Origin of the sequence: Phaeobacter sp. A36a-5a (genome assembly GCF_037911135.1) — a bacterium.
Taxonomy (GTDB): Bacteria; Pseudomonadota; Alphaproteobacteria; order Rhodobacterales; family Rhodobacteraceae; genus Phaeobacter; species Phaeobacter bryozoorum.
In genome coordinates this window covers 1-57,671 of record NZ_JBBLYU010000001.1, presented here as the reverse complement: position 1 = coordinate 57,671, position 57,671 = coordinate 1, and the positions used below count along the sequence as shown (strand labels likewise).

The following is a 57,671-nucleotide window of genomic DNA, read 5'->3' as shown; positions in this document are numbered from 1 at the left end:
ATCAAGATGGTCAAACTGAAACCGCCCCGGAACAGGTCCGGGGCGGTTATCATGGGTTATATCTGCGAGGTGGTGTTTACTGCTGCTCCGGCCCCAGCTTCGACAAGCCTTTCAGAATGTCGATGGCATAGGCCAGCTGATAATCCTCTTCGCGACGTTCGGCAGCGGCCTCGGCCTTGGCGCGGTCTTCTTCGATCTGGCGGATTTCATCCTCGGAAAGGCTGTCATTGTTCAGACGTCCGCGCAGGTCGGCCTCCGAACGGGTCCGGCGTGCTGCGGAGGCCTTCTCGTCCTCCTCCTCGGTATCCGGGGTGCGTCGGGGCTGTTCCACGACGATATCGGGTGAGACACCCAAGGCCTGAATGGAGCGCCCGGAGGGTGTGTAATAGCGCGCCGTGGTCAAGCGCATTGCACCCTCCCCTTTCAGCGGCATCACCGTCTGCACAGACCCTTTGCCAAAGGATTTGGTGCCGACCACGATGGCGCGGCGATGGTCCTGAAGGGCACCTGCAACGATTTCCGATGCAGACGCCGATCCACCGTTGATCAGCACCACAATCGGTTTGCCGTCCACAAGGTCGCCCGGCGTAGCGTTAAACCGCTCGCCGTCCTCGGGGTTACGACCGCGGGTCGAGACGATCTCACCGCTGTCGAGGAAGCTGTCGGCCACCTTGATCGCCTGTGTCAGAAGGCCACCGGGGTTGTTGCGCAGGTCCAGCACGATCCCGTTGACGTTATCCATACCACCGGCTTCTTCGAGCTGTTTTTTCAGCCCGGCTTCCAGGTTCGGCGTGGTCTGATCGTTGAATGTGGTCAGTCGCAGCACGACAGTGTCGTCTTCGGTCCGCGCCCGCACCGCTGTCAGCTTTATCGTGTCGCGGATGATCGAGACGTCAAACGGCTCCGCCTCGCCTTCGCGCACAACGGTGATGATGATTTCGGAACCAACCGGCCCCCGCATCAGCTCAACCGCATCGTCCAGCGAAAGGCCAAGAACACTTTCGCCATCCACATGGGTGATGAAATCACCGGCCTCGATCCCGGCTTCATCCGCCGGTGTTCCATCGATCGGAGAGACAACTTTGACAAAGCCCTCTTCCTGCGTGACCTCGATCCCGAGACCGCCGAATTCACCACGGGTCTGCACCCGCATCTTGGTGGCATCGTCGGGCGACAGATAGCTGGAATGCGGATCCAGCGAAGCCAGCATTCCGCCAATGGCGGCTTCGATCAGCTCGGTCTCATCGACGTCTTCGACATATTGCACGCGGATGCGTTCAAAGATGTCGCCAAAAAGATCCAGCTGTTCATAGACGCTGGCCTCTCGGCTGCCTTCCTGAGCCAGAAGCGGCTCAGCTACATAGGTGGTGGCAAGGATTCCTGCCAGCGTGCCGCCCACCGCGGCCATCGCAAATTTTCTCATGAACTAATTTCCATCCTTGTCGGTGCGGAACCAGGTTTCGGGGTCCACCGGACTGTTGTCCATTCTCACTTCTATATAGAGCGTTTCTGTGCGGTCAGTTCCAGCCCCTTCACCGCTTAGTGACAAAATGGCACCGATTTCGGGGCTTTTGCCCCCCATCAGGCCAACCGGGGTTCCTGCCGGGATGACCTCGCCCATGGTGCCGTAAACCTCAGCCAACCCGGAGAGTACAAACAGTGTCTCCGGCTGTGGTTCAAGAATGACCACATTGCCAAGATCCAGAAGCGGCCCCTGATAGCGGATCGTTGCCGCCGTGGGAGAGACCACCAGCGCGCGCGGACGTGCCGCAACAAGCCAGCCGGGCCGGGCGATGCCTGCGGCGTCTTTCTCGCCGTAGCCGCGCAGAACCAGCCCTTCGACCGGGATCGACAACTCACCCCGCAGGGCGCTGATATCAGCGTCAGTCGTTGCAATCTCGCCTTCGGCGATTTCAGCAAGCCCGCTGGCAAATCCGCTGAGGGTTTCAGTGGATGAAATCAAAATAGCCGTCCGCACCGGGTCCTGGGTAAAGCGGCGCGGCAGGTCGGTCCGGTCGGCGATAGCGGCAGACAATTGCGCCCTCGCCTCCTGCACACCGTTAAGCCCCTCCTGCAACGTATTCGCCGCGTTCTGCTGCAACAGGCGCAAGGTCTGGACCTCCTCAAGGTCGCGACGCAGTGCGGTTGCGCGCGATTGAAGCGCCGGTGTCACCTCTGCCAGTGTCATGGCGGAGCGCGCCGCGCCAAGCGGGCCTGAGGGGTGCAGCATCAACACCGGCGGCGGCGAGGTTTCAATGGTCTGCAACACGCCGAGAAGATCCGCCACATCGTCCTCGCGTGCCTTCAGCTGGGCCGCCAGCTGGCCCTCGCGCTGCGCCACACGACGCAGCCCATCGCGCATCGCAGCAAGACCCGCCTCATAGGCACGCACCGTCTCGGTCAGCGCGGCAACCCGGTCTCGCGCGCTTTCGGCGTCCTGCAAGGCCAGCGTCGCGGCTTCCAGCTGGTTGGCGGCCTGCTGCGCGGCAGCGGCGGGATTATCCGCGGCCGCCGCAGTCCCGGCCAGGATCGGCAGGACAAGCGACGCCGCCGATATCAGCAGAGCGCGCCGGATTACCGACAGTCCAGTGATGCCAAACGCAGGCCTCATACGAGCAGGCTCTCTCCAGTCATTTCATCCGGTTTCGCAAGGTCCATCAGCTCCAGCACGGTTGGGGCCAGATCCGCGAGCCGACCGTTGCGCAGCTTTGCGCCTGTCGGCCCACCAACCAGCGCGACTGGCACAAGATTGGTGGTATGGGCGGTGTGCGGCCCGCCTGTTTCGGGGTCCACCATCACCTCGCAATTGCCGTGATCGGCGGTGACCAGCATGACGCCGCCCGCCGCCGTCAGCGCGGCCACGACCTTGCCAAGACCCTGATCCACGGCCTCACAGGCCTTGATCGCAGCGTCGAGATCACCGGTATGGCCCACCATATCCGGGTTCGCATAATTGGTGACAATCAGGTCATACCCCGCTTCGATAGCCTCGATAAAGCGCTCCGTCACCTCTGGCGCCGACATCTCCGGCTGCAGATCATAGGTCGCCACCTGCGGCGATTTCGGCATCGCGCGATCTTCGCCGTCCTCGGGATCCTCTTTGCCACCGTTGAGAAAGAAGGTCACATGCGGGTATTTTTCGGTCTCGGCCAGACGGAACTGGCGCTTGCCCTGTTTTGCCACCCATGCCCCCAGGGTGTTGACGATGGCCCGTTTGGGAAACACGGTCTGCATATAGCTGTTGTGGCCTTCGGAGTATTCCACCATGCCAAGCAGCGCCGCAAGATCCGGGCGTGCGCCGGTGTCGAAAGAATCAAAGCCCGGCTCGCCAATCGCACGCAGGATCTCGCGGGCGCGGTCGGCACGGAAATTCAGGCAGAACAGGCCGTCGCCATCTTTCACGCCATCATAGCCCTCGATCACTGTCGCCTTGATGAACTCGTCGAACTCCTCGCGGGTATAGCTGGCCTCAATAGCAGCCTCCGCTGTCGCTGCCCGGTGCTGGCCCTTGGCATGGATCATTGCGTCATAAGCCTGGCTGACCCGCTCCCAGCGATTGTCGCGGTCCATGGCGTAGTAACGGCCTGTCACTGTTGCGATGCGCGCGCCAGCCGCCAGTTCCGATTGCAGGGCAGCGACGAAACCGGCAGCAGATTTCGGGGCCACGTCGCGGCCATCCGTCATCACATGCAGCCAGACAGGGACGTCGGCATCGCGGATCGCCTTCACCGCCGCAATGATATGGGTGATATGGCCGTGCACGCCACCGTCCGAAACAAGCCCCATCAGATGGGCCGTGCCGCCGGTCTGCTTCATCTTCGCAATGAAGGCTTGCAGCGCGTCATTGTCAAAGAATGAGCCATCCTCGATTGCGAGATCAATCTGGCCCAGATCCATCGCCACCACGCGACCTGCACCGATATTGGTATGCCCCACCTCGGAGTTCCCCATCTGCCCGGTCGGCAAGCCGACGTCCGGCCCATGCGTGATCAACCGTGCTGTCGGGCATGTCTTCGCAATCTCGTCCAGCGTCGGCGTCTTGGCCAGATAGGGCGCGTTGGCGGTTCCCGGATCGGCGCTACCCCAGCCATCAAGGATACACAGAACAACAGGTTTGGGCGTCGACATGGTTTCAGGCTCCGGCTCTGAGTGGCGTTACCGCCTTCTACAGATTTGCCGGGGCTTGGGAAACCGCCGATAGGCCTTTGCAGGGCATCCGGGCGCCCTTTCCCGCCCTTACTTGCAGGATCTGGCGGTATGCCGGACGGGCGCGCAATACTGCCGCTCGATATCGAGCAGGCGCTGTTTGCGCCAAAGACCGCCGCCGTAACCGGTCAGCGACCCATCAGCCCCGATCACCCGGTGACAGGGCACCACCAGCGCGATCTGATTGGCACCATTGGCGCGTGCAACAGCGCGGGTCGCCTCTGGACGTCCGATCTGGCGCGCGATCTCCGAGTAGCTACGCGTCACGCCGGGCGGGATCTGGCGCAGGGCATCCCAGACCTGCTGCATGAAAGGTGTCCCGTGATAGGCCAGCGGCGTTTCAAACCGGGCGGAGATCCCGGCAAAGAACGCGTCCAGTTCCGCACGGATCTGCTCGCCGGGTGGTGTCGGACCAATACCAAGATCGCCCTTCACCGCCTTTTGCAGCTTGTCCAGCTCGCCCTTCAGCGCCTTGCGCTCCACAAATTCCAGCAGGTGCAACTCAGTCCGGCTGCTGACTGCGATCATGTCGCCGAGCGGTGTCGGGATCCAATCGGCCAGCAAAAGGCCTTCGCGGGTCAGGCTGCCGGGCGCCCTGCCCAGCAACCGGGCAAAGGCCGCACGAAACGCACTGGGAGAGTCGAATTGCGCATCCAACTGTGCCTCAATGACCTTGCCGCCTTCTGACAGCACGGTGAAGCCTTCGCGAAGACGGCGCTGGCGCGCCATCTCAAGAAAGGTCATGCCGAACTGCCGCTTGAAGCTGCGCCTGACCGTCGAGAGATCAAGACCCATGCGGAGGATATCACCCTCGCTCCAGCGGTGCTCCGGGCGTTGATCCAAGGCGGCCAACAGGCTGGCCACTGCCGGATCGGCCTCTGCCATCGGGCGCAGCGGGTGGCATCGTTTGCAGGCCCGGAACCCGGCTTCGATACATTCGCCAACGCTGCCGAAGAACTGGCAGTTCTCCCGCTTGGGTTTGCGTGCCGGACAGGTCAGGCGACAGAAGATGCCGGTCGTGGCCACGCAGACATAGGCCTGCCCGTCATAGCGGTCATCGCGGTTCAGCAGCGCCTGATAGAGCGCTTCGTGGTCAGGAAGATCAAACAACATGCGCCCTGTTTATCACGCGACCGCAGACCTGCCGCCGATAATCAGGCGTGTATTTTAATACCGCGGGCGTATAGCACCTCAGGGCCTTGACCGGCCGGACACATGCCGCCCGGTCAATGGATCAGGCCAGTGTCGGCATCAATCGAGCCCGACGCGGCACCAGACGGCATCATGATCAGACAGCGGGCGACCATTTTGATCAACCGAAGACAGCAGCCGACTCTCGGTCGCGCGCATATCGCGGGTGCAGAACCAGTCCAGCTTCATCTGCCGATCAGGATGCGGCGTGATGAGACTGGGGCGGGTGGTGACACCATCCGGGGTCGCGCTCCAGTCGTAGCCATGGGAACGGGCCAGATCGAACAGCGTCTCGCGCTGCCAGTCGAAATCAGGCGGCAGGTGATTGCCTGTATTCAGATCACCGCCAATCAGTACCGGCATATCCGGCGCAAATGCGTCGATGGCGCGGAGCAGCCTGTCAAACTGCTGATGCCTATGGGCTGCGTCGGCGTTGCTCTCCAGATGGGTGGAAACCACGCAGATCGGTCCAGCCTCAGTCGGTAGAACCGCGGCAATCGCCATGCGGCCACCAAGGCGCGGCTGGTCCGGGTCAGCCGGCACCTCATCCGAGGCGAACCAATGCCCGTGATCATCCAGCCGGATCAGCGTCACCCGTTCCGGCGGGACCGCCGACAGGATGGCATTGCCGTGCCAGCCGAACAGATTGAAATCATCGGTGCAAAACGCCTGTTCGGTAGGCCCACCCAGATCCAGCTCGTGAAATTCCACACCAAAGACATAAGCCATGTCGAGTGCGGCAGCCATCTCCTCGGTGGTGTGGCGCTGACCGGTACGCGCCATGCCATGGTCGACCTCTGACAGCAGGACTACCTGCGGCGCCAGCGGGAGGATGTGGCCGGCGGTATCCTCAGGAAAAAGGCAGCGCTCGACGTTCCAGGCCACAACCGACACCGAGGAGGCCAGCGCTTCCAGATGACCCTTACCACCGCCTTGCAAGGCGGCCATCGCCGGCACCTCTGCCATGAGCGCGCGATGCGCCGCTGCAGTGCGCGACGCTGCCTTGATCCGGGCCTGCATCTCGGGGGAAACCGGCGGCAGACTGTCCAGAACCTCGGTCATCTGCGTTTGCCGCTTTCTGCGTCAAACAGGCAGATCGCCGCCGGATCCACCGAGATCTGATGGGGTCCGGGATCAACCGGAATGTCCTTCAGGACGTGGATTGTGAACGGCTGCCCGCCGAGCTGGCCATGCAGCAGGCGATGTGCGCCCAGTTCTTCGATCAGTTCAACGTTGATCGAAATACCACCTTCGCTGACCAGCTGCACATCCTCGGGGCGGATGCCGAGCTTGACGGCACCTGATGCAGCGCCATCCAGTGCCCCCATCGCCACACCATCCGGCAGGGTGACCTGACCATCGGAGATCGTGGCATCAACCAGGTTCATCGGTGGCGCGCCCATGAAGGAGGCGACAAAGACAGACGCCGGATTGTGATAGATCTCAGACGGGGTGCCAATCTGTTCGATCCGGCCACCGTTCAGGACAATGATGCGATCCGCCATGGTCATCGCCTCAACCTGATCGTGGGTCACGTAGATCGAGGTGACGCCCAGACGGCGTTGCAGGGCCTTGATCTCAATCCGCATCTGGTTGCGCAGCTTGGCATCAAGGTTCGACAGAGGTTCATCAAACAGGAACAGCGCCGGATCGCGCACGATGGCGCGCCCCATGGCAACCCGCTGGCGCTGACCGCCGGACAGCTGCGAGGGTTTGCGGTCCAGATATTCCTCAAGGTTCAACATCTTGGCGGCCTCGGCCACCTTCTGCTTGATCTCAGCCTCGGGGGTTTTGCGGTTCTTCAGGCCATAGGCGATGTTCTTGCGCACCGTCATATGCGGATAGAGCGCGTAGTTCTGGAACACCATCGCGATATCGCGATCCGCCGGATCGACATTGTTGACCACCCGGTCGCCGATTTCCAGCGTGCCTTCGGTGATATCCTCCAGACCGGCAATCATGCGCAGCAACGTGGATTTGCCGCAGCCCGATGGGCCGACCAGGACAACGAATTCGCCATCCTCGATCTTGAAGCTGGAGGAAGTGACGGCCTCGACCCCATTGGGGTAGACCTTGCGTACAGAATTCAGGGAAACCTGAGCCATTATTTGAAGTCCTTACTTATCGGATTCCGTCAGGCCCTTGACGAACCAGCTTTGGAAGAAAATGACGACTGCCACGGGCGGCAGGATGGCGATCACGGCGAGAAGATTTGCGCGACCGAATTCGGGGACATTGGTGCCTTCGAGGGTCTGGGTGATCTGTTTGATCCCCCGCACCAGCGTATACATGTCCTCTTCGGTGGTGATCATGGTGGGCCAGAGATACTGGTTCCAGCCAAAGACAAACATGATGATGAACATGGCCGCAATCATGGTCCGCGACAGCGGCACCAGAATATCGATGAAGAACTTCACCGGCCCAGCCCCATCAATGCGCGCAGCCTCGACCAGCTCTTCCGGCACAGACCGGAAAAACTGGCGGAAGAAGAAGGTTGCGGTTGCAGACGCAATCAAGGGGATGATCAGACCCTGGTAGGTGTTGAGCATGCCCAGCTGCTGCACCACCTCATAGGACGGCAGAATACGGACCTCCAGCGGCAGCAGCAGCGTGGTGAAGATCACCCAGAATGCCAGCGTGGCAAACCGCAGGCGGAAATAGACGATGGCATAGGCCGCCATCATCGCAATCAGGATCTTCCCAAGCGCAAAGCCGATACCGAGAACAAAGGAGTTGAACAGCATCCGCGTGCCGGTGTTGGCCCCGGAAAAGCCGGAGGCCTCGAACATCGCCTTTTTGAAGTTCTCGTCGAACTGGTCGCCGATCTTCAGCTGCGGTCCGTATTTGATGATATCCACATCCGGCACGGTTGTGGTCATCACCACCATGATCAGCGGCACCAGCATGAAGAGCGAGCCGAGGATCAGAACGGTGTGGTCGCCAACGGCCCCCCAGTTGATGGAGCGGCGCGGCGTTTGAACGGGTGTTTGGTCAGCCATGTCAGCCCCCTCAGGTATAGTGGATCCGACGGTCAATCAGCCGGAACTGGAAGACCGTAAGCGCGAGGACAAGAACCATCAGGATCACCGACTGTGCCGAGGAACCGCCAAGGTCATTGCCACGGAAACCATCGACATAAACCTTGTAAACAAGGGTCATCGGATTGTTGCCCGGCTCGCCCTTCACCAGTGTATCGACAATGCCGAAGGTGTCGAACAGGGCATAGGTGATATTGATGATCAGGAGGAAGAAGCCCGTCGGCGCAAGCAGCGGGAACGTCACATCCCAGAACCGGCTGGTCGCCGATCCGTTGTCGATCAGAGCCGCCTCACGTACGGAACGCGGGATGGATTGCAAACCGGACAGGAAGAAGATGAAGTTGACCGGAATCTGTTTCCAGACCGAGACCAGAACCATCGCGGCTGCGGTATCGTTGAAGTTCACGCCCAGAACAAAGTCCCAGCCAAAGAAACCGGCAAGCCGCGTCAATGGTCCCCAGCTCTGGTCGAACATGATCAGACCAATGAAGCCGGCAACCGGCGGGGCGACCGCATAGACCCACATCAGAAGGGTCCTATAGGTGCGTGCGCCGCGCAGGACATTGTCCGCCTTCACCGCCAGCAACAGTGCAATCGCAAGCGAGAAGAAGGTCACCAAAACCGTAAATACAAGCGTGAAAACCGCAACGCGGCGATATTCACTGTTCCCCATAAGATCGGTGTAATTTTCCAGACCGACAAAGGTAGAGCCAAACCCGAACGGATCCTGCAGGTAAAAGGACGACTGGATTGCGTGCCAGGCGGGCCAATAGAAGAAAATAGCGATAATGACGAGCTGCGGCATCAGCAGCAGGATCGGCATCCACTTGGTCGAGAATCCGGCGCGTTTCACGGTGTGCCTCTTCGTTGTAATGCGTGACGGCCGCAGGGGCTGCGGCCGTCACAGGTAAGGGGGAATTCCCCGCGATTAGCCTTGGGTCTTGGCGAAACGGGCCAGCAGGTTGTTGGCTTCGGACTCAATCGCGTTGAAGGCGTCTTCAACCGAGGTTTCACCAGTCAGGATGCGACCGTATTCGCGGTTCATCACGTCACGGATCTGTACGTAGAAGCCCATGCGATAGCCTTTGGTGTTGTCACCAGCCGCCAGCGACAGCTGCTGGATGCCGACCTCGGCCGCAGGGGCGCGGTCATAATGGCCGTCCGCCTTTGCCATCTCATATGCGGCTTCGGTGATCGGCACATAGCCGGTTTCTTTGTGCCAGAAATACTGAACCTCGGCGGAGGTCAGGAAGTCGAAGAACGCAGCAGTTGCCTTGTTTTCTTCGGCATCATGGCCCGCCATGGCAAACAGCGAGGCGCCACCGATGAAGGTTTGCGTCGGCTCTGTTGTCACGGCTTCCCAATAGGGCAGCATGGTCGCGGAGAAATCAAACGGCAGGTCTTTCTTGCTCAGACCACCGAAGGAGCCGGAGGAGCCCAGCCACATCGCAACCTTGCCTTCTTCAAACGGCGTCTGGTTGTCGCCCCAACCTGTGCCGAACCATTCGAAGTAGCCGTTTTTCTGCCAGTCGGTGACAGCTGTGAAATGTGCCTTGATCGCGTCGTTGTTCACCAGGATCTGGGTGTCGACCCCATCATAGCCATTGTTGTTGGTGGCAAACGGCAGGTTGTGGCGCGAGTGGAAATTCTCGGTGAAGATCCAGGGCAGATGTGACTGCGACAGGGCGGTATAGCCTGCCTCTTTCAGCGCTGGTGCAGTGACGGTCTGGAACTCTTCCCAGGTCGTGGGCGCGGTAACGCCCGCTTTTTCCAGCGCCTGGATGTTGTAATACATGATCGGCGTGGAGGAGTTGAACGGCATGCCGATCATCTTGCCATCGCTGTCGGCGTAGAAATAGCGCACGCCGGCGATGTAATCGTTGATGTCGAATTCAACACCATTGTTGGCCAGCAGATCCTGAACCGGAATGGTCGCGCCCTTGGCGCCGATCACGGTTGCGGCGCCAGCATCAAACACCTGCATCACATTCGGCTGTTCGCCTGCGCGGAAGGCAGCGATGCCTGCGGTCAGGGTCTCTTCATAGGTGCCCTTGAAGACCGGGGTGATCTTGTACTCATCCTGGCTCGCGTTGAAGTCGGATGCGATCTGGTTGACGGTGTCGCCCAGCGCGCCACCCATTGCGTGCCACCAGGTGATCTCGGTTTCGGCAAACGCAGCGTTTGCAGCAAAAGCCAGCGTCGCAGCGGTCGTAAACGTAATACGCTTCATCATCAGTCTCCGGTCTGCCGTTGCCCAATCGGGCCAACGATTCAATTGTCCAAGGCAGCCGAAAACGGCCACCGATGGTGTTTTTTGAAATGGCCTCCCCTAGGCCTGTGCGGCTCGCTGCGTCTTTCCGCCCTGTGTCTTTTGCCAGGAGCTTGTCCGTTGCACCAGAACTGCACACGTGTTCATATAGGGGCGCTATGTAACGGTTGTGTCAAGGGTTTCGGTGTCTCACAAAAAAAACATCACGCCCGAAAGGGACGACAGATGAAGCGACAAGGGTCAGCTGGCGGCAAACGCCAATCCCGGGTGACAGCCGCAGATGTGGCTGAAATCGCTGGCGTTTCGCGTTCGGCTGTTTCTCGGGCTTTCACCGAGGGCGCCTATCTGGATCAAGAAAAACGTGAACGGATCCTGCTGGCGGCACATGAACTCGGCTACCAGCCCAATGCGCTGGCCGCCAGTCTGCAGGGGGCGCGCTCCAATCTGGTTGCGGTTTTCGCCGGTGAGATGCGCAATGAATACGACAAGGAGGCGACCTCTGCCCTGATCGCCGGCCTGAATGCCGCGGGCAAATGGCCGGTGGTGATCGCCGGTGGTGGCGACCATGCCCGCGATGCGGTGACCCAGGTGCTCCGCTATCCGCTGGATGCGATGATCCTGCGTAGCGGCAGTCTTGCGACCGAAATCGTCGAACTCTGTAGCAAACTGCATATCCCGGTCATCGCCTCTGGCCGAATCATCGCAGCAGAGGGCGTCGACAACATCTGTCTGCGCAACCACGAAGCCGCACAGATGGCGGCGGATCTGTTTGCGCAACGCGGCCGTCGCCGGGTTGCGATGGTGGGCGGTCCGGGGGAATTCGGCGCGACCGCTGAACGCCGCAGCGGACTGCTTGCCGGGTTGACGGCCAAAGGCATCACACTGGCGGGGGAGATCACCGGAACCTACACCACCGAGAGTGGATATTTCGCCACCCGCAATCTGCTGGAACAGACTGATTTCGATGGGATATTCTGTGCCAATGATGCCATGGCCATCGGCGCACTCGGTGCGCTGCGGGATGCCGGTCGGGTGGTTCCCAAAGACGTCTCGGTGATCGGTTTTGATGACATCGAAATGGCCCGTTGGCCGACCATACGACTGACCACGTTGCGAAACCCGATTGACGGCATGGTTGCCGCCGTATTGCGCTGCCTGGAGCGGCGCTTGGATTACCCGCAGGCCCCCGAAGAAACGGTGAGGCTGGACGCAGAAATGATCCTGCGCGACACCCACTGACCATGTCCACACAGCGGATAGCGTGAGACGACTGCCTACCCTGCTGCGGCGCCGGATTGAAAGCTGTACCGCGGCGAATACATTGCCTGCCAGCCGCCCGTCTCGGCCCACTGCTCCGCGGGCGGGTGCCGAGATATGTCACCGATCAGCCAGGGCACCAGGTCTCCGGCGCGGGCCAGTGATTGCACTTCCCGGCGTGTCAGAACGGGCAGAACACGAGGCCCATAAGCCTGCTCTACCGGATGGAGGATCAGCTGCGGCAGGCATTTAAACAGTCCCAGGCGATCTGCCGGGCCAAGCGTGGAGACCGCCATAGGGCCGGGATAAAACGTCTCGCTGGGGATTCCGTTCGACAGGATATTCTCGTGCTTTTTCAGTAGTACATGAACATAGGTAACCTGCGTCACCTCCCGTGCGAACGATGCAGATCCCGTTACCTGTGCCAGATGCTTGGCGCGCACATGCACCGGGCGCCCGCTACTGCGCTGTTTCATCAGGACGCAATGCTGAGGCGAAACAAGCAGCGCCCGCTCACCTCCAAAGGCGTCCGGGTCCAGTCGCACCGGCATCAGCGCCTCCGATAGGCGCTTGCGCGTGGCGGTGAACGACGATGCCCCAACCCATAGGATTTGCTGCGCACCCGCCCACATTGTGCTGACACAATCACCGGGGCTGAGGTCTTCGACCTTGACGCGCCCGGTTGGCGTCTGGATCAGCGTCCCGGCCGCAAAACAGGGTATGCCCATCGCGTGCATTTCGGGCCCGTTGTCCACCTGCGATCGCTGCACCCCGACCAATGTGATGCTCTCCCCATTGGGGAAGGTCATGATCGCATCGCCGGTCCCGTCACCATTGGTATCGGTCACCACGACATCACCGATTTTGACTGGATCTCCAGCCAAATTGGTGAGCCCTGAAACATCCAGCTGATCAACCGTGGTCCCGTCACCGCTGTCCGTCAGATCGAAATCATAGATCAGATCGGATCCCGCCCCATCGGCCAACACCAGCTGATCGCGATCTGAATCCGCAGTCAGCCGAATGGTGTCGTCGCCAATGCCGCCAACAATCGTATCAGCACCAGCCCCGGCAACGATGGAATCGCTGCCGCTGCCACCCTTGATGGAATCGGCCCCCGCGCCGCCGGTTATGGTGTCGTCACCGCCTCGAGCATCTATATCGACCCCGGCACTATCCGCGCTGGCATTCACGACATCGGCCTGCTCGGTCAGGTTCAGACGCTCGATCTCCGAGAAACTGACCGTATCGGTTCCGTTGGTGATCGTCCCCATCTCGTCGCCGGTATAGGTCACAGTCACTGGCCCGGTCAGGCTCGACATGGAAAGCGTATCGCTGTCGTTGCCCCCTTCACCACCAACAATGGTGTCGTTGCCGAAGCCATCCTGGAGAAGGATGAGGTCCGCGTCGTCCCCGGCATCTATGCTGTCAGCGCCGGTTCCGCCCGCAATGGTGTCATTCCCGGCACCGCCATAGATGACGTCTGCGCCGGCGCCGCCAATGATGCTGTCGCCCGAGGTATCCGTGTCACCCGGCAGAGCATAGTCGGCATCTACCCGGGTTGCGGTGACGTTTGAGTAGCCGACAACGACACTATCAAGCGAAATACTCTCGATCGTCTTGCTGGTTAGAAGAACGTTCTCGGCGTTGTTCGAGACTTCCGGCATCATGTAGACGTGGCCGTCCGTGGTCTGGATGACCACAGCCGTGAACGTCCCGGTGGTGCCGTCGGTGAACGTTACCGTTGCGTTATAGACCATGCCGGTGTCGACGAGCTTGTCTACACCGTTGATATTGATCGTTTCCGGCGCGGCTTCGTCATCGAAGTCGATGCGCGTATTCGCATTATCGTCTGACGCGATGGCAGTCTGGAAGTTGTTATATAGCTCTGCCCCCGCGCTCCCGTATGTCCCCAGTAGAGCGTTCGGGTTTTCGTTGGCGGCGTTCCCCTCGACGCTGTCGACCTCGGACGCCGTCCCAAGATGAATGACCGTATAGGTGTTCCCTGCGGTATTGCTTCCGCCGACCGAAGTTGCCGGGTTTTCACCCCCGTAGATCGTGTCGTCGCCCAAACCCCCATCGATGGTGTCAGACCCTGTGCCACCGTAGATGAGGTCGTTGTCGTCCTGACCAAAGAGCCTGTCGGCCCCGGCACCGCCGTCAACCGTGTCGGCCCCTACCCCGGCCCAGACAAGATCGTCGCCTGCGCCGCCGTCGACCACATCCGCTCCCGCGCCGGTCGATATCGTGTCATCACCAGCCCCACCCGTAACACTGTTGGCACCGCTGCCGGTTTGCACGTTGAGCGCCGAAGTCGCCGCAGAGCCGTCCAGCGTGTCGTCTCCCGAATGGAGATAGAACCGCTCAAACTCCCAGAAATAGGCCGTCTGCCCCGCAAATGTGACGGTTCCGTCCCCATCGCCGGTAAAGGTGACGTTGACATCAACACCCGCATAATCGCCGTAGACCTCAAGCATATCGCCCAGGGTCTCTCCGGTTTCGCCACCGTAGAGCGATTCGCCATCCATGTTGTCATAGATTGCAACCCAGTCATCGCCGCCCTCACCGTAGAAGGTGTCATTGCCGGTATCGGTATCGTAGTTATCGTTCCCCTCGCCGCCGAAGATAATGTCATCGCCCGAGGAGCCGGTCAGGTAGTCATCACCATCACCGCCATAGATAACATTGTCATTGGCGTCGCCGTTGATTGCGTCATTACCCGATGTGCCCGACATCGAATTGGCAGGGATCGTCGTCGCACTGCCGGATCCGCTGGTCGTGTACCAAGTATCTGGAACAAAATAGACATTCCCGTCACTTCCATAGTGATAGGTGCCAGTGTCACTGATGTTTGAGTAGGTCTGACCGTCGCCCTGATAGACACCGCTCCAGGTCCAGCTGCCAGTCCCGATGACATCGGCTGAAGTAAAGTTGGATTGGTTCGCAGAAATCCCGTCGCCGGCATCCAGTGTGCCGTCGCCAAGAGTGACAAGATACCCAACCGTCATGGCCAGCCTCCGAGTCTACCGTTCCTCGAGTGCGCGCCGGTGGGCCTGCCGCGTCTCGATGGGTGCATCAGGTTAGGCTGTTATGGTTGAAACAAAATGAATACAGGGCCTGCAACGGTTCGAAAATCGATACCGCTTTGTAAAATATATTAAAATTTAAATAGTATTTGCCTCTTATCCATTCTGATTTGACGAGCACCAGAGGCATTCAGCACGGATATCGCAGCTGAACAGAGCGAGACTACAACCGTAGAGCGCGCCTCCCCTCGGTCTTCACCTAGAGACGAATATGCCGCGAGGTATCAGTTGGCCACACCGATACGCCGACTGTGGCCAGAGGAGCCAGACCCTTAAAAAGCATCATAATATGTGGAAAAATGGCTGGGGTGGTAGGATTCGAACCTACGATCTTCAGTACCAAAAACTGTTGCCTTACCACTTGGCCACACCCCATCGGTGAGCGGGTGTCTAATGCCAGATTTCAGCAGGTGCAAGAGGATTTTTGGAAAAAAATGCAGTTTTCATGCTTCCCTTTGGCTGGTCTGTTCTGACCCGGAAACACTCAGCTCTGATGCTGGGTTTCTCAATCTCTTCCGGTCCTTACAAGGATGGAGCCGGCGCGATGCCCAAGTTCGACGGCTTGATGCGCCTTGGCGGTGTCGACCAGATCGAAAACCTCAGCGATGGGCAGATGCAACGCCCCAGCGGCTGCGGCATGTTCGATACGTTTGATCGCTGCACGACGGGCCACGGGCGGCAGCAGATAGACCAGCATCATCTCCAGCGTCACCGATTTGAACATCAACGGGTAGAACGGCAGCTGCGGTGTCATCTGCTGCGCCGACCCATAGGCCGTTACCCGACCATTTGGTGCAATGACCTCGGTGTCGACGGCACAGTTCGCACCAAACTCAACTTCGACGATATGGTCGACGTGGCGACCATCATTTGCCGCCAGGATCTGCTCTGTCAGGTCCCCGTCGGCATAGGCCAGGGTGGCGTCAGCTCCGGCCTGCCGGACCCGGTCCGCCGCGTGAGATGCGCAGGTCGCGATCACCCGCGCCCCGCCCCATCTGGCCAGCTGCACGGCCAATAGACCAACGGTGCCGGCACCGCCCTGAACGAGCACCGTCCGATCGGTGACATCCCCACCCGAGAACACCGCATGAGCAGCCGTTAGCGCCGGGATCCCCAGAGCCGCGCCCTGTTTCAGGTCAAGCCCTTCCGGCAGCGGAACAGCCTGCTCAGCCGGCAGCGTTATGGAGGTGGCGGCGGTCCCGAACGGCCGCTGCCACTGACCGTTCCAGATCCAGACCGCCTCCCCGATACGCGCCGGATCGACACCCTCGCCGACCTCCGCAATCACGCCCGACCCGTCACTATGGGGAATGATCACCGGATAGGGCAGCTCAGTCACTCCGGCGCGGGCGCCAGCCCTCGCCTTCACGTCAGAGGGGTTTACGCCGGAATAGGTCAGTTCCACACGCAGCTCACCTGGCCCCGGTACGATATCGGGCAGGTCTTCCAGCTGCAGGACGGTTTCTGCCGCTCCAAACGCGCGATAGGTGACTGCCTTCATGATAGGGACCTCTTCGTACTGGCGAGCGCGATGCACACCCTCTGCTGCCCCCGTAGATGAGCGAAGACACGGCAGGCCTGCAAGCCCCCGCGTCTCCACCGCTCTCACCGGGTCGATGGTCCGCCCGATGGATTTTTACCGCTCAGGCAGGCACACCCGCGGACCGCAGCGCCTTGCTCCAATCCTTGCCGAAGGGGGCATTGGATGCCGCGTGATCTTTTTCGTAACGTGCAATGTTGAACCCCGGCTGCACGGTGAGCAGCGATTTCACGACATCCCGCGCCTTGTCCGATTGCCCCAATGCCTGCAGGGCGATGGCTTTGGTCCGTAACGTTGCCGGGAAGGTCGGGTTGGCCTGCAAGGACCGGTCTGCCAGGTTGACTGCACGCTCGTAATTCTGCGCGCCCAGATTGGCCGTCGCCGAATATGAATCGAAGTAATAGCGCTGCGGTCCCAGCGGAGAGAGCCGCCGTGCGGCATCCGTCAGCCTTACCGCATCCTCCGGCTGGTTCTGATAGGCAAGGGTTGTGCCCTTCAGCAGCAATGCCAATGCTTCGTTCGGATTGTCCTTCAGTGCGAGGTCATAGGAATCCTGCGCCAGATCGAACCGGAACATCAGGTGGCTGGCTATCAGCCCCCGTACCGTCAGTGCCAGAGAGAACGTCGGATCCTGGGCGAGCGCCGCTGCCACCAGCTGGTTGGCGAGATGCGCGTCAAGCTGACGATCCGTGGAGAAACCTTTCTGCACGCGCATCACATGCCACATCGCCATCCACGTCAGGGCAACCGGGTGCTGCACTTCACGTTCCAGCAGGACTGCGAGGATTTCCTGCGCCTGGTTGAACTGCGGCATCTGCATGTCCTGCATCAGCGCGATCGCCGCCATCAGCAAGGTATGGCTATCGTGTTTGGACAGTGGCCTGAAGCCAACCAAACGCACCGCTTCACCGACCACGGTCCAGCCGATCTGCGCGGTAACATCTCGCAAAGCCATGCTGCACCCATTGGTCAGCATCGCGAGGGTTTCGGTGAAGTCTCGCGACCAGATGACCCGCTCCCGCTCGGCGTCATGCAGGTCAACCTGCAAACGGTAGGTCTGGCCCGTAACATTGACGGTCCCCGATACAAGATAGCTGGCACCCGCCATCGAATAGACTTCGCTAGGGCGGATCTGATGCGGATCGAACTGCCGCGACGCCAGATATGACGTGACGCAAAAGGCATGGCTGCGCGACAGGTGGCGCACCAACTCCTCCGAGAGCAATGCCCCAAGCGGAGATTTTGCATCCCCCGGCGCGCGATGCACAAACGGCAGAACGGCGATCGGCGGCAACAGGCTATCCAATACGGCGCGGCTGTAGTCACGCAGCATGCCCGTGGCGGCCCGATTGCGGGCATCGGCGCGCGTCAGCTCATTGCGCTGCTGTTCCAACCAGACCGCAAATGTCGTTTCATGCGGCAGCTCAAAGCCTTCCATGAAATCGCCCTTGGCAGGGTCTGCATCTACTTCGATTTTCGACAGATCCAGGACCACGCGCTCTCGATTGGCGGACAGAAAGGACGCACATTCGCTTCCAAGATGCCGACGGAGAGTCGAGAGCGCGGTTCGCAAACTGGCCTTCGCCTGCTCTGGCTGGGCCAGACTCCACAGGGTACGCTCCAAAAACGCTCGTGTTCGCACACCGCCTTCTGCAGTAGACAAAAGTGCCAACAGTGCCTGGTGCTTTGAGCCGAGGAGAAGACTGTCTCCGTCGGGCAGAAAAACTCCAAACGCGCCAAAATGGCGAATTCTAAGTTTATTTTCCATATCCCAAACCCATTACCTCTAGCAATACAACCGGAACCTATAACCCCAACTCCGACCGAATTGATTACCCACCCATTAACCATCTCACAAGAATCAATAAAAGTCACCACAAATAATACAACCTAAAGGATTTCAGTATGTTTGGATAACGCACACTTGTGGAGTATTCCCTCCAGCATCCAAACTACTGATCGGCATCCAGCTATTGACCACGGCTGAAGGAGACGACAGCCGCAATATATTGCCTCCTCCAGATGGAGAAACTGCACATCCGGTGTCAGGACAGCCGAGCCGCGCAGGCGGAATAGCCGTCACATCCGACGCCGTTCTCTAACAGTCATTGATCGGGAGGCCGGATACGGATGCGAAATAATGCACTCTATGATTGTTTTGTTTAATTTTCAGATATAAACCGATACCCGCTGCTAACAGTATCGACACGACCCACGCCACCATTCGGTAGGTGATACCCTACAACCATCAGCTGCTCAGATGACAGCCGCTGCAACAGCTTTTGCCGCACCCTGGCCGCGGCGACCGGGAGTTGATCGGATGCGATTTCCCAGCCCGGCTCGGAGAAGCTGACATGTGCATTGGTGATCGCATCACCCAGCACCATCACGTTATCCGTCCCACCTGAAATTTCAAACGACATATGGCCGGGTGAATGGCCAAAGGTCGCGTGTGCAGCAACACCCGGCAGGATCTCGGCGCCATCATCGAACAGGGTGATACCATCGGCAAGGATCTCCAGACGTCGGCGTGCGCCAACCGCCATGGACTCACGCGCCGCTCCGATTGACCCCACGGTTGCAGGATCAAACCAGTAGTCCCATTCCTTGCGCCCCATCATATGTTGAGCGTTGCTAAAGAGCGGTTCGTCGAAATCATCCAGAACGCCCCAGAGATGGTCAGGATGGCAATGCGTGAACACCACATGCGTGACATCCTCCGGGCTGATCCCCACGGCAGCTAGCGCATCGGGCAGCTGTCCAGTCCCATCCTGAAAGGCGGGCCCCGCACCGGTATCAAACAGAATGATGTGATCCTTGTCGCGCAACAGCGTGACATTCACCTCCGGTGTGAGCGGCTCATCAGGAGAAATCCCATGCTCCGCAAGGACACGCGCAAGCGCAGATGGCTCCAGATCCCCATACAGAAAAGAGGGTGGCAACTGCATTCGACCATCTGAAAGGCTGAGCAGCTCCGCTGCGCCGAGCGACACTCTGGTTTCCGCCCAAACACGCCCGAAGGGCACCAGCGCGAGCCCGGCCCCCAACCCCTGCACAAAATGCCGTCTTGTTACTGCCATGGTTCAACTCCCTCTTCCGCAAGAGTAATAATATTCAAATATGTGCATAAAATGAAGCCCAATACGCCGGATAGAGGGCCTGACCCAAGAATAGCAAAAACCGACAGATAGAAACCTGTCGGCTTTTCCTTTTTGTTTTCGAGGCGGTCGCCTATTTCCGGCTCAGCTCTTTCCAGACGCCATTCTCTACCACCGAGATGACAATGACATCGGCGCCCCTATGGTCATCCGGCCCATAGGTGATCTGGGTATCGGTCAAGGCATCAAAGAAATCGAGGCTTTCCATCCCCTTGATAAAGCTTTCATGAGCCAGATCGGGGCCTGCGGCCTCCAGCGCATTCACCACGGTATTGGCTGCACTATACCCGAGCATGGCAAAGCCACCGGCGGGCTGGCCGAACTTTGCTTCGTAATCCGCCATAAACTTCGCCGGAACGTCGTCCTCAGCCCGCGCGATCAGGTCAGCCCAGCCAGCCGCAGCATAGAGCCCCTCCGTTACGCCGCCGGGCACCGCCGCCACCACCTCAAGAAAACCGGCGGAGGTGTTGAGGAATTTCGCCTCGGTCCAGCCCAGCTTCTTGGCGGTGCCAACCACGGTAATCCCCTGCCGCACGCCAAGAGCCATGGTGATGATATCGCATCCTTCGGACTTCAGCTTCGTCAGCGAACCGACAAAGTCCAGCTCATCCGGCTTATGGGTCGTCTCGGCAGCGAAACTCAGCCCTAGTTCGGCAGCAACATCCTGGCTGCCCTCCTTGATCTCCTTGCCGAAATCCGACGGGATATACATCGAGCAGACTTCTTTCGCATCGAATTCTTCCGCCAGATAGGTCACACCGGCGCGGACCTGATCGTAATAGCTGGAAAACCCGATGAACTTATTGTCGATCGGCTCCTGCAACATCTGACGCGCAGCTGTCAGCGGGCTGATATTGGGAATGCCTTTCGGATCCAGCAATTTGAACCCTGCGATATTCATGGGCGTTCCCAACGACAGGAGCATTGCAAAGACCTGATCGCGATTCAGAAGCTTATTGTAGCCCTGCATGGCCCGCGGAATCTGATAGCCATTGTCTTCGACCACGAAACGAATTTGGCGGCCGTGAATGCCGCCATTGGCATTGGCCTCGTCAAACCGCAAATTGGCGCCGTTTACGGCCGGCACACCAACAGCGGCAAATATTCCACTCAGGTCATTGACCGAGCCGAGCACAATTTCACTGTCGCTCACTCCTTGGGTCTGCGCCATCGCCTGAGGCGCAAGCCCCGCCGCCAGTGCGGCCCCGATAAAGCCCGCTGTCCATCTCTTCATCTGCGCTTACTCCCTTGTGTCCCCCGGCGCGGATGCGCCTGTTTGTCAGTACATCTGGTCGATCAGGTTCTTGTGCTTTTTCTCCACCAGCCCACGTTTCAACTTCATGGTCGCGGTCAGCTCGTCATCCTCGGCCGTGAGCAGAACGTTGATCAGACGGAAATCCTTGATCTGCTCGACACGCGCGAAATCACGGTTGACCGCATCGACCTCACCCCGGATCAGATCAACCACCGGTTCCGCAGCACAGAGCGAGGCAAAATCACTAAACGGGATTTTCCGATCCTGCGCAAATTTCTCGACGTTTTCCTGATCAATCATGATCAGGCAGGTCAGGAATTTGCGCCGGTCACCGATCACCACTGCGTCGGAAATATAGTGGCTGAACTTTAACCGGCTTTCGATTTCAGCCGGTGTGATATTCTTGCCGCCAGCGGTGATAATGATGTCCTTGATCCGCCCGGTGATGGTCAGGAACCCATCTTCGTCCAGCCGCCCGACATCGCCAGTGCGCAGCCAGCCGTCCTCGGTATAGGTCTCAGCCGTTTTTTCAGGCTTGCGCCAATATCCCTGGAAATTGTTGAGCCCCCAGAGCTGAATTTCCCCATCCACCGCGATACGAATATCAACGCCCGGCACGGCCTGGCCAACAGTGCCCGGCCGATGCGACAACACCCGGTTTGCCGCGGTAAGTCCTGCGTTTTCGGTCATCCCGTAGCCCTCGATCAGCGGCACGCCAATCGACCAATACCAACGCAGCAATTCAGGCGAAATCGGTGCCGCCCCGGTGCCGCCCCGGCGCAGCCGGTCCAGCCCTAGCATTCGGCGCAGATTACGCAGAACCAGCATGTCCCAGATCCGATAGCGCAGGGCGATACCCGCAGGGACGGGTTTTGCGGCCAGCACATACTCGGCCCGCGCAGCCCCCGCAGCGACCGCCCGACCAAAGGCCCAGCGCCCCAGCCAGGTCGCCTCCTGCGCCAGGACCAGAACGCGGGAATAGACTTTTTCCCAGACACGCGGCACCGCAAAGAAGGTGGCCGGCGACACTTCCTGCATATTGTCGAAAACGGTTTCCGGGCTTTCGGCGAAATTGACCGTACTGCCGGCCGCCATTGGCAGGTAGACGGAGACGTTGCGCTCAAGGATATGGCAGAGCGGCAGGAAACAGAGCTGCTCATCCGTGGCGTAGCATTCCAGTGCACGCGCGCCTGACTCCATCGTCGCGAGGATGTTTTCGTGACTCAACATGGCGCCCTTGGGCAGGCCAGTGGTACCCGACGTATAGATGAGCAGCGCGGTTTCATCTGGCCGCGACCGGGCCACCGCGTCCTCGAAAGCGGTTGGATTTGCCATCTTGAAGGCCGCGCCCTGATCATAAAGCTGATCGAGAAACAGGCATCTGTCATGCTCCAGATCATGCAGCCCGTCGCGCTCCAGAATGATAACCCAGCGCAGATGCGGGACCTCGGCTTCGATCTCCAGGAACTTGTCCAGCTGCTCGTCGTTTTCTACCACCAGAAACCGGCTGCCGCTGTCATTGATCAAATAGGCCAGCTGCTGGGCGGAATCTGTCGTATAGACGCCAGACGCAATGGCCCCGGCGCCCTGGATGCCCATATCGAGATAGAGCCATTCCTTGCGGTCTTCGCTCAGGATCGAAACAACTTCACCTCGCTCAAGCCCCAGCGCCATCAGGCCCAGGCCGATCTTTTCCGCATGGTCCCAGTAGTCCTGCCAGGAATAGGCCTTCCAGATGCCCATATCTTTTTCGCGATGAGCCGTCCGTTTGCCCAGTTGATGACAGCGCAGCGAAAACAATTTTGCCACGGTATCGCAGCCATCGACCATGACGGGCCGCTGCCCCGGCGTGGCATTGTAGCTGGCGCCGTTCAGTTCAACCTGAGGAAGCGGGGCCGCATCGCCGCCCGCCTGTGTTGTTATGTCTGCCGCCGACGCTGTCTGTGTCACCGCTGTCCTCGCATCCATTCAGGTCCCTAGTTGATCTCAGTCGCGCCGATCAGCGCCATGTCTTCTTGCGCTTCCAGCGTTTCTCGCTGCGCTGCCCGGCCTCCTGATGGCCGAGGTAAAACGCTTTGATATCCTCGCTGTCCATCAGCCGGTCGGCGCTGCCATCCATGACGATACGCCCGATTTCCATGACATAGCCGACATGCGCCAACTCCAGCGCGATCCGCGCGTTCTGTTCCACCAGCATCATGGTCACCCCCTCATCGCGGTTCAGCCGCTTCAGGATGCCAAAGATTTCCTGTACCAGCAGTGGCGACAGGCCAAGGCTTGGTTCATCCAGAAGCATGATGCGCGGACGGAGCATCAACCCACGCCCGATCGCCAGCATCTGCTGCTGACCGCCTGACAGTGTGCCAGCCTCCTGATGGCGCCGCTCAGCCAGGATGGGGAAATAGTCAAACACCATCTGGCGGTCGCGCTCGATCTCGGCCTGATCACGGCGGGTATAGGCCCCGAGGGTCAGGTTTTCGTCAACGCTGAGCAACGGAAAGACCTCGCGCCCCTCGGGCACATGTACGATGCCCCGGCGGACGATCCGATGCGGTTCCTCACCTTGGATTTCTTCGCCGTCGAAGCTGACCGTGCCCTTCTCAGGATCCATGATACCCGAAATCGTCTTCAGCAGGGTAGATTTTCCAGCGCCATTGGCGCCCAGAACCGTGACGATCTGCCCGGCCTGAACCGATAGCGAAACACCGCGAATGGCCATGATCGGCCCGTAGAAACTCTCAAGATTGCGAATGTCCAGCAAGGCCGCGCCCATCACACCGCCCCCGCGCCCAGATAGGCTTCGATAACAGCCGGGTCGGCCTGCACTTCAGCCGGGGTGCCTTCGGCCAGTTTCGCGCCATCGGCGAGGGCCAGAACCCGGTCCGACACGCTGGACACCAGACCCATGTCGTGTTCCACCATCAGGACAGTGATCCCCATCTGTTTGCGGATATCGTCGATCCACCAGCGCATATCCTGGGTTTCCTCCACCGACAGGCCGGAGGCGGGTTCATCCAACAACAAAAGCCGCGGCCCCGAGGCCAATGCACGGCCAAGCTCGACAACCTTGCGGATGCCATAGGGCAACCCGGCAATCATCTTGTTGCGGTAGGCTTGCAGATCCAGGAAATCGATGACCTCCTCAACAGCAGCCCGGTGCAACCGTTCCTCGCGCCGGACACGTGGCGCAAAAAACAGCTCTTCAATCAGGGTAGTGCGCCGATGACGATGCCGACCGACCAGCAGGTTCTGCAGCACCGTCGCATGATCGAACAACTCGATATTCTGAAACGTCCGCGCAATGCCCAGATCCGCCACCGCATCCGCGTTGCACTGCAACAGGTCACGCCCATCAAAGCGGAACTGGCCGGAATGTGGTTGGTAGAACCTGGAAATCAGGTTGAATACGGTGGACTTCCCCGCCCCATTTGGCCCGACGATGGCATAGACCTCACCTTCCTCAACCGAGAAGCTGAGATCATTCACCGCCACAACGCCACCGAATTTCAACGTGGCATGTTCAATCTCCAACAGGCTCATCTGAGGCGCTCCGTCTTGAGATAGGATTTCTGACGCCGGAACATATCCTTGCGTGCGAAGGGGAACAGCTCAAACCAGATGCGAATCTTCAGCCAGCGTCCATAGAGGCCCATCGGCTCAAACAGAATGAACAGGATCAGGATCATGCCAAAGACGCCGGTTTCCAGACCCGGAATGGCAACCCCGCTGCCCAGCACGCTGTCTTTCAGGATCGACAGCCCCTGCGGCAGAAAGGCGACCACCACCGCGCCAAAAAACGCGCCATGTATTGATCCCAGCCCGCCAATCACGATCATCATCAGCAGCGTAATCGAGATCACCAGAGAGAAGGTCTCATTGTTAAAGGCACCGGCGTAATAGCCCATCAGCGCCCCGGCCCAACCGGTGATCATGCAGCTTAGCCCAAAGGCGGTTGCCTTGGTCCGGGCGATATGTACGCCCATCGCGGTGGCGCTGACTTCACTGTCGCGCACCGCTGCAAAGGCCCGGCCAAGCGGTGACCGTAATAGATTGCGGTAAAACAGCGTTGAAATCACCGTGACACCAAGAACCAGATAGTAAAAGCGCACCGGCATGGTCCAGCGTTCAATCTCGATCCCAAATAAACGGATCACGTCAGGAAATTTGCCCGACACACCACCGGTCCAGGGTTCAAGCAGAACGATGATGTCATCGGCCAGTATCGACAGGGCAATGGTAGCAATCGCCAGATAGATCCCGTGCAATCGCAGGGCCGGAATGGCGATGATGGCCCCAACAACCCCGGTCAGGACCCCTGCCAGCGGGAACGCCAGAACAAAGGGCACCCCCTGTTCAATCAGGATGGTATTGGCATAGCAGCCAATCGCCAGAAACGCAGCATGGCCAAGGCTGGCCTGTCCCGTCTGGCCGGTCAGCAGCATCAGCCCCAGCCCGGCAATCGCCCAGATCAGAACATTGGTGACCTCGCCGATGTAGAATTCGTTGATCAGCAGTGGCAAAGCCAGCGCCAGCACAATCAACGCACCATAAACCAGCAGGCTATGACGGTCAGGAAACAGGCGGATGTCGTGGTCGTAGCTGGTTTTGAACTGAATCCGCATCGCCTTATACCTTCTTTGTGCGCACTTGGCTGAACAGACCATGCGGACGGAAGACCAGCACCGCCAGCAACAGCACGTAAGGGGCAATCTGCGAATAGCCAGCCGCCAGGTAACGCGCGGCAAAAGGTTCGATAACGCCGACGATCAACCCGCCCGCCAACGCACCCGGAAGCGAGCCGAAGCCACCGATCACCGCCGCAGCAAAGGCCTTGATGCCCAGCAGCCCGGCATTTGGATCAATCGCGCCCTTCGACGCAAAGAGGATGCCCGCAACAGCCGCCGTCGCTCCCGAGAGCCCCCAGATGAGCCCCTGCACCCGCCTGACCGGAATGCCCATGAAATAGGCCGCCATCTGGTTTTGGCTGGCCGCCTGCATGGCCAGACCCAGCTTGGTGCGCTGAAAGAACTGGTAGAGCGACCAGGTCAACAGCACCGTGACAACAATCACCGCTATATCGGCCAGCCCCAGAACGACGCCGGCAAGCTGTACATCTCCCAGCGCCAGCGGACTCTCAAGCGTCTGTGGCTCATGGCCCCAGATCGCACCGGCAAAGAAGCGGATGACAAAGCCCAGCGCGATCGTCAGGATGACAACCGCCGTCTGGTTCTGCCCAAAGAGATGACGCAGGATCAGCAGGTCAAGCAGATACCCAAGCCCGGCCATGATTGCGATCGACAGCGGTGCCGCGACCCAGAAGGGTAAGTCCAGATATTCAGCATTGGTCAGTCCCAGCGTAACGAAGGCGCCAAGCATCATGAAATCGCCCTGAGCGAAATTGACCGCCTCGGTCGCCTTGTAGATCAACACGAAGCCAAGCGCGATCAGACCGTAAACACAGCCGTTCGCGAGCCCGCTGACCAGCAGCTGCACTCCGTCCAAATCGTCCTCCCCCACCCGTTCAAGGCGGCTTTTCTTTTTGCGCAGGTCCTATGCGTTTCAGACCTCCTCAAGCCAAAACGCCGCTGCGATTAAACCCAGAGTAGAGAGGTTGAAATTCACCTGTCAATCCGCGCGACACTGCGTCAGCTCCAGAAAAACAGGCTACCGCATTCGAAAAATGCCTCTACCATTCGCGGCGCAATCTTGGGCCGAACCGGTGCGCGAGGTGACCAGTCAGCCGCAGACGCTCTTTAGCGCAGCGCAGAATCTCGCGGCCGCTGCCGACAAGCGGTGCTCACTCCGCAGGCAGAGCCCGACCGGCCCAAGAGTGCTGTCAGTGTCCAGCGGCAGCTCTACCAGGGCGCCGCTGGCGAGGTCAGATTTCACCACCCCATGGCTGATGATCCAGACCGCCTGATGTGCCAATGTGAACTGGCGCCCAAACGTCGACGAGACTGTTTCAATGGCGGCGTCAGGCATCGAAATGCCCTGTTCCAGGAACATGCGTTCAACCGAAGGGCGAATAATTGACTTCGGCGGCGGCATCAAAACCGGAAACGCGCCGAACAGCGCATAGGGGAGATCCTGCGGTGCCAGCTCCGTCAGCGGATGGCCCGGTGCGACGACCACGGTTACCCGCTCACGGAACAGCGGATCGAAATCCAGGCCCACCATATTTTCGGGTGCCGGTAGTCGCCCTACGACCACATCCAGCTCTCCGCGCCGCAACAGATCCAGCAGATGGTGATTGTCTCCCGACATGACGGAAAACCGGTTGCGCGCGCCCTGCGTCCAGATATTGGCCAGTGCCTCCGGGACAACGGTTGCCGAGACCGTCGGCAAAGCCCCAATCGCGACCTTGGATCCTGCGGCCTCGTCCATCCCACGTAGCAATTCGACACCGTCGCGTGTCAGGGCCAGACTGCGCCCCGCATAGTCCCTGAACATCTCACCATAGCTGGAGAGTCGAATGCCGCGACCGTGTTTCTCGACCAGAGGTTTATCGCAGACCGCTTCCAATTCGCGCAGCGCCCGCGTCACTGCCGGCTGGGTCATGCCCAGGCGCTCCGCCGCTTGGGTCACGCTCATCTTTCTGGCAACCTCGACAAAGACCTCCAGATGGCGGAGCTTCAGCTGAGATGAAAGGCGCATATCATTTTCGACATAAAAATATCCACACAAGGGGATTATACAGACCATTTACGATATGAGATAAGGGATAATCCATGGAGGAGCATATGCACAAGCCGCAGTATGACGCAGGGATGAAGGTTCGTCGCGAGGTATTGGGCGAAGCCCATGTGGCCCGCGCAGATGCTGCGACAACAGCGCTGGATGCGCCTTTCCAGTCCCTGATTACCGAAGCAGCCTGGGGGACAGTCTGGGCCTCTGAGCAGATCAGCCGACGCGAACGCTCGATGCTGACGCTGGCCCTTCTTGCGGCGCTCGGCAATTTCGATGAGATCCCGATGCACATACGCGCAACCGCAAATACCGGTGCAACGCCCGAAGATATTGCTGAAGTTTTCCAACATGTTGCCATCTACGCGGGGGTGCCGCGCGCCAATCATGCGCTGAAGCTCGCCAAGAGAACCTATGCCGAAATGGCCGCCGAAGAACGAGGCGACGCCCCCCCCGCAGGAGACAGCTGTGACGCCCCCTGATTATTTTACCCGCGACCGCCGCTGGCACCCTCCTGCCTTCACGCCGGACTACAAAACCTCGGTCAGCCGATCCCCCCGATTGCCGCTGCTCAGCCTCGAAAACACTGCCAGCGAAATCACCGGCCCGACGTTTGCGCCCAGCGATATCGCGCCCGGAGACAATGACCTTCTGACCAATTTCGCCCACGATGGCGGCAGTCCGATCGGCGAGCGCATATTGCTGCATGGGCGTGTTCTGGACGAAAACGCACGTCCCGTTCCCAATACACTGGTCGAGATCTGGCAAGCCAATGCCTCGGGCCGCTACCGCCATAAAAAGGACGGCTATCTGGGTGCATTGGACCCCAATTTTGGCGGCTGCGGTCGTGTTCTGACCGATGATCAGGGCGCCTATGCCTTTCGCACAGTGAAACCGGGGGCCTACCCCTGGCGCAATGGCATAAACGACTGGCGGCCTGCACATATACACGTTTCGGTGTTTGGCCGCGCCTTTGCGCAGCGGCTGATCACTCAGCTCTACTTCGAGGGCGATCCGCTGATTGCCCGCTGCCCTATCGTTAGCACCATCCCCGATCCCGCCGCCGTTCAGCAACTGATTGCGCGGCTCGACATGAACGAGACGCTGCCGTTCGACATGATTGCCTACCGCTTTGATATCGTGCTGCGCGGGCGTCGCTCTACCCTGTTTGAAAACCGGCCGGAGGGGAACTGATGGTGCCGCCACTGAAGGAAACCCCGTCTCAGACCGCAGGCCCCTATGTGCATATCGGCCTAGCGCCCGGTGCCGCCGGGTTTGAAATCTATGCGGCCGAGCTGGGTCAGGATATCGCCGGGCCTAATGCCAGGGGCCAGCGCATTCGGGTTCAAGGCCGGGTCTTCGATGGCACCGGCGCAGCTCTGAAGGACGTTTTGATCGAGGTCTGGCAGGCCAATGCCGACGGGCGCTATCCGCATCCGGAGACTCCAACATCCGATGATGCGCGCGGGCAGGTCGAACCCGGTTTTCGTGGCTGGGGCCGGGCGATTTCTGATTTCGACACCGGGGACTGGCAGTTCGAGACCGTGAAACCGGGAAGTGTCTGCGGGCGTGACGGGAAGACCGTGGCACCACATATCAACCTCTGGATCGTGGCGCGTGGCATCAACATCGGGCTGAATACCCGGCTCTACTTCGACGATGAGCCGGAGGCCAACGCCAGCGATCCCATCATGGCGCTGATCGAGCAGACCGAGCGGCAAAAAACCCTGATCGCCCGCCGCCAGGATCACGGCAGGGCGGACGATGCGCAGGCACCCGTGACCTATCGCTTTGACATTCACCTGCAAGGGCCGGACGAAACCGTGTTCTTCGATATCTGAGGGCTGATCATGACCAATCCCTGTATCATCTGCGTCGCGATAACCGGCTCTGTGCCGCGCAAGGCCCATAACCCGGCCGTGCCGATCACTGTTTCCGAACAGGTAGAGAGCACACAGGAAGCCTATGAAGCCGGTGCCAGCATCGCCCATTGCCACGTCCGCCAGGACGACGAAACACCAACTTCCGATCCTGACAGGTTTGCTGAACTGATGGATGGGATCCGGCGGCACTGTCCCGACATGATTGTCCAACTCTCTACCGGCGGCCGCTCCGGCGCTGGTCGCGAACGCGGCGGAATGCTGTCTCTACGGCCTGATATGGCTTCGCTCTCGGTGGGCTCCAATAATTTTCCAACCCGCGTCTACGAGAACCCGCCGGATCTGGTCGATTGGCTGGCTGCGCAGATGCAGGCCTACGATGTGAAACCGGAAATTGAGGCCTTTGACCTCTCCCATATTCATCAGGCGGTGGCGATGTCGCGTGACGGCCGGTTGAAGGCCCCACTCTACGTCCAGTTTGTACTGGGCGTGAAGAATGCAATGCCGGTGGATCGTGATGTGTTTGACTACTACGTCAAGACTATGCAGCGCCTTGCCCCGGATGCGCAGTGGTGCGCGGCCGGGATCGGAGCCGGACAGATCGAGGTCAACGAATGGGCCATCGCGGCAGGCGGGCACACCCGTACCGGGCTGGAGGATAATCTGCGACTGGACCGGCATACGCTTGCCCCCTCCAATGCCGCACTGGTGCGCCGGACGGCGGATCTGTGCGAACGCTACGGGCGACCCGTTGCTACCGCTCATGAGGCCCGCAGCATTCTGGGCCTGCGCGCAGCCAACGGCTGAAACGGGGCGACCGGCTATCACCTGTCAGCGCAGCAATAGGCCGACCCAAGACACCTCTTTCGGCTGTTTCATGCCCAACCCAACGGACGCGGCGTCAGCCAGCCTGACCCCCTTGTCTGCGCGCATATCGCACCCTATCTCGAGGATGCGCGCGACGCATTCGCAGCAAGAGCCGCTCCTCCCTCGGCTGCTGTAGCCTGATTGCCTAACCCTCCCGAGTTGCACAGGGCTTGGAATGCGCCGCGCGTTACCATCCCTCGCATCCCATTGGCCATGAGATATGCCGCCAAGCCTCCTCAATCCGCGACGTCTTGCTGCTCCGGGATCTGCGACAGATCACGCAATATCGGGCAGTCCGGGCGATTATCGCCGGAACAGCAGGTGACCAGTTCCGACAATGTGTCCCGCATCGCTTCCAGATCCGCGATCTTGAGGTTGATCTTGTCCAGATGTTCTTGCGCCAGTTGTTTGACATCTGCGCTGGCACGGCTCTCATCTTCGTAAAGCGCAAGAAGCGTGCGGCAGTCCTCAATCGTAAACCCAAGCGCGCGGGCACGACCCAGAAACGCCAGCTTGTGAAGGTCGGTCTCCGCAAAACAGCGATACCCGTTTTCGCTGCGCCGCGGTTTGATCAGCCCAATGTCCTCATAGTATCGAATGGTCTTGGCCGGTAGGCCGGAGCGGTTCGCCACATCGCCTATATTCATGGTCGCACCTCTGCCAATTGCTGCGCGCCTCGCGCGCTTGGAAACTTTCCTAAGGGATCTATTTCAGAACTCATCCGACGCAAGCCCAGGCTGTTGCCGAGGCCGGTCACCTTAACGTTCAGTTTTCTGACACGCGCCTGTTCCATGGCTCGCCCCTTTCGACATCTGATCATCCCTTTTTGCGGCAGATATGAGGCTTCCAGTCAGGGGAAGGTCAAGGGCAGATAGCGCAGGTTTCTCGAACAGATGATGTGGCCATACTTACGCCCACCGGACCGGCAGGTGACGGGAACGAAGAGGCCCTCGTCGTATTCTTCTGAGGCGCAGCCAGCCGAAGCCGCTAGTGTGGTAGCGCAAGAAATACACATCCCGCGACGGCCGATGGTTTACGCCCCCCCAATGGGTCTGCCAATATGCCGCTCAGCGCAATTGGCGCCTGCCGTCACTGACAGAACAAAGGAATTTCGCAATGATACGCACTCGCGCCGCTGTGGCCGTTGCCCCGGGCAAACCGCTTGAGATCATGGAAGTGAACCTCGAAGGCCCGAAAAAGGGCGAGGTGCTGGTCGAAATCAAGGCAACGGGCCTCTGCCACACGGATGAATTCACCCGCTCCGGGGATGACCCAGAAGGGATCTTCCCGGCCATCCTGGGCCACGAGGGCGCAGGCGTCGTGATCGAAGTTGGAGAAGGCGTCACCAGCCTTGAAGTGGGCGATCACGTCATTCCGCTTTACACCCCCGAGTGCCGCGAATGCGAGTATTGCCTCAACCCAAAGACAAATCTGTGTCAGGCGATCCGCTCTACCCAAGGTCAGGGCCTGCTGCCGGACGGATCCACCCGTTTCTCGATGCTGGATGGGACACCGATCCACCATTACATGGGCTGCTCGACCTTTGCCAATCACACAGTGGTGCCTGAGATCGCCCTGGCCAAGATCCGCAAGGACGCCCCCTTTGACAAGGTCTGCTACATCGGATGCGGCGTCACCACCGGCATCGGCGCGGTGATCAACACCGCCAAGGTCGAGATCGGGTCGCGCGCGATTGTCTTCGGCCTTGGCGGCATTGGACTCAACGTGATCCAGGGTCTGCGACTGGCAGGTGCGGATCAGATCGTCGGCGTCGACCTCAACCCCGGCAAGGTTGAGATGGCCAAGAAATTCGGCATGACCGACTTCGTAAACCCCTCAGAGGTAGAGGGCGATCTGGTGGCGCATCTGGTTGAGCTGACCAAGGGTGGCGCCGATTACACATTCGACGCGACGGGCAATGTGCAGGTCATGCGGACCGCGCTTGAAGCGGCGCATAAAGGCTGGGGTGAGAGCATCATCATCGGCGTGGCTCCGGCAGGCGCCGAGATTTCGACCCGTCCGTTCCAGCTGGTCACAGGCCGCAGCTGGCGTGGCACCGCCTTTGGTGGCGCCGCCGGACGTACCGACGTGCCCAAGATCGTGGACTGGTATATGGACGGCAAGATCGAGATCGACCCGATGATCACACACAAACTGTCGCTGGACGAGATCAACCATGGGTTCGAACTGATGCACGAAGGAAAGTCGATCCGCGCCGTGGTCGAATTCTGATCCACCCGCATACCCGAGATCATGACGCAGGCCGCAGGGCCTGCGTTTTTTTTGCACTTCATCTGCCTGCATTCGGCGAACGTCCTGCCAGCAAGGGGTGGCGAGCCGCGTCAACCAAAGGCATAATTGCCCGGCACCTGCCCCGCTTTGGTTGAGGACCTTGCTTGAAACTACAAGCCGTTGACATCTCCCGGACCGAATCCGCCGCGACGATCATCTTTCGCACCCTGCGCAAGGCGATCATCACCGGTGAGCTGTCGGATGGCACCCCCCTGCGGCAGGATGAAATCGCCAAGGCCTTTCACACCTCGCGCTTTCCCGTTCGCGAGGCGATTGCCCGCTTGGAACAGCAGGGGCTGGTCACCTCCCAGCGCTACAAGGGTGCCGTGGTCGCAACCCTGTCGATGCAGGACGCCTCAGAAATCTTTGACCTGCGCGCCAAGCTTGAAGCGGATATCATCCGCGCCGCCGTCCCGAATATGACCATGGACATCCTCGCACAGGCGCGCGCGCATCTGGATGCCTTTGCCGCCTGCGATGCGCCAATGCAATGGGGGCCGCTGAACCGAAAATTTCACGGCACGCTCTATAGCGTCAGCGGCTTGCCCTATCACGTCGAGATCGTCGAAACCTCGATGGACCGGATTGATCGCTACCTTCGCGCGCAGCTTATCATGAGCGACGGCATGGCCCGCAGCAGCAGGGAGCATCGCGCGATACTGGCGGCTTGCGAAACAGGTGATGCCGATCTCGCGGCCCAGCTGACAGCAGAGCATATTCTGGCTGCCAAAACCTCGCTTGAGGATCAGCTACGCGCGCAGATCCCCTAACGCCGCACTGCCGCCCTACCGCACCTCTAGGATCCGGCGTCCACCGCCTCAAGGCTGACATCGTAGCCCCACAAGCGGCGCAGATGCTTCAACACCTCGTCGCGGTCATCCTCCGACAGGTGAATGCCGTCGCGCACCGTATGGGTCAGCTTCAGCTCGCGGTCGCCTTTCAGATCGGCATCGGTGACCTGAATATCGGGCTCTAAATAGGCCAGATCGTAGGAATGCGCGAGATCGCGCCGCACCGAGCGATAGCCGCTGCGATTGTGGATCTGGCTCACCACCAGATGTGACTGCTCGGCGTCATCAGCGAGGGTGAACAGTTTGAACTTGCGGATGAGATGCGGCGACAGGAACTGCTGGATGAAACTTTCATCGCGGTAATTGGCCCAGGCATCCCGCATCACCCGGCGCCAGTCGGGATCACCCGCGAAATCCGGAAACCATTCGCGATCTTCATCGGTCGGGTTCTCGCAGATGCGGCGAATGTCCTGCATCATCGCAAAGCCCAGCGCATAGGGATTGATGCCAGAATACCGCGGGTCGTCATATTCCGGCTGGAGCACCACATTGGTATGACTGTGCATCATCTCCATATAGGCGCCTTCGGTCAGGCGGCCCTGCTCGAACAGCTTGTTGATAATGTAATAATGCACAAAGGTCGCGCAGCCCTCATTCATAACCTTGGTCTGTTTCTGGGGGTAAAGATACTGCGCCAGCATCCGCACGATGCGCAGGATTTCAGATTGCCAGGGATCAAGAACCGGGCTGTGTTTCTCCAGAAAATACAGCAAGTTTTCCTGCGGCAGATTCATCAGCTTGCGACGGGCACTATAGGGCTCGTCCCTGATCTGCTCCAGCTTGTCGCCCCCCATGGTTGCATCGGTCCATATATCCAGAACGCTCTGACCGCTTTCATAACCTTCACGCACCTTCTGCATCGCTGCCAGTTCTTCGGTGGTGGGTTTGGGCGGACGGCCATAGCGAAAGACCCCCTGCGATTGCAGCGCATGGGCCGCGTCCAGGATCTCCTCTACTGCGCTGAGCCCGTAGCGCTCCTCGCAGGCGGCGATGTAGTTCTTGGCAAAGGCCAGATAGTCGTGAATGCCGGCCGCATCGGTCCATTGCTGAAACAGGTAGTTGTTCTTGAAAAAATGATTATGCCCAAAGGCCGCATGGGCCATGACCAGCGTCTGCATGGCCATGGTATTTTCTTCCATATTGTAGCTGATACAGGGGTTTGAGTTGATGACGATCTCATAGGCCAGCCCCTGCCGCCCGGTCCGATACAGCGCCTCGTCGCGGGCGAAATGTTTACCGAATGACCAGTGCTGATACATCAGCGGCAGACCGACGCAGGAATAGGCATCCAGCATCTGCTCGGCCGAGATGATCTCGATCTGGTTCGGATATACATCAAGCCCCAGATCATTCAGCGCAATATCCTCAATCGCGTCCCGCGCAACTTCCAGAAGTTCAAAGGTCCATTCCGGCCCCGTGAACAGTGGCTTCGAGATAGTATCACCCGCCTGCATTCTGCGCCCCTTTTGCCTTGGGGAGGAAGAACTCCCTGAAAATCGGATAGATATGGGAGGGCTGCGACACACGCTGCATCTCAAAATGCGGGACCTGAGCCTTGACCTGCCGGTAGTTCTGCCAGAGGTCCTCACCCGCCTCGGGATTGCTCAACAGCATCTCGGCGTTCTCATCGACGATTTCGACATAGGCGTAGTACTGGCAGACCGGCAGCAGCTCTTCCAGAAGCAGCGCCTTGCAACGCGCCGAGTCATTGCCGAAATTCTCCCCATCAGAGGCCTGCGCCCCGTAGATGTTCCACTCATCCGGCGGGTAGCGTTTGGCGACGATCTCCTTCATCTTCTCCAGCGCGGTCGACACGATGGTGCCGCCTGTCTCGCGGGCATAGAAGAAGGTTTCTTCATCAACCTCCTGCGCGTGATGGGTGTGACGCACAAAGACCAGTTCGGTATGCTCATAGCTGCGCGCCAGGAACAGATGCAGCAGCAGGAAGAACCGTTTGGCCAGATCCTTCTCCCGCTCCTGCATGGAGCCAGAGACGTCCATAAGGCAGAACACGACCGCGCGGGAGTTGCGGATCTTCTCCGGCACGTGGGTGTCATATCGCAGATCCAGCGGGTCAATATATCCCACCACGCGACGTTTGCGCTCCAGAGCCTCCAACCGGAGGATCAGCTCTTCAAGATAGGCTTCCTGTTCGGTGCTGCGTTCCGCCAGCGCCTGAAGCTCCTCGATCTGTTTTTGCAGCTCGGCTATGGATTTGGCAGTCGGGCGTTGCAGTGCGATCCGACGTCCCAGCGAATTGCGCATCGTCCGCACAAGGTTGAGGTTGTTCGGCGTGCCCGCAGTGGTCAGCCCGGCACGGCGTGTCCCGATGGTTTCAGTCTCTACAGAGGCTTTTTTGACCAGATCTGGAAGCTCAAGACCATCAAACAGGATCTCAAGATATTCGTCGCGCGTCAGGGTAAAGGAAAATTCATCCGCGCCATCGCCATCCTCGGACGCCTGTTTGCCCCCCTCTCCTGCGCCCCCCTGCGGTCGCTTGAGCGTGTCGCCGACAACAAAATCCTTGTTGCCGGGCAGCACGTGACGGCGGCGGCCCCCCTTGGCGGAATGGTGAAACCGGGGTTCTTTCAAACCCCGTGAGGGAATAGTGACCTTCTCACCTTCGGCAGGAATACCGCCACCATCCTTGATCGATTTGTCGCGGACCGATCTGTCCACGCGCTCCTTGATGCTTTCGCGGGCGCGCTCGAGGAACCGTTGCCGGTTCCCCAAACTCTTGCCCTTGGGATTGGCGCGCCTGTCGATAAAGTGATGCATCTGCCACCCACCCTTTGCTGTTAGCCCGCCTTATTTACGCGCATGTACCATTCCACCAACCTGCGAACCTGCCGGTCGGTATAGCCGTGGCTGCGCATCCGTTCGACGAACTCCTGATGTTTGCCTTCGGTCTTGCTGTCCTTCTTCGATCCGAAGGAGATAACCGGAAGCAGTTCCTCGACCTGGCTGAACATGTGTTTCTCGATCACATCCCGCAGCTTCTCGTAGGAGTTCCATGCCGGGTTCGAGCCGGTATTGGCGCGATGACGCAGGGCGAATTTGACCACCTCATTGCGGAAGTCCTTGGGGTTGGCGATGCCCACCGGTTTTTCGATCTTGCTCAGCTCGGCGTCCAGAACCTCGCGGTCATAGAGCTGGCCGGTGTCCGGGTCCTTGTAATCCTGCTCCTCGATCCAGGCATCGGCATAAGAGATATAGCGATCGAACACGTTCTGCCCGTATTCGGTATAGCTCTCCAGATAGGCTTTCTGGATTTCATTGCCGATGAACTCCTCATAGCGCGGGGCCAGTTCCGTTTTGATGAAAGCAAGGTATTTCGCCTCTGTCTCCGCCGGGAATTGTTCGCGTTTGATCATCTGCTCCAGCACATACATCAAGTGCACCGGATCCGCCGCCACCTCATCGGTGTCAAAGTTGAAGGTGGTCGACAGTACCTTGAAGGCAAAGCGGGTCGAAATCCCGTTCATCCCCTCGTCGACACCGGCGCGATCCTGATACTCCTGCACGGTCTTGGCCTTCGGGTCGGTGTCCTTCAGGCTTTCGCCATCGTAGACGCGCAGCTTGGAATAGAGATTTGAGTTTTCATGCGGTTTCAGCCTGGTCAGCACCGAAAACCGGCTGAGGATCTTCAGCGTTTCAGGCGCGCATGGGGCCGCAGCCAACTCGCTGTGTTCGATCAGCTTGTCGTAGATCTTAGCCTCTTCGGAAACCCGCAGGCAGTAAGGCACCTTCACGATCGACACACGGTCGATGAAGGCCTCGTTGTTCTTGTTGTTCTTGAACTGCTGCCATTCACTCTCGTTGGAATGTGCAAGGATCAGCCCGGTGAAGGGGATCGCGCCGAAGCTCTCGGTCCCCATGTAATTGCCTTCCTGCGTCGCCGTCAGCAACGGATGCAGCATCTTGATCGGCGCCTTGAACATCTCGACGAACTCAAGAACGCCCTGGGTCGCACGATTCAGGCCACCTGAGAAACTATAGGCGTCGGGATTGTCCTGGCTGTAATGTTCCAGCTGGCGAATATCGACCTTCCCGACCAGCGTGGAGATGTCCTGATTGTTCTCATCGCCCGGCTCAACCTTCGCAACGCAGATCCGGCGCAGCCGCGACGGATAGAGCCGCACCACCGAGAATTTGTTGATATCGCCGCCGAACTCATCCAGCCGCTGGACCGCCCAGGGCGACATCAGCCCCGGCAGCCGGTGTTGGGCGATGCCATATTCATCGCTCAGCAATTTGCCCATCCGCACCGGATCGAAAAGGCCAAGCGGGCTCTCGAAGATCGGCGACAGCTGATCGCCAGCCTTCAGCACGTAGATCGGCTGCTCCTCTACCAGACGTTTCAGACGTTCCGCGAGCGAGGATTTACCACCGCCGACCGGACCCAGCAGGTACAGGATCTGCTTGCGCTCCTCCAGCCCCTGCGCGGCGTGGCGGAAATAACCCACGATCCGCTCGATCGTGTCCTCCATGCCGTAGAAATCTTTGAAGGCAGCGTATCGCTTGATGGTGCGGTTCTGAAAGATCGGACCCAGTCGCGCATCTTTTGACGTATCAACCAGCTCCTCTTCGCCAATCGCCTTGAGCATACGTTCGGCGACATTGGCATACATGCTGGGATCATCGCGACAAGCATTCAGATAGTCCTGTAACGACATCTCCTGCTCGCGCGTTTCGCCGTATTGTTCGGCAAAAATTTCGGCAATGTCTTTCATCTGGCTCTAGCCTCCTAGTTACTGCGCGCCGGTCCTCCTGGGGTCCAAGATCGCACACGGACAGAGGGCGCCCAGCGCGAGGGCCAAGTAATGTCCGCGTGAAAATATTCGTCTGAATTCTGCTCGGCGCCGGATCCGGCGATACAAGACCAGCGGGTCACTCTGAGCGGTGACATTCCAGCTGTGGCCTGGGTTTCGGCGTCGTGTACTTAGGATCAACTCTACACCAATTATGTCCTTCAGCCTATCTGAAACTGGTGTCTTTTTGGTTAATTGCCAGTGCGTTTTAATAGAACGCTTGTTCACACATTGGCGATATAGACGTGACCCGAACAGCCGAAACCGGCCCCCTTTCCGACGGCTCTTCAGCCTGCTGACACATGGAACCACCATAAACAGAAGGCAAATAAACGCAGCGCCCATCGCAAATGCACCGCAAACCCACCGCAGCCACCTCCCTAACGTCAACCAAAGGGGATCATTAACAAAAACCGACAGATAAACTTCGATGCAAATTGAATACAAATTAGCCACACCCTGATCTTTTCGGTAAAAATCCGCTCATCAAAACCTAGACAAGGCCGCTGGGAAGGCAGCAATATGGCGGCAATATGGCCGCGGAGACGGCTGATGGGCAAAACAATGCAGGCTACCTGGGCGTCACGGTTTCGGCGCTTTGGTCTTTTGACGAGCGGTATATAAAAATGAGTACGGTTGGATACATCGTCCGCGACATGGCGGGCACCAAGCAGCATGGTACATCTGCTGACACCCCCCAGGCGACAATTGCGACAGCAACCGCGAAAGACATTTCGCTGAACCTCGGACCCTCCGATGTCGAAAGCTACGCGCGGCGGGGCCAGGACCTGCATATTACGCTGATCGACGGTCAGGTGGTGGTGCTGGATGATTTCTTCAACACCGATGCGACAGGTGGCAAGAACCTGTTCCTCAGCGAGGAAGGCAACTTCATCGAAGTGGTTCTGGAGGACCGCACCGATGGCATGCTCTATGCCAGCTACGAACCTCTCGACATGAGCGGCAAGTGGAGCGCCTACGATGACATGGTGTTCCTTGACGTGGACCGCATCGAACCGGTTGTCGCCCCCCTTGTGGCCCCGCTGATCGGCGGCCTCGGCACCGCAGGCGCCGCAGCTGGCGTCGTTGGCGCGGCGGCCATTGTTGGCGCAGGCGGCGGTGGTGGTGGCGGAGGCGGCGGGGCCGTCACGCCAACCGTCGACAATCCCGATGCGACCTATCCGGTTGCAGGCTCGACCACCGAAGATGTGATCGTCAGCGGCACCGGCGCCCCCGGCTCCACCGTGGAAGTCACGCTCGGCACAATTACCGAAACCGTCACGGTCAAGGATGATGGCACCTGGGTTGCCAACTTCCCGGTGACCAACCTGCCGCCGGATGGCTCCTACGAGACCACAGTCTATGTAAAAGATCCGGCCGGGACCGAATTCAATCTGGATGGTCCCTCGATCATCATCGACACCACCCCGCCGCCAATCGACGTCAACACTGTCGAAGGCGACGATCACATCAACTATATCGAAGTGGCCGACGGTGTTGTGATCAACGGCACCGGCGAAGCAGGGGCCAGCGTCAGTGTTGTGTTCCAGGGTGTGACCCGCACAACCACCGTGGCCGATGATGGAACATGGTCGGTGAACTACAGCGTGAACGAAGTGGCGACGGGCATCTACAGCTCCACCATCGAAGTCACCAGCGCCGATTCCTTTGGCAACACAAGCACCACGACTCACACGGTCGACGTCGACACCGAAACCCGGGTCACGATCAACACCCAAGTGGGCACTGATCACATGATCAGCGGCGCGGAACAGGCAGCGGGCATTACCCTCACCGGTACAGCCGAGGCGGGGTCGAGTGTTGTGGTGACATTCCAGGGGGTCAGCCGTACCGTAACCGCAGATGCGCAGGGTAACTGGTCGGCCAGCTATCTCAGCTCTGAAATCGCAACCGGCACCTATGACGCAAGCGTCTCTGCCGTGGCAACAGACACCAGCGGCAATACCAGCTCCACCTCCACCAAGATCCCCGTCGATACTGAAACCATGGCGTCGCTCGACGCGGTTCAGGCCGGCGACAATGTGATTTCCGCGCCGGAAGTCGCCAGCGGCGTAACCCTGACCGGCAAGGCCGAGCCAGGCGCCAGTGTCGCGGTGACGCTCGAGGGAACGACACGCACGGTCACTGCGGATGCGCAGGGCAACTGGAGCGCCGATTTCACCAGCAGCGAGATCCCGACCGGTGAATATGACGCCAGTGTTTCGGTGACAGCAACTGATGCACTGGGCAACACTGCCTCCACCACCGGCACCGTCCGTGTGGATACCGAAACCGATATCACCCTCAGCAATCCGCTGGCGGGCGACAATATGATCAATGCGGCAGAGGCCAACAACGGTCTGGATCTGACCGGCACCGCCGAAGCGGGCGCCAGCGTTGTGGTCCAGCTGGGGACAGCTACCCGCACTGTGACAGCCAACGCCCAGGGGCAATGGACGGCCAGCTTCGCCGGGTCGGATATCGCCGATGGCACCTATGACACAACGGTGACCGCAACAGCGACCGATGCCTACGGCAATACCGCCTCGACCAGCAGCCAGATCCGTGTGGATACCACCACCAGCGTTGGGCTTGATAGCGGGCAGGCCGGTGGCGACGATGTGCTGAACGGTGCCGAAGCCGCAGGTGGTCTGACCCTGACCGGCAGCGCCGAGCCTGGCGCCTCTGTCGCGGTGACCTTCCAGGGCATCACCCGGACCGTCACCGCCGACGCACAGGGCCGCTGGAGCGCGCCCTACGCAACCAACGAAATCACTCCCGGCGAGTATGACGCCCCGATCAGCGTCACCGCGACCGATGCGGCCGGCAATAGCGAGAGCACCTCCGGCACCCTGCGTGTCGATACCTCGACCGCTGTCAGCATTGATGCCAACCAGGCAGGCGGCGACAATATCGTCAACGCAGCAGAGGCGCAGGCCGGTGTCACGCTCACAGGCAACGCCGAGCCCGGCTCCGTGGTTTCGGTGACCGTTGCAGGCGTGACCCGCAGCGCAACCGTGGCTTCAAATGGCAACTGGAGTGCGCTGTTCGAGCCCGGCGCGCTGGCTGCTGGCGAATACAATACCTCGGTCACAGTGTCGGCAACGGACGCGGCGGGTAACACCGCTTCGGCCTCCTCTGCCCTGCGGGTAGACACCGTTGCGGGCACTGTGACGCTATCTCCCGACCCGATCGAGATCGACGATGTGATCAACGCTGTCGAACGCGCCGACGGTGTCGAAATCAGCGGCACCGCGACGCCGGGCCTGACCGTGACGGTAGGCCTTGGCACCGCAAGCCGTCAGGTCGTCGCCGATGCAAACGGCGACTGGGCGACCACCTTCCCGGCGGCCCAGATCCCGACCGGCACCCGCAACCTGCCGATCACCGCCTCCATCATCGATGACGCGGGCAATACTGCGAGCGTTTCCGATAGCGTTGCGCTCGATACGCTGGTGACGCCGTTGACGGTGCAACCGAACCAGACCTCGGACGACATCGTGAACAAGGCAGAGCAGCAGGCGGGTGTCACCTTCAGCGGAACTGTCGAAGCAGGATCGACGGTGGTGATCAACGTTGAAGGCAAAGAGCAGACTGCCACAGTCGACGCCCTCGGCAACTGGACGGCGACGCTCGACGACGCAACATTGCCGGACGGTGACCGCACCGTGACAGCCTCCATTACCGCGACCGACGCTGCCGGTAACGAACGCAGCATCACCGAACAGTTCGACATCGACACATTGGTTGATCCGGCGTCCATCTATGCGCTGAAAATCACTGGCCAGGGCATTCTTGAGCTGGAAACCAAGGACGCTACCGACAATTACGCGGTCAATACGCTGAACCCGGCAGGCACTGTTGGCTCTCCCGCGGCGACCAAGACGGTCGACCCGCAGGATGGCACCGAGTTTGCCTTCGGCACGCCGATCCCGGATGGCACACATCTGGTCCTGTCGCGCAGCGATGATGTTGGCAATACCTCCAGCACCTTGGTGATCTTTGATGACAACGCAACCAACAGCGGCACCATCAATCACGCCGGGCTGGGCCAGTTCAACATCGACCATCTGGACCTGCAATTTGCCAACGATGTGCACCTCACACTCAATGAAGCTGACATCAAGGCACTGTCGAACAATTCCGACACCCTGACGATCCACGGCAGCGACAATGACAACGACCAGATCACCCTCACCGGCGGCAACGCCGCGAGCGCGGGGACCCGTGTGGTCGATGGTGAACTCTACAATGTCTATACCATTGGCAACGATGGCACGACGCTGATCGTCGATCAGGACGTTCAGGTGGTCTTCTGATCCACAGCGATCACCCGGGGGCCGTTTGGCGCAAACCAACGGCCCCCGGCAAAACTACCCGGCAACAAGGGTAAGGGCACAGGCGATGCGAGGGGGCAGAATGCAATTGGGACGACCCATTGGCGCGGTGGCACTGTTGTGCTGCCTGTCGGCCTGCATGCAGTCCCTGCCCTTTGCCAAAACCGGCGAAGGCGCCGAAACCGATGTCAATCGGCGCGCCAGCAGCTTTGCCCAGCCGGATGCCAAAAACCCCTCGGTGGTGATCTCAACCCTGATGCAGCGTCAGTCCCTGCTTGAAGACGGCAGTGTCTATGACGTTGTTGCGCAATCCGCGATTTCCGCCTCTGCCCGCACTGCCGAGGCCGAGCTGACCAGCGCCAAACTGCGTGCGGAGGCCAAATCCAAGAACTGGCTGCCGACGCTTGGCCCCTCTGTCAGCCTCACCGATCTCGGGGATCTGGTGGCGGGTATCCTGATTGAACAGGTGTTGTTCGACAATGGACGCCGCAAGGCCGAGCGCGCCTTTGCCGCCGCCGATGTCGAAGTCGCAGCGGTCAACCTCTCGATTGACATGAACAGCCGTGTAGAGACGGCCTTGGGCCTCTATGTCGCGGGCCTGCGCGGCGCTGAGAAAGCTGCGATCGGCACCCGCGCGCTGTCGCGGATGTATGAATTTGAACGTATCGTGAAGGGGCGCGTTGATGGCGGCGTGTCGGACCGGTCCGACCTCAACGTAGTGCAGAGCAAGATCAACGGCATCCGCTCAGCCGTGGCCACGGCCAAGGACGCCACCGCCACCTCAACAGCCGAACTTAGGGCGATGACCGGTCAGAGCTTTGACGGGACGCCAAGCCACCTGCAACTGGCGACCCCGCCGGAGGCCGGTGCCTATCTCACCGTTCTCAAAGCCGAAGCCGAGGCCACCCGCAGTATCGAACAGGCCAAGATGGAGCGCGCAGGTCTGCTGCCGCAGGTCTCAGCCGCGGGCAATGTCACCAGCGATGGTTCGGGCGCCGGACTGACTCTTGATCTGGCGCAGCCCTTTGGCCTTGGCACGCCTGCGGCGCTGAAAGCGATCGAAGCCTCCAAGGAAATTGCCAAACGGCAGGTATCCGAGGCCGAGGAAGATGCACGCCGCGATTTCAGTCGCCAGATGCAACGCCTCGCCTCTTATCGTAGGCAAGAGGCCGAAGCGGCATCCCTGGCGCAGACCAGTCGCGAGACTTATCGCCTGTTTCAGGCACAGTTTAAGGCCGGGCAACGCTCGGTCATGGATGTGGTATCCATCTACGAAGAGGTGGTACGCCGCGAACACGCCCATATCGACGCAAAATACGAAGTCGTTCTGATCCAGCTGGCGCTGGCAAGCGATATGGGACTATTGGCCGATGGGGACCGGATTTGAACAATTCCAACCGCCCGACAGATGACACCGTCCTGCGGACCGTCCCCCCTGCCCCGCGCGACACCGGGACGGCAGGACGTGCCAGTGGTGGCAAACCGGTGCTGCGCGCCATTGATACCCAGTCGACGCCACATCTGGCGCCGGCCGCGGCCGCCCCTGCGCCGGCCCCCGGTCCCGCGACCCCACCGATGCCCGATGTCGATCTGACCGGCCTGCTGGAGGATGGCAACGTGGGCGAGGTCAGCGCGCTGATCGAGGACGCAACAGCGCGTATTCAGCATCGCGCCGCGCTCATCGCGACCTTTGCAGCCCTTAAAGGCACGAATGTCGCCCTCAGCGACCTTGCCGAACATATGTGGCGCAATGATCCGGGCGATGTCTCAGTCGACTCGCTTGCCCGTGCGCTTCAGACCACGGGGATGCAGGCGCAGATCAATCATCAGGTGCCGCTCATCCCCGAAAGCTGGCCCGCGCTGGCCATGATGAACAATGGTCAATGCGTTCTGGTCCTGTCGCAAAGCCGCGATATGCTGAGCGTCTATGACACCACTTGCACAGATAATCGCGCGGATGTGCCAGTGGCCGAGTTCGGCCCCTATTTCACCGGCACAACGCTGGGCGCACGCAATTCCCTGAAACAGATCGCCGCCCGCCATACACCGCAGCTGGAAAGTGATCACTGGTTCTGGGGTGAGTTCCCCAAATACCGCCGTCAGGTCGGCGAGATCATGCTCGGCTCGCTGGTTGCCAATATTCTGGCCGTCTCAGTCGCGCTGTTCTCGCTGCAGGTCTATGACCGCGTGGTTCCTCACCAGTCCCATGCGACGCTCTGGGTGCTGGCAATCGGCGCCTTCCTTGCGATCATGCTGGAAGCACTGCTGAAGCTGGCCCGTGCCCGGCTGACAGATGCCGCCGGACGCCAGATCGAGCTGTCGGTGCAGAACAACCTGATGCGGCGGTTGATCGGGATGCGCTCTGACAAGAAACCACTGCCCCCGTCAGGTCTGTTTGCCGCGATGCGCGATTTCGGATCGGTGCGCGAGTTCTTTACCTCCACCACGATTTCAACACTGGCCGACATTCCGTTCATCGCCGTGTTCCTGCTGCTGGTGGCATCGATTGCGGGCCCGATCGTCTGGATTATCATTGCAGGTGGCATCCTGATGCTGCTGCCCGCCTATTTCATGCAGAAGCGCATGATCGCGCTGACACGTCAGACACAGGGCGCAAATGCCAAAGCCGGACGCCTGCTGCATGAGGTCGTGAACGAGCTGGACACGCTGAAGAGCCAGCGCGGCGAAGACCGGGTTCTGCGGCTCTGGGATGAGCTGAACACGCTCTCCACTCATGCCGCGACCGAGCAGCGCCGCCTTGCCAGCGCGCTTACCCATTGGTCGCAGGGGGTCCAGCAGGCCACCTATATCGGCTCTGTCGTGGTGGGCACTCTGATGGTTTTCGCCGGTGAGTTCACCGTCGGTACCATCATCGCAACCGGTATTCTGACCAGCCGCACGCTGGCACCTCTGACCCAGTTTGCCGCCACGCTGGCCCGCTGGAGCAACGTCAAAGGTGCGCTGGAAGGACTGGACGCCATCGCCAACTCCGCTCAGGAAAAAGAAGACGAACGCTCTTATCTGCGCCGCGACAGCCTGCAAGGCCGGTTCGAACTGCGCGAAGTGATGTTTCGCTATGACGAAGACGGCGCCCCGACGCTGGACGTGCCGGGCGTTGCCGTTACCCCCGGCCAGCGGGTTGCGGTTCTTGGCGTCAACGGCTCCGGGAAATCGACGCTGTTGAAACTGATGTCGGGACTTTATGCGCCGGACCGTGGACGGGTGATGATTGACGGCACCGACATGACCCAGATCGACCCGCGCGACCTGCGCCGCCATATCGGCTATCTCAGCCAGGATGTGCGGCTGTTTGCCGGGACGCTGCGCGAGAACCTGAACCTCAACCAGCTGGAACGCGACGACGACCGGCTGATGACGGCGCTGGATTTTGCAGGCCTCGGCGCCCATGTGCGCAATCACCACAAGGGCCTCGATCTGGAAATCTTCGACGGTGGCGGCGGGCTGTCCATCGGGCAGCGCCAGTCGATCGGCTGGGCGCGCCTGTGGTTGCAGAACCCGTCAATTGTGCTTCTGGATGAACCCACTGCCGCACTGGACCAAACGCTGGAACGCACATTGGTCAGCCGTCTGGAAACCTGGCTGGAGGGTCGCACGACAGTGATTGCGACACATCGGATGCCGATCCTGTCGCTGACCAACCGGACGCTGATCCTGCAATCCGGGCGCATGGTGGTCGACGGACCGCGTGATCAGGTTCTGGCACATCTTGCCGCAGGTGAGGGCAAATGACCTCGACCGGCTACGATCTTCGCGAAACCTCGCGTGGGGCGAGCCGCATCATCTATCTGGCGGCGGGCGCTCTGGTGGTGTTTCTGATCTGGGCCAGCTTTGCTTGGGTCGACGAAATCGTTCGTGCCGACGGCGAGGTTGTGTCCTCCTCGCGCTCTCAGATCGTGCAGAACCTTGAAGGCGGTATTCTTGCCGAACTCCATGTGCATCAGGGCGACACGGTGAAGGCCGGGCAGATCCTCGCCCGTCTGCAGGATACCAAGTTCCGCGCCGCCGCTGATGATCTGCAGGACCGGATCGACGCGCTGGAAATCAAACAATACAGGCTTGAGGCCGAACTGGAGGGTGCGTTTGATTTCAATGTTCCCGACGATCTGGCCGAACGCTCCCCAGGCATCTACACCTCGGAGCGTGCGCTGCTGAATGCCCGGCAGACCGATTTCACCAGTCGCCGCGCCAGCGCCCGCGAGATCCTCGACCAGCTGAAGGACGAACTGGCCAATATGCAGCGTCTCTACAAGAAAGAGATCGTGGCCCTGATTGAGGTCAACCGCGCGCAAAAGGCCGTGAGCGACGCCCAGGCCAAATACAATGAAATTGGCACCCAGTCGGAGCTGGAGCTGGCGGAGGATTACTCCAAAACCCTTCGCGAGCTGACCTCGTACCGGCAGGAGCTGCGGCTGGCGCAGGATCAGCTTGACCGAACCGTGATCACCTCACCCATGGCCGGGATCGTCAACAGCCTTGCGGTCACCACCATCGGCGGCGTGATCCGCCCCGGTGAGGAAATCGTCGAGATCATCCCGCTCGGCGAGGAAATGTTTGTAGAGGCACGGGTGAAGCCCGAAAACATCGCCAGCGTCCAACCCGGCCAGGATGCCACGATCAAGCTTTCAGCTTATGATTACACCATCTACGGATCGCTGCGCGGCAAGGTGGATTTTGTCTCGCCCGATACCTTCGAAGACGAGCGCAACCCCCGTGCAGAGCCGTACTACCGGGTGACGGTGAAGGTTGATCGTTCCGAATTTACCGAACGCCAGCAAGCCATCGAGATCCGCCCCGGGATGCGCGCCACCGCTGAATTGCAGACCGGCAGCAAAACGATCCTGAACTACATGCTGAAACCGCTGTATAAATCCCGCGAGGCCCTGCGCGAACCCTAAGGCAACACATCCAGAAACCCCGCGATCCAATTGGATGCAGGGGGGCTGTCTAAGAGGTTGATCGCTTGGAGAAAACCGGTGTGCATCCGCGGCCGTCAGCTGGTTTCCTCGGATCGGTGCTGCCTAGAGATCCTTCGCAAGATGGATGAACGGGGTCTGCTCGACCGGTCTGAATGCCGGTTTGTCCCCGTATCGTACCATCAGCTGGCGGACCGCATCATCGCCAGTACGGTCTGATCAAACGAAGTTCCGATTGAGACCCGACGATTGCCCATCGCCGCTTTGGCCGAGATAACCGAGACCAGTCGCGGCATCCGGCCCGGAACGACGTCAAAGACAGGCGCGCCTGACGCACCGAAATCAACCCGGCACGTCATCACCACGACCTGCGCCTGTCGCGCCAGAACGTGGCAGTTCTGTTCCAGATTTGGACGGTTCTGCTGCGCCATCGAATAAGACAGCACTTCAACCGACGCCCCGCGCGCCGGACGATTGGCCAGTTCAAAGGGCTGGATCATGTTGCGGCTGATTGGCCGATCCAGACGCAGGATCGCAATATCGCTGCCCAATTGTGAATCGCCGAGTGGCTGATACTCGTAGCTCGGGTGGACAACCGCCTTGGTGACAGACCGCGCCGCCTTGGCATGTCGCCCGTTCAGCCCCGCTTCGAACCGGATGCTGGTCGGATCAACCTGGCGGCCGGTGTCGGGGTTGTAGACGCAATGCGCCGCCGTCACGACCAGATCGGGTGCCACCAAGGCCCCGGTACACATATTCCGTCCTGAAATGTTCAGCCGACCCACGGCTTCCCATCCAATAACGGAGGTGATGCTCGACTGCGGATCTTCCGCAGCAGAGCTATCAGGCATGCCAAACAGGAGGCATGCCGCAAAAGCAGCAAAAATGCGTTTCATCGCCCACTCCAAATTCCCACGCTCACACCTTGGTTCAAGCGTGCGGCTGGAATGAGACGCAAAACTGCCCGACATGGCCGAAACCATGCGCAAAATAAGTCTCTCTACACAAATCAGGACCCCCCCCAGGGTTTTGATGCCCCATCATCGCAAAAAAACCGCAGAGCGCACACAATTTCTCGGGTGTTTTATTAACTTTTTAGCAAACCTTTGTGATCGCTTAATAAATTCTCACGGTGGCAAATCAGGCTGCAGCCGGTCGCTGGCAGCTGACGATGGCATTACGGCCACCGTGCGGCAGGGTTGCCACATTGCCGCAGGCGCCGCGCGGCAGGTCGGTCGACAGAGCACAGGATGAGCCGTTTTAACTTTCAAATAACCAAAACTCCGCCTTAACCTTCCCTTAGGGTTTATCTGCAATATCTTAACGCGCGGTGGTGTGATGCTGCCAATTCGACCTATCTGGAGCGGCGCAGCCCCCTGATCGGCTCAAGAAGAATCGCATAGAGCCGGGGAATCAGGGCCCACATAGCAGCGCCAATCGCCAGGCAGATCAGCAGCACAGCCGCCGCACGAAACATCTCCAGAAACCCCAGGGTCGCAATGCCGGGTATGCTGACGGCAGGCGACAGGATCTGTCCCAGGAACACCGATGCCATCAACGCGCCCGCCACAACGCCGCGCCGCGAGGCGGGTGACAGCGCCAAGGCCAGCGCAACGAAATTCGGCATCACCGTGGCCAATCCGGAACCGATGGCGACCATCGCCAGGCTTTGCCACAGGGTGCCGCCCCCCGTCAGCATCAGAAACCCGCTGCTCATCAAGGCATATCCCAATGCGTAGGCGCCCGCCGCACCGAGCCAGCGATTGATGCGCAGGTAAAGAAAACCTGTCATCCCGCCAGATAGTGTCAGCACCCCCAACAGAAGCCCAGTTTTTGCGGAATGATCGCCAGCCTGCGTCGCCAGAAAAAATGGCAGCTGTGTCGGCATCATGAAGAAAACCAGACTGGTTATCATCTGCAACGATGCCAAGCCGACAAGCAGCACAGGCCAAGCCGAACGGGCTGCGCCCTCGGTTGATCCGGTTGCGGTTTCGCTCCGCTGGGCCGGATCCGGCTCTGCCAGGTAACGCCAAACCAGCGGCAAAAGAAGGATCGCAACCGCGTAAATCGCAAAGGGAAGCCGGGTTGAGATCACCGCCAGCGCCCCAGCTGAGGTGATGAAGATCAGCCCCCCGAAGTTGCGTGCCGATGTCTGCAAACCCATCATAGAACGCCGCGCGTCGCCGGTGAAATAATCGCCGATCAGCGCTGTCTGGGCAGTCATGATCATCGCCACCGCCACGCCCAAGAGCAACCTGCTGATCATGATCGCCGGCAGGTTCGGCAGCACCGCCCCTGCGGCGCCGCTGACGGCAAACAACGCAATACCCAGCAACAGCATCCAGCGCCGCCCGTACCTATCCGCCATCCACCCGGCGAGCGGCGCGCAGATCAGAACCGACAGCGACGGTGCAGAGACCAGGAACCGCGTCAGCAAGGCCGCATTCGGCGTATCGGCGAACTCGGCCTCAAGCCCGGGAAGGGCCGGGCTGATGGTGGCGTTCGCCATAATGGTCAGGGTTGCGGCGAATAGCAGGGCCAGCGCGCGCGGATCCTTCCAGACGGCATCAGAAATCGGGGCTGCCGGTACAGACATGCCAGTCTCCTCTTGTGGGTGTGAGCATTCTGGCGCAGCCTGCAACTTCAAGCCCACTTTAGGTCAAGAGGAAAGAGCGATGCGCCTGTACGACATCGGAGAAGTAGCCGCCCGATGTGGCGTCACCCCCGCCACATTGCGGTATTACGAAGAGCTCGGCCTGATCACCTCGCTCGCGCGCAAGGGATTGCGGCGGCAATTCGGGCCTGAGACCTTGTTGCAGCTATCGGTCATCGCGCTTGGCAAGGCAGCCGATTTCTCGCTGGCGGAAATTTCGGGGATGTTTGGCTCGGATGGGCGGCCGGATCTGCCACGCGATGAGCTGCACCAAAGGGCGGACAAGCTGGATCAACAGATCCGCAACCTGTCGACGCTTCGTGACGCGATCCGCCATGTGGCCGACTGCCCTGCGCCATCGCATATGGAATGCCCAACCTTTCAACGGCTCCTGAAGGTCGCGCGACGGACCCGCGGCTGAAACCGGGCCACCTCCTCCTTCGGCGACGCTTTCTGGCGGCAATTGTATGTGATCGTAGACTTCTGCGCCCGTTGCCACATATCGCAGAGGATATCGGAACAGCGCGAGGCGGAGACTGAAATGGGTTTTGCAAAATTGACGTATAAGCTGACGGCCGGGTCTGAGGCTTCCGATCCCAAAGCCGTCCGCCGGGTTGCGACCCATGTCACCGCCCTCACTGCGACGAAGCTGGCCGATGGTTTGATTGATCCCAAACTGGTGCTGGCCTGGCTGATGAACGCAATCGGTGCGCCGGGCTATCTGATTGGGGTGCTGGTCCCGGTGCGGGAATCAGGATCGCTCCTGCCGCAGCTGGTCCTTGCCCAGCGGATCGAACAAAGCCGATATCGCAAATACTATTGGGCTGCCGGATCGGCGCTTCAGGGTCTCGCTGCGCTTGGCATTGCCGCCGCTGCCCTGCTGCTACCAGGTGTCATGGCAGGCTGGGTCATTCTGGGCTGCCTTGCCATGCTGGCCCTAGCGCGATCGGCGTGTAGCGCCAGCTACAAGGACATCCTCGCCCGAACCGTGGACAAGGGCAAACGGGGGTCCGTCTCGGGAACGGCGGGAACCGTCGCCGCCAGCGGTGTGTTTCTGTTTGCGATTTTGCTCAGCACCGGGCTATTGCCCCGCAGCCCGATGGCCATCTCGCTGGTTGTTGCCGTATCAGGCCTGCTTTGGCTCGGTGCCGCTGCCGTCTTTGCACGTTTGAACGAGCCAGAAGCCAAGCCTCAGTCCGAAGAAGGATTCAGCCCGCAGGAGCTGTTGCGCCCGTTGCGGCAGGACAGCGAGTTGCGGCGTTACATCGGCACCCGGGCGCTGCTGATCTCAACCGCCTTGGCGCCGCCGTTTCTGGTAATGCTTGGTGGACGCGACGCCGAAAGCGGCTTTGGCAATCTCGGGCTGCTGGTGCTGGCCTCCTCCATTGCTGCGATTGTCTCCTCCTACATCTGGGGCAAGCTATCGGACCGATCAAGCCGCCAAACCCTGATGGTGTCGGGTGCGCTGAGCGCTGTGACGCTGGCGGCGGCGGCGGCGTTCGGCTGGGGTGAGGGCGTTGTTGCCAGTGCCTTGGTGACCTGCTTCGTCTTTGTCGCCCAGATCGCCTATCAAGGCGCGCGCGCCGGTCGAAAAACACATCTGACCGATATGGATACGGATGGTCACACATCGGTCTATACCGCACTTTCCAACACGATGATTGGCGTGCTGTTGCTGCTGGGTGGGGGCTTTGGGCTGCTGGCGGATGCTGTTGGCGCAGCACCGGTGCTGGCGCTCCTCGCCCTGCTTAGCGGGCTGGGAGCGGCACTTGGCTCACGGTTGAGCGAAGTGCAGGAGGATGCCGAAGGCTAACACCCCAACTGGCCCGCGTCATCTCCCTGTCGCCTCCCCCGATCCCATCGCTCCGTTAGGCGGCGTGGGGAGCTGACATGCGATCCGCTGTCAGCTTGTCTGCACGTGGCGCGTCACCCGGTACAGAATGGCCGGTTTCCACCACAGCGCGGCGCTCGGCATCAAGCCCGGCCCCGAACAGGATCACAAAAGCAGACAACCACATCCAGGTCAGCAGAACGATCACCCCCGAGAGGGCGCCAAAGGTCTCGTTGTAGCTGCCGAAAGCTTGCACATAGAGGCTGAACCCGATGCTGCCGACGACCCAAAGCGTACAGCTCAGTATCGCGCCGGGCGTGAACAGCTGCCAGCCATCCCCCGACCGGTCCGGTCCAAATCGATAGAGCGCCGAAATTCCAGCGATGCCGACTGCGAACATCAGGGGCCAGCGCAGGAGTTGGGTCACCATCGACAACAATGCTGACTCGCCCAGGAGCGCAGCCGCGGCGGGTATCGCCGCAACGACCAGCAGCAGGACACACCCGCCAATAATGGCCGTGAAAGTAATGCCGACAGTCATCGCCTTCAGAACGATGAAACTGCGCCCTTCCCGGGTGCCAAAAATCACGTTCAGCCCCTGGATCATACTGTCGGTGCCACGCGATGCGGACCAAAGCGCCAGAGCAGCGGAAACCGCGGCGGCCCAGCCCAGCGACTCTGGGCGCGCGCTCGCTACCTGCACCAATTGCTGATTGACCAGATCCGCAGCCGACGGTGGCAACAGCCCGGTCAGCCAAGCAGCCTGTGCAGTGATCAGGGTTGGATCCGCAATCAGACCAAACAGAGCAACCGCTGCCGTAATACCTGGAAAAACCGACAGGAGGCCGAAAAAGGCGACTCCGGCGGCGAGCAGCCCGCCGTTGGCCTGTCCCATCCGGCCCCAGGCCCGCCAGAGCAGTTTCGCGAACGACGCCAGTTGCGCAAGCGATCCATCCTGTGTCTGCCCGCTCCGGTCCCGTCCGGGGTCACTCGGTGGACCGCCGCGGTCGAGGTTGGGGGCTGTTTTCGACTGGTCGGTGGTGGTGGTCGTCCCCGACTTGGAGGTTGAGCTGTGATCTGACTGTTTTGGCATGAGGCTGTCTCCCGCGTTGCCAACTCAACGCAGCAAGATGGCGTTTTGTTTCTTGGAACTTAGCCTTTGCCCGCGAGTTGAGGTTTTGACGCAATCCAATTGGAGACAACTATGAGCCACTTCACCCATCACCCGGCTGCTTCCCACGATCTGGTGGTCATAGGAGGCGGTTCCGGCGGGCTGGCGGCCGCCAAGGCGGCAGCGCGGCTGGGGGCCTCGGTCGTGATGATCGAACAGGCTGAGCTGGGCGGAACCTGCGTCAACCGCGGCTGCACCCCGAAGAAGCTGATGTGGAAAGCCGCGGCCCATCGCCAGAGCCACCGTGATATGGCCAAGGTTGGCCTGACGGCCCTGCCGGACTTTGATTTCGCCGCGCTGCGCCGTCGCTCCGATGCCAAGATTGACCACCTCAACCACCACTTCGAGGATCAATTGCAACAGGCCGGTGTGCGCCTGCTGCGCGCCACTGCCGAGATTGGCGAAGCGGGCCAGATTCACGCCGGTGGTGAGGTTTTCCAGCCCGGAAAACTGTTGCTTGCGACCGGGGCGCGCCCGCGCGCGTTGGATATTCCGGGCGGTGATCTGGCCGCCACAAGTGATGATGTCTTTGGGTGGAGTGATTTACCGGGGCGGCTGCTGATTATCGGCGGCGGCTATATCGGATGTGAATTCGCCAGTATCTTCGCGGCTTTTGGCAGCGAGGTGCAGCTGATGACCGATGGCGACAGACTGCTTGATCAATTTCACGCACCGGCGATCGCCTGCGTGCAGGCCGGTCTTCAGAAACAGGGCGTCACCATCGGCTTTGGCCGCAAGCCGAAGCAGATCGACTTCAACGGGACAATGTTCAAAGTCAGCTTCGACGATGGCAGCATCCAATATGCGGATCAGGTGATAGCCGCCATTGGGAGAGTACCAAACACCGACACCCTTGGGCCAGGGGTGCAGGGCATCGTCCATGCGAAATCCGGCGCGCTGGCCATTGATGAGCATTTCCAAACATCCATTCCCGGCATCTACGCGGTCGGCGACGCTGCCGACCGTCTGCCGCTTACCCCTGTGGCAACGCGAGACGGCGCTTGTTTTGCGACCCAACACTTTGGCGACGGCGCCGCACAGATAGATCTCAATCTGGTGCCGCAGTCGGCCTATACCATCCCGCCGGTCGCGCAGGTCGGCCGGATGGATCAGACAAACACCGGCGGTGAACAGGTGTCTGGCCTGTCCAGCGATGTGCTGGACGACGGCACGGCTGCCAACTCGTTCTTTGACAGATCGTTCAACGGCCCCCTGCTGAGCGGCGTGGCGCTGGTCGATCACGCAGCACCGGAGCTGATCGCCCCCTTCGCCGCGCTGATCGCAAGCGGAGCCACCGCAGACGATCTTGACGCAGTCGTCGGCATTCACCCCAGTTTTGCAGAAGAGACGGTCGGCCCGTAAGATACTGCGGACAAAAAAAGACGCGATCCGCTCTGGGTCGCGTCTTTTTTTGTCTGCTCTTATCGGAGGCGTCGTCCGGTCAGTCGCATAGCGTCCGATCGATGAGCGAAAGCCCCAGCAAGAACATTGAAATCAGGAATACCACGTTGGCAGCAAATGCCGCCCCTGCCGCGACACCACCAAATGCCAGTACTGCCGAAGCAGCTGCAATCAGAGAAAAAACCAGTGGCCAATTCATCATCGATCATCCTCGTCTCTATCCGTTATGGTTCTGCAAACACAACGTTTTTGACAGGAAAAGGTTCCGAGACTTGGCCGGTCCTACGCCTGACTGGCGCGGACCGGGTCTGAAACAGATGCCTATTTCTCGTCAATCTCAGGCTTGATCTGCGCGTAGGTCAACACGGTGAAAACCGCTGTCCCGCCGATGATATTGCCCACCAAGACCGGCAGGAAAAAACCAAAGACAGCCTGCCCCAGAGGCAGCATCCCCTGCACCATCAGAAACGCCATCTCAACCGAACCCGCGACGATATGGGTGAAGTCCCCGGCGGCAATCAGCCAGGTGAAGATGACGATCAGGGGGATTTCGCTATGCTGCGCAGAGGGCAGCATCCAGACAATTGCGGCAATCAGGATCCCCGACGGGATACCGCTGATCATGCCGATAAACGGTGGCATTCCGGTGGCGTGTTCGCTGATTTCCACCATGGAGGCGCGCAGGGCCGGGTCCAGCACCGGGGTCAGGGCAAAGAACGACGCAATCAGGAAGGCCCCGACAACATTCGCTGCCAGCACCACCGACCAAAGCCGCGCGGTGCGCAGCAGGCTGGCCTTGTCCCCGCGCAACATGACCGGCACCACGGTGGTAATGGTGTTTTCGGTGAACAGCTGCATTCGGCCAAGGATGACCATCAGAAAGCCTAGTGAATATCCAAGGTTCTCAACAAGCGGGGACCAGCTGGCATCTGGTAGATGGGTCTTGAAAACGGCCTTGCCCAACACCGAGAAGCTGATCAATAGCCCGGCAGCAATGCCAGACCACCACAGCGCCCGCACGGGTCGCTCCAATTCTTCCTCACCGTTGCGACGAATGGTTTCAAAAATCAGCCTTGGAGACAGGCCTGTTGCCTCTTCGACGGCCTCATTCTCGGACTCTTCCTGGATGAGGTCTTCGCCGGACGTCTTGGCCTCGATCATCTGCAACTCCTGTTTTCCATATCCAGTTCAACGCCCAAGTGTCCCAGTCGGTTCCGCCGCGCGGAACCTTTTTCACGCCGGAGCGTTAGCCCTAGAGACCTGTAACGGGATACGCCGATGACTGCCGAGATCAGCGCCACACTGATGGACCAATTGACGGGGTGGCTGGAAGGCGCCATCGATGCGCTACCGCGTCTGGCCGTTGCCATCATCGTTCTGGTGCTGACAGCTGCGCTGGTCTGGGCGGCAAAAACGATCATCCGGCGGATCAGCAGCCAGCTGAAACTGCGACGCAATCTCTGCGATGTGTTACAGCTCCTTGCCAGCGTCCTTCTGTGGCTTATCGGCAGCCTGATCGCAGTCACCGTTGTTTTCCCCACGATCACGCCGGGCAAGGCGCTGACCACCCTTGGCCTTGGGTCGGTGGCGATTGGCTTTGCCTTCAAGGATACCTTTGAAAACTTCCTGGCTGGTATTCTGCTCCTCCTGCGAGAACCCTTTCAAATCGGCGACTTCATCGAATGCGAGGGTGCCGAGGGCAAGATCGAGGCGATCACCGTGCGCGACACCCGGATCCGTCAGACAGACGGCCAGCTGGTTGTCGTCCCCAACGCGCAGCTGTTCCACAACGCCGTCACCGTGCGCACCAACCGCGAGCTGCGGCGCGCCACGCTGATCTGCGGCGTCGCCTATGGCGAAGACGTCGATACCGCTCGTGATGTCATCTCAAAAGCGGTCAGAGGCGTCGATATGGTGCGCAACGACGTGCGCGACTTCAGGTCTTTGCCAAGAGCTTTGGCGCGTCCTCCATCGACTTCGAAATTACCTGGTGGACCGGGTCCGAACCGGTGGATATCCGCGCCAGCCGGGATCAGGTTGTCAGTGCCGTGAAATCCGCCCTGGACGATGCGGGTATCGAGATTCCCTTCCCCTACCGAACCCTGACGGTCAACGCGCCGATCCCGGTCGATATTGCCGCGGCGCAGAAACCCAGTGCGTGACCCACACCCCTGTGGCCGAGCGCTGGATCGCTGTTTGCGATCATCAAACGCTCCTAGCCACGAGGCCGCAATTCACTCTGCCATCGCGCTGGAATGATGGCGATTTAACTCAATCTTTGATTGTGTTTCATGCTATTCAAACCTCCCTGAAACGGAGGAGGACCTGCTATGAATCTCGGTTTACTGGAAGAGAACACTACCGCATCAGCGACGCAGAAGCTGACCTATGCTCTCAAGTGCGCGGCCTATGACGACGCCTATCTTCGCATGGATGGCAGCGGTGTCGACGCGCCCGCGCCCGAAGGCGCCGGAACGGTCAACGCGCAAATCGGCGCAAGTTCATGGGAGCAGTTTATTCTGACACCGCAGGACGACGGTACAGTCGGCCTGCTCTCAGCGGCATGGAACAATTGCTACGTGCGCATCGGCACCCCATCGCCGGGAGAGATCAAACCGATCAACTGCCAGTTCGGTTGCGGCGGGCTCGAGCGCTGGATACTGCGTGTCGTCGGCGCCAATTATTTCGCCTTCGAATGCTCGACATTTGCTGGCTATTATCTGTCGCTCAACACGGAGGGCGCAACGACATTCGGCAGCAACGGCGTCGGCGTCGCCCAGGGCATCCAGGTTCTGAACGACAATGCCACATTCGAGCTTGTGTCAAACGCTGGCTGACGCTGTATCCCGGCCACCTCCCCGTCGTGGAGGGGTGGCCGACAATTGGTTTCTATTGCCAGAGCATCTGTCGACGATCACATCTTCGGCCAGGTCGCCCAGCCTCTTGAACGCGCGCCACT

At 59.9% G+C, this 57,671-nt stretch carries 46 protein-coding genes and 1 tRNA gene; 17 read left to right on the top strand and 30 right to left on the bottom strand.

The window, feature by feature from the left end:
- Positions 1–76 precede the first annotated feature (76 nt).
- From WLQ66_RS00230 to WLQ66_RS00190, 9 genes are all read right to left on the bottom strand, one after another.
- Complete coding sequence (locus WLQ66_RS00230) at positions 77–1,423, bottom strand: S41 family peptidase (RefSeq protein ID WP_340544191.1); 1,347 nt, start codon at positions 1,421–1,423, stop codon at positions 77–79.
- 3 nt (positions 1,424–1,426) lie between these two features.
- On the bottom strand, positions 1,427–2,611 hold the full coding sequence (locus WLQ66_RS00225) for a murein hydrolase activator EnvC family protein (RefSeq protein ID WP_340544189.1): 1,185 nt from the start codon (positions 2,609–2,611) through the stop codon (positions 1,427–1,429).
- Positions 2,608–4,128 carry a 2,3-bisphosphoglycerate-independent phosphoglycerate mutase gene (gpmI, locus tag WLQ66_RS00220; RefSeq protein WP_340544188.1) on the bottom strand — a complete coding sequence of 507 codons (1,521 nt, stop codon included), beginning with the start codon at positions 4,126–4,128 and terminating at the stop codon, positions 2,608–2,610. The genes WLQ66_RS00225 and gpmI overlap by 4 nt, the downstream gene beginning before the upstream one ends.
- A 108-nt stretch (positions 4,129–4,236) precedes the next feature.
- Positions 4,237–5,319 (bottom strand): bifunctional transcriptional activator/DNA repair enzyme AdaA, encoded by a 1,083-nt coding sequence (locus tag WLQ66_RS00215; RefSeq protein WP_340544187.1) that lies wholly within the window; start codon positions 5,317–5,319, stop codon positions 4,237–4,239.
- A gap of 138 nt (positions 5,320–5,457) precedes the next feature.
- Entirely contained in the window at positions 5,458–6,459 is a 1,002-nt protein-coding gene (locus tag WLQ66_RS00210; RefSeq protein WP_340544185.1) for an endonuclease/exonuclease/phosphatase family protein, read from the bottom strand.
- Entirely contained in the window at positions 6,456–7,502 is a 1,047-nt protein-coding gene (locus WLQ66_RS00205) for an ABC transporter ATP-binding protein (RefSeq protein ID WP_340544184.1), read from the bottom strand. The genes WLQ66_RS00210 and WLQ66_RS00205 overlap by 4 nt, the downstream gene beginning before the upstream one ends.
- Positions 7,503–7,514: 12 nt before the next feature.
- Complete coding sequence (locus tag WLQ66_RS00200) at positions 7,515–8,396, bottom strand: ABC transporter permease subunit (RefSeq protein ID WP_340544182.1); 882 nt, start codon at positions 8,394–8,396, stop codon at positions 7,515–7,517.
- 10 nt (positions 8,397–8,406) lie between these two features.
- Positions 8,407–9,288 (bottom strand): ABC transporter permease subunit, encoded by an 882-nt coding sequence (locus WLQ66_RS00195; protein WP_340544181.1) that lies wholly within the window; start codon positions 9,286–9,288, stop codon positions 8,407–8,409.
- A gap of 75 nt (positions 9,289–9,363) precedes the next feature.
- Positions 9,364–10,665 carry an extracellular solute-binding protein gene (locus WLQ66_RS00190; protein WP_340544180.1) on the bottom strand — a complete coding sequence of 434 codons (1,302 nt, stop codon included), beginning with the start codon at positions 10,663–10,665 and terminating at the stop codon, positions 9,364–9,366.
- A gap of 264 nt (positions 10,666–10,929) precedes the next feature.
- Between WLQ66_RS00190 and WLQ66_RS00185 the strand changes: the two genes are divergently transcribed.
- A complete protein-coding gene (locus tag WLQ66_RS00185; protein WP_340544178.1) occupies positions 10,930–11,943 on the top strand; it encodes a LacI family DNA-binding transcriptional regulator in 1,014 nt (337 codons plus the stop codon).
- 35 nt (positions 11,944–11,978) lie between these two features.
- Here WLQ66_RS00185 and WLQ66_RS00180 read toward each other — a convergent pair whose 3' ends face one another.
- The 12 genes from WLQ66_RS00180 to pcaQ all read right to left on the bottom strand — a co-directional run bounded on the left by WLQ66_RS00180 (position 11,979) and on the right by pcaQ (position 27,654).
- Positions 11,979–14,969, bottom strand: a complete 2,991-nt coding sequence (locus tag WLQ66_RS00180) for a Hint domain-containing protein (protein ID WP_340544176.1) — start codon at positions 14,967–14,969, stop codon at positions 11,979–11,981.
- A 378-nt stretch (positions 14,970–15,347) separates the two neighbouring features.
- Positions 15,348–15,422: transfer RNA gene (locus tag WLQ66_RS00175), tRNA-Gln, on the bottom strand.
- 130 nt (positions 15,423–15,552) lie between these two features.
- Complete coding sequence (locus tag WLQ66_RS00170) at positions 15,553–16,548, bottom strand: NADPH:quinone reductase (RefSeq protein ID WP_340544175.1); 996 nt, start codon at positions 16,546–16,548, stop codon at positions 15,553–15,555.
- Positions 16,549–16,690: 142 nt separating this feature from the next.
- Positions 16,691–18,355, bottom strand: coding sequence for a tetratricopeptide repeat protein (locus WLQ66_RS00165; RefSeq protein ID WP_340544173.1), 1,665 nt, complete (start codon positions 18,353–18,355; stop codon positions 16,691–16,693).
- A gap of 394 nt (positions 18,356–18,749) precedes the next feature.
- The gene (locus tag WLQ66_RS00160; protein ID WP_340544172.1) at positions 18,750–19,667 is read right to left on the bottom strand and encodes an MBL fold metallo-hydrolase; all 918 of its coding nucleotides are present in this window, start codon (positions 19,665–19,667) and stop codon (positions 18,750–18,752) included.
- A gap of 151 nt (positions 19,668–19,818) precedes the next feature.
- Positions 19,819–20,979: an ABC transporter substrate-binding protein gene (locus WLQ66_RS00155; RefSeq protein WP_340544170.1), complete on the bottom strand. Its 1,161-nt coding sequence runs from the start codon at positions 20,977–20,979 to the stop codon at positions 19,819–19,821.
- 45 nt (positions 20,980–21,024) lie between these two features.
- Complete coding sequence (locus tag WLQ66_RS00150; protein ID WP_340544169.1) at positions 21,025–22,968, bottom strand: AMP-dependent synthetase/ligase; 1,944 nt, start codon at positions 22,966–22,968, stop codon at positions 21,025–21,027.
- Positions 22,969–22,999: 31 nt separating this feature from the next.
- Complete coding sequence (locus WLQ66_RS00145) at positions 23,000–23,773, bottom strand: ABC transporter ATP-binding protein (RefSeq protein ID WP_340544168.1); 774 nt, start codon at positions 23,771–23,773, stop codon at positions 23,000–23,002.
- Positions 23,773–24,540, bottom strand: a complete 768-nt coding sequence (locus tag WLQ66_RS00140; protein ID WP_340544166.1) for an ABC transporter ATP-binding protein — start codon at positions 24,538–24,540, stop codon at positions 23,773–23,775. Before WLQ66_RS00140 ends, WLQ66_RS00145 begins: the two co-directional genes overlap by 1 nt.
- Complete coding sequence (locus tag WLQ66_RS00135; RefSeq protein ID WP_260082436.1) at positions 24,537–25,622, bottom strand: branched-chain amino acid ABC transporter permease; 1,086 nt, start codon at positions 25,620–25,622, stop codon at positions 24,537–24,539. The genes WLQ66_RS00140 and WLQ66_RS00135 overlap by 4 nt, the downstream gene beginning before the upstream one ends.
- A 4-nt stretch (positions 25,623–25,626) precedes the next feature.
- Complete coding sequence (locus WLQ66_RS00130) at positions 25,627–26,502, bottom strand: branched-chain amino acid ABC transporter permease (protein WP_340544161.1); 876 nt, start codon at positions 26,500–26,502, stop codon at positions 25,627–25,629.
- A gap of 234 nt (positions 26,503–26,736) precedes the next feature.
- On the bottom strand, positions 26,737–27,654 hold the full coding sequence (pcaQ, locus tag WLQ66_RS00125; RefSeq protein WP_340544159.1) for a pca operon transcription factor PcaQ: 918 nt from the start codon (positions 27,652–27,654) through the stop codon (positions 26,737–26,739).
- 86 nt (positions 27,655–27,740) lie between these two features.
- Between pcaQ and pcaC the strand changes: the two genes are divergently transcribed.
- Genes pcaC through WLQ66_RS00105 form a run of 4 tightly spaced genes read left to right on the top strand, consistent with a single transcriptional unit; the run spans position 27,741 to position 30,371 of the window.
- A complete protein-coding gene (pcaC, locus tag WLQ66_RS00120; protein ID WP_340546271.1) occupies positions 27,741–28,166 on the top strand; it encodes a 4-carboxymuconolactone decarboxylase in 426 nt (141 codons plus the stop codon).
- Positions 28,153–28,878, top strand: a complete 726-nt coding sequence (pcaH, locus tag WLQ66_RS00115; protein WP_340544157.1) for a protocatechuate 3,4-dioxygenase subunit beta — start codon at positions 28,153–28,155, stop codon at positions 28,876–28,878. The genes pcaC and pcaH overlap by 14 nt, the downstream gene beginning before the upstream one ends.
- Positions 28,878–29,525 (top strand): protocatechuate 3,4-dioxygenase subunit alpha, encoded by a 648-nt coding sequence (gene pcaG / locus WLQ66_RS00110; protein ID WP_340544155.1) that lies wholly within the window; start codon positions 28,878–28,880, stop codon positions 29,523–29,525. The genes pcaH and pcaG overlap by 1 nt, the downstream gene beginning before the upstream one ends.
- A gap of 9 nt (positions 29,526–29,534) precedes the next feature.
- Positions 29,535–30,371 carry a 3-oxoadipate:acetyl-CoA acetyltransferase gene (locus tag WLQ66_RS00105; RefSeq protein WP_340544154.1) on the top strand — a complete coding sequence of 279 codons (837 nt, stop codon included), beginning with the start codon at positions 29,535–29,537 and terminating at the stop codon, positions 30,369–30,371.
- Between the two features lie 296 nt (positions 30,372–30,667).
- Here WLQ66_RS00105 and cueR read toward each other — a convergent pair whose 3' ends face one another.
- Positions 30,668–31,078 carry a Cu(I)-responsive transcriptional regulator gene (gene cueR / locus WLQ66_RS00100; protein WP_340544153.1) on the bottom strand — a complete coding sequence of 137 codons (411 nt, stop codon included), beginning with the start codon at positions 31,076–31,078 and terminating at the stop codon, positions 30,668–30,670.
- A 469-nt stretch (positions 31,079–31,547) separates the two neighbouring features.
- On the opposite strand from cueR, the gene WLQ66_RS00095 reads away from it, so the two are divergent.
- On the top strand, positions 31,548–32,663 hold the full coding sequence (locus tag WLQ66_RS00095; protein ID WP_340544152.1) for an S-(hydroxymethyl)glutathione dehydrogenase/class III alcohol dehydrogenase: 1,116 nt from the start codon (positions 31,548–31,550) through the stop codon (positions 32,661–32,663).
- A 164-nt stretch (positions 32,664–32,827) separates the two neighbouring features.
- A complete protein-coding gene (locus WLQ66_RS00090) occupies positions 32,828–33,493 on the top strand; it encodes a GntR family transcriptional regulator (RefSeq protein ID WP_340544151.1) in 666 nt (221 codons plus the stop codon).
- A gap of 26 nt (positions 33,494–33,519) precedes the next feature.
- Here WLQ66_RS00090 and WLQ66_RS00085 read toward each other — a convergent pair whose 3' ends face one another.
- From WLQ66_RS00085 to WLQ66_RS00075, 3 genes are read right to left on the bottom strand one after another with little or no spacing between them, the layout of a single operon-like run.
- Positions 33,520–35,028 (bottom strand): SpoVR family protein, encoded by a 1,509-nt coding sequence (locus WLQ66_RS00085; RefSeq protein WP_340544150.1) that lies wholly within the window; start codon positions 35,026–35,028, stop codon positions 33,520–33,522.
- The gene (locus tag WLQ66_RS00080) at positions 35,015–36,352 is read right to left on the bottom strand and encodes a YeaH/YhbH family protein (RefSeq protein WP_340544148.1); all 1,338 of its coding nucleotides are present in this window, start codon (positions 36,350–36,352) and stop codon (positions 35,015–35,017) included. Before WLQ66_RS00080 ends, WLQ66_RS00085 begins: the two co-directional genes overlap by 14 nt.
- A gap of 20 nt (positions 36,353–36,372) precedes the next feature.
- A complete protein-coding gene (locus WLQ66_RS00075; protein WP_340544146.1) occupies positions 36,373–38,307 on the bottom strand; it encodes a PrkA family serine protein kinase in 1,935 nt (644 codons plus the stop codon).
- Between the two features lie 704 nt (positions 38,308–39,011).
- Between WLQ66_RS00075 and WLQ66_RS00070 the strand changes: the two genes are divergently transcribed.
- From WLQ66_RS00070 to WLQ66_RS00055, 4 genes are all read left to right on the top strand, one after another.
- Positions 39,012–42,704 carry an Ig-like domain-containing protein gene (locus tag WLQ66_RS00070; RefSeq protein ID WP_340544144.1) on the top strand — a complete coding sequence of 1,231 codons (3,693 nt, stop codon included), beginning with the start codon at positions 39,012–39,014 and terminating at the stop codon, positions 42,702–42,704.
- Between the two features lie 100 nt (positions 42,705–42,804).
- Entirely contained in the window at positions 42,805–44,109 is a 1,305-nt protein-coding gene (locus WLQ66_RS00065; RefSeq protein ID WP_340544142.1) for a TolC family protein, read from the top strand.
- Complete coding sequence (locus WLQ66_RS00060; protein WP_340544140.1) at positions 44,106–46,472, top strand: ATP-binding cassette domain-containing protein; 2,367 nt, start codon at positions 44,106–44,108, stop codon at positions 46,470–46,472. The genes WLQ66_RS00065 and WLQ66_RS00060 overlap by 4 nt, the downstream gene beginning before the upstream one ends.
- Positions 46,469–47,638, top strand: a complete 1,170-nt coding sequence (locus WLQ66_RS00055; RefSeq protein ID WP_340544139.1) for an HlyD family type I secretion periplasmic adaptor subunit — start codon at positions 46,469–46,471, stop codon at positions 47,636–47,638. The genes WLQ66_RS00060 and WLQ66_RS00055 overlap by 4 nt, the downstream gene beginning before the upstream one ends.
- A 200-nt stretch (positions 47,639–47,838) precedes the next feature.
- Here WLQ66_RS00055 and WLQ66_RS00050 read toward each other — a convergent pair whose 3' ends face one another.
- Together WLQ66_RS00050 and WLQ66_RS00045 are read right to left on the bottom strand one after the other, a co-directional pair.
- Positions 47,839–48,552: a trypsin-like serine peptidase gene (locus WLQ66_RS00050; protein WP_340544138.1), complete on the bottom strand. Its 714-nt coding sequence runs from the start codon at positions 48,550–48,552 to the stop codon at positions 47,839–47,841.
- A 458-nt stretch (positions 48,553–49,010) separates the two neighbouring features.
- Positions 49,011–50,252 (bottom strand): MFS transporter, encoded by a 1,242-nt coding sequence (locus tag WLQ66_RS00045; protein ID WP_340544136.1) that lies wholly within the window; start codon positions 50,250–50,252, stop codon positions 49,011–49,013.
- A gap of 79 nt (positions 50,253–50,331) precedes the next feature.
- On the opposite strand from WLQ66_RS00045, the gene WLQ66_RS00040 reads away from it, so the two are divergent.
- Together WLQ66_RS00040 and WLQ66_RS00035 are read left to right on the top strand one after the other, a co-directional pair.
- Positions 50,332–50,730, top strand: coding sequence for a helix-turn-helix domain-containing protein (locus WLQ66_RS00040; RefSeq protein WP_340544135.1), 399 nt, complete (start codon positions 50,332–50,334; stop codon positions 50,728–50,730).
- 120 nt (positions 50,731–50,850) lie between these two features.
- Positions 50,851–52,122, top strand: coding sequence for an MFS transporter (locus tag WLQ66_RS00035; RefSeq protein ID WP_340544134.1), 1,272 nt, complete (start codon positions 50,851–50,853; stop codon positions 52,120–52,122).
- A gap of 55 nt (positions 52,123–52,177) precedes the next feature.
- Here WLQ66_RS00035 and WLQ66_RS00030 read toward each other — a convergent pair whose 3' ends face one another.
- The gene (locus tag WLQ66_RS00030; RefSeq protein ID WP_340544132.1) at positions 52,178–53,233 is read right to left on the bottom strand and encodes a YihY/virulence factor BrkB family protein; all 1,056 of its coding nucleotides are present in this window, start codon (positions 53,231–53,233) and stop codon (positions 52,178–52,180) included.
- 111 nt (positions 53,234–53,344) lie between these two features.
- Between WLQ66_RS00030 and WLQ66_RS00025 the strand changes: the two genes are divergently transcribed.
- Positions 53,345–54,673 carry a dihydrolipoyl dehydrogenase family protein gene (locus WLQ66_RS00025; RefSeq protein WP_340544131.1) on the top strand — a complete coding sequence of 443 codons (1,329 nt, stop codon included), beginning with the start codon at positions 53,345–53,347 and terminating at the stop codon, positions 54,671–54,673.
- Positions 54,674–54,752: 79 nt separating this feature from the next.
- Here the strand turns inward: WLQ66_RS00025 and WLQ66_RS00020 are convergent, their stop codons facing one another.
- Complete coding sequence (locus tag WLQ66_RS00020; protein ID WP_340544129.1) at positions 54,753–54,914, bottom strand: DUF1328 domain-containing protein; 162 nt, start codon at positions 54,912–54,914, stop codon at positions 54,753–54,755.
- Between the two features lie 119 nt (positions 54,915–55,033).
- Positions 55,034–55,873 (bottom strand): formate/nitrite transporter family protein, encoded by an 840-nt coding sequence (locus WLQ66_RS00015; protein ID WP_340544127.1) that lies wholly within the window; start codon positions 55,871–55,873, stop codon positions 55,034–55,036.
- A gap of 117 nt (positions 55,874–55,990) precedes the next feature.
- On the opposite strand from WLQ66_RS00015, the gene WLQ66_RS00010 reads away from it, so the two are divergent.
- The 3 genes from WLQ66_RS00010 to WLQ66_RS00005 all read left to right on the top strand — a co-directional run bounded on the left by WLQ66_RS00010 (position 55,991) and on the right by WLQ66_RS00005 (position 57,549).
- A complete protein-coding gene (locus tag WLQ66_RS00010; RefSeq protein ID WP_374015411.1) occupies positions 55,991–56,764 on the top strand; it encodes a mechanosensitive ion channel family protein in 774 nt (257 codons plus the stop codon).
- Entirely contained in the window at positions 56,683–56,874 is a 192-nt protein-coding gene (locus tag WLQ66_RS18790) for a hypothetical protein (RefSeq protein WP_444739777.1), read from the top strand. The genes WLQ66_RS00010 and WLQ66_RS18790 overlap by 82 nt, the downstream gene beginning before the upstream one ends.
- A 168-nt stretch (positions 56,875–57,042) precedes the next feature.
- Complete coding sequence (locus WLQ66_RS00005; RefSeq protein WP_340544126.1) at positions 57,043–57,549, top strand: fascin domain-containing protein; 507 nt, start codon at positions 57,043–57,045, stop codon at positions 57,547–57,549.
- Positions 57,550–57,671: the final 122 nt, after the last annotated feature.

Excerpts from the sequence above, each read along its gene's own strand:
- WLQ66_RS00050 (WP_340544138.1), bottom strand. The coding sequence starts at position 48,552 with ATGAAACGCATTTTTGCTGCTTTTGCGGCATGCCTCCTGTTTGGCATG.
- WLQ66_RS00190 (WP_340544180.1), bottom strand. The coding sequence starts at position 10,665 with ATGAAGCGTATTACGTTTACGACCGCTGCGACGCTGGCTTTTGCTGCA.
- WLQ66_RS00055 (WP_340544139.1), top strand. The coding sequence starts at position 46,469 with ATGACCTCGACCGGCTACGATCTTCGCGAAACCTCGCGTGGGGCGAGC.
- WLQ66_RS00155 (WP_340544170.1), bottom strand. The coding sequence starts at position 20,979 with ATGAAGAGATGGACAGCGGGCTTTATCGGGGCCGCACTGGCGGCGGGG.
- WLQ66_RS00230 (WP_340544191.1), bottom strand. The coding sequence starts at position 1,423 with ATGAGAAAATTTGCGATGGCCGCGGTGGGCGGCACGCTGGCAGGAATC.
- WLQ66_RS00095 (WP_340544152.1), top strand. The coding sequence starts at position 31,548 with ATGATACGCACTCGCGCCGCTGTGGCCGTTGCCCCGGGCAAACCGCTT.
- WLQ66_RS00185 (WP_340544178.1), top strand. The coding sequence starts at position 10,930 with ATGAAGCGACAAGGGTCAGCTGGCGGCAAACGCCAATCCCGGGTGACA.
- WLQ66_RS00010 (WP_374015411.1), top strand. The coding sequence starts at position 55,991 with ATGACTGCCGAGATCAGCGCCACACTGATGGACCAATTGACGGGGTGG.
- WLQ66_RS00070 (WP_340544144.1), top strand. The coding sequence starts at position 39,012 with ATGAGTACGGTTGGATACATCGTCCGCGACATGGCGGGCACCAAGCAG.
- WLQ66_RS00045 (WP_340544136.1), bottom strand. The coding sequence starts at position 50,252 with ATGTCTGTACCGGCAGCCCCGATTTCTGATGCCGTCTGGAAGGATCCG.
- WLQ66_RS00205 (WP_340544184.1), bottom strand. The coding sequence starts at position 7,502 with ATGGCTCAGGTTTCCCTGAATTCTGTACGCAAGGTCTACCCCAATGGG.
- WLQ66_RS00135 (WP_260082436.1), bottom strand. The coding sequence starts at position 25,622 with ATGCGGATTCAGTTCAAAACCAGCTACGACCACGACATCCGCCTGTTT.
- pcaQ (WP_340544159.1), bottom strand. The coding sequence starts at position 27,654 with ATGCGCCTTTCATCTCAGCTGAAGCTCCGCCATCTGGAGGTCTTTGTC.
- WLQ66_RS00225 (WP_340544189.1), bottom strand. The coding sequence starts at position 2,611 with ATGAGGCCTGCGTTTGGCATCACTGGACTGTCGGTAATCCGGCGCGCT.
- WLQ66_RS00020 (WP_340544129.1), bottom strand. The coding sequence starts at position 54,914 with ATGATGAATTGGCCACTGGTTTTTTCTCTGATTGCAGCTGCTTCGGCA.
- WLQ66_RS00150 (WP_340544169.1), bottom strand. The coding sequence starts at position 22,968 with ATGGATGCGAGGACAGCGGTGACACAGACAGCGTCGGCGGCAGACATA.
- WLQ66_RS00035 (WP_340544134.1), top strand. The coding sequence starts at position 50,851 with ATGGGTTTTGCAAAATTGACGTATAAGCTGACGGCCGGGTCTGAGGCT.
- cueR (WP_340544153.1), bottom strand. The coding sequence starts at position 31,078 with ATGAATATAGGCGATGTGGCGAACCGCTCCGGCCTACCGGCCAAGACC.
- pcaC (WP_340546271.1), top strand. The coding sequence starts at position 27,741 with ATGCACAAGCCGCAGTATGACGCAGGGATGAAGGTTCGTCGCGAGGTA.
- WLQ66_RS00005 (WP_340544126.1), top strand. The coding sequence starts at position 57,043 with ATGAATCTCGGTTTACTGGAAGAGAACACTACCGCATCAGCGACGCAG.
- WLQ66_RS00065 (WP_340544142.1), top strand. The coding sequence starts at position 42,805 with ATGCAATTGGGACGACCCATTGGCGCGGTGGCACTGTTGTGCTGCCTG.
- WLQ66_RS00200 (WP_340544182.1), bottom strand. The coding sequence starts at position 8,396 with ATGGCTGACCAAACACCCGTTCAAACGCCGCGCCGCTCCATCAACTGG.
- WLQ66_RS00215 (WP_340544187.1), bottom strand. The coding sequence starts at position 5,319 with ATGTTGTTTGATCTTCCTGACCACGAAGCGCTCTATCAGGCGCTGCTG.
- WLQ66_RS00140 (WP_340544166.1), bottom strand. The coding sequence starts at position 24,540 with ATGAGCCTGTTGGAGATTGAACATGCCACGTTGAAATTCGGTGGCGTT.
- WLQ66_RS00025 (WP_340544131.1), top strand. The coding sequence starts at position 53,345 with ATGAGCCACTTCACCCATCACCCGGCTGCTTCCCACGATCTGGTGGTC.
- WLQ66_RS00180 (WP_340544176.1), bottom strand. The coding sequence starts at position 14,969 with ATGACGGTTGGGTATCTTGTCACTCTTGGCGACGGCACACTGGATGCC.
- WLQ66_RS00040 (WP_340544135.1), top strand. The coding sequence starts at position 50,332 with ATGCGCCTGTACGACATCGGAGAAGTAGCCGCCCGATGTGGCGTCACC.
- WLQ66_RS00015 (WP_340544127.1), bottom strand. The coding sequence starts at position 55,873 with ATGATCGAGGCCAAGACGTCCGGCGAAGACCTCATCCAGGAAGAGTCC.
- WLQ66_RS00170 (WP_340544175.1), bottom strand. The coding sequence starts at position 16,548 with ATGAAGGCAGTCACCTATCGCGCGTTTGGAGCGGCAGAAACCGTCCTG.
- WLQ66_RS00105 (WP_340544154.1), top strand. The coding sequence starts at position 29,535 with ATGACCAATCCCTGTATCATCTGCGTCGCGATAACCGGCTCTGTGCCG.
- WLQ66_RS00030 (WP_340544132.1), bottom strand. The coding sequence starts at position 53,233 with ATGCCAAAACAGTCAGATCACAGCTCAACCTCCAAGTCGGGGACGACC.
- WLQ66_RS00160 (WP_340544172.1), bottom strand. The coding sequence starts at position 19,667 with ATGGCAGTAACAAGACGGCATTTTGTGCAGGGGTTGGGGGCCGGGCTC.
- WLQ66_RS00210 (WP_340544185.1), bottom strand. The coding sequence starts at position 6,459 with ATGACCGAGGTTCTGGACAGTCTGCCGCCGGTTTCCCCCGAGATGCAG.
- WLQ66_RS00080 (WP_340544148.1), bottom strand. The coding sequence starts at position 36,352 with ATGCATCACTTTATCGACAGGCGCGCCAATCCCAAGGGCAAGAGTTTG.
- WLQ66_RS00075 (WP_340544146.1), bottom strand. The coding sequence starts at position 38,307 with ATGAAAGACATTGCCGAAATTTTTGCCGAACAATACGGCGAAACGCGC.
- WLQ66_RS00145 (WP_340544168.1), bottom strand. The coding sequence starts at position 23,773 with ATGGGCGCGGCCTTGCTGGACATTCGCAATCTTGAGAGTTTCTACGGG.
- WLQ66_RS00085 (WP_340544150.1), bottom strand. The coding sequence starts at position 35,028 with ATGCAGGCGGGTGATACTATCTCGAAGCCACTGTTCACGGGGCCGGAA.
- gpmI (WP_340544188.1), bottom strand. The coding sequence starts at position 4,128 with ATGTCGACGCCCAAACCTGTTGTTCTGTGTATCCTTGATGGCTGGGGT.
- pcaG (WP_340544155.1), top strand. The coding sequence starts at position 28,878 with ATGGTGCCGCCACTGAAGGAAACCCCGTCTCAGACCGCAGGCCCCTAT.
- WLQ66_RS00165 (WP_340544173.1), bottom strand. The coding sequence starts at position 18,355 with ATGGAAAATAAACTTAGAATTCGCCATTTTGGCGCGTTTGGAGTTTTT.